Origin of the sequence: Pseudocitrobacter sp. 73 (genome assembly GCF_008369545.1) — a bacterium.
Lineage (GTDB): Bacteria > Pseudomonadota > Gammaproteobacteria > Enterobacterales > Enterobacteriaceae > Pseudocitrobacter > Pseudocitrobacter vendiensis.
In genome coordinates this window covers 230,687-288,357 of sequence record NZ_VTZO01000009.1, presented here as the reverse complement: position 1 = coordinate 288,357, position 57,671 = coordinate 230,687, and the positions used below count along the sequence as shown (strand labels likewise).

General features: G+C 54.3%; 50 protein-coding genes and 1 pseudogene (2 of these 51 running past the window's edge). 28 read left to right on the top strand and 23 right to left on the bottom strand.

Features of this window, described 5'->3' with window-relative positions:
- Both rapA and rluA read left to right on the top strand, forming a co-directional pair.
- A protein-coding gene (gene rapA / locus F0Q32_RS10895; RefSeq protein WP_149463077.1) for an RNA polymerase-associated protein RapA crosses the window boundary here: on the top strand, nucleotides 1–2,601 show its 3' portion. Its footprint begins 306 nt before the window's first position; 2,601 of the gene's 2,907 nt are visible here — the last part of the coding sequence; its start codon lies off the left edge, out of view; it ends in the stop codon at nucleotides 2,599–2,601.
- 12 nt (nucleotides 2,602–2,613) lie between these two features.
- Nucleotides 2,614–3,273: a bifunctional tRNA pseudouridine(32) synthase/23S rRNA pseudouridine(746) synthase RluA gene (rluA, locus tag F0Q32_RS10890; RefSeq protein WP_149463076.1), complete on the top strand. Its 660-nt coding sequence runs from the start codon at nucleotides 2,614–2,616 to the stop codon at nucleotides 3,271–3,273.
- A gap of 120 nt (nucleotides 3,274–3,393) precedes the next feature.
- On the opposite strand, the gene djlA is transcribed toward rluA, so the two are convergent.
- The gene (gene djlA / locus F0Q32_RS10885) at nucleotides 3,394–4,212 is read right to left on the bottom strand and encodes a co-chaperone DjlA (RefSeq protein WP_149463075.1); all 819 of its coding nucleotides are present in this window, start codon (nucleotides 4,210–4,212) and stop codon (nucleotides 3,394–3,396) included.
- A gap of 184 nt (nucleotides 4,213–4,396) precedes the next feature.
- Between djlA and lptD the strand changes: the two genes are divergently transcribed.
- The 6 genes from lptD to apaH are packed head-to-tail and all read left to right on the top strand — an operon-like array spanning nucleotide 4,397 to nucleotide 11,122.
- Nucleotides 4,397–6,736, top strand: coding sequence for an LPS assembly protein LptD (gene lptD, locus F0Q32_RS10880; RefSeq protein WP_149463074.1), 2,340 nt, complete (start codon nucleotides 4,397–4,399; stop codon nucleotides 6,734–6,736).
- A gap of 56 nt (nucleotides 6,737–6,792) precedes the next feature.
- Complete coding sequence (gene surA / locus F0Q32_RS10875; protein ID WP_149463073.1) at nucleotides 6,793–8,079, top strand: peptidylprolyl isomerase SurA; 1,287 nt, start codon at nucleotides 6,793–6,795, stop codon at nucleotides 8,077–8,079.
- Nucleotides 8,079–9,068: a 4-hydroxythreonine-4-phosphate dehydrogenase PdxA gene (pdxA, locus tag F0Q32_RS10870; RefSeq protein ID WP_149463072.1), complete on the top strand. Its 990-nt coding sequence runs from the start codon at nucleotides 8,079–8,081 to the stop codon at nucleotides 9,066–9,068. Before surA ends, pdxA begins: the two co-directional genes overlap by 1 nt.
- A complete protein-coding gene (gene rsmA, locus F0Q32_RS10865) occupies nucleotides 9,065–9,886 on the top strand; it encodes a 16S rRNA (adenine(1518)-N(6)/adenine(1519)-N(6))-dimethyltransferase RsmA (protein ID WP_108475510.1) in 822 nt (273 codons plus the stop codon). The genes pdxA and rsmA overlap by 4 nt, the downstream gene beginning before the upstream one ends.
- Before the next feature lie 3 nt (nucleotides 9,887–9,889).
- On the top strand, nucleotides 9,890–10,267 hold the full coding sequence (gene apaG / locus F0Q32_RS10860; protein ID WP_149463071.1) for a Co2+/Mg2+ efflux protein ApaG: 378 nt from the start codon (nucleotides 9,890–9,892) through the stop codon (nucleotides 10,265–10,267).
- A gap of 6 nt (nucleotides 10,268–10,273) precedes the next feature.
- The gene (apaH, locus tag F0Q32_RS10855) at nucleotides 10,274–11,122 is read left to right on the top strand and encodes a bis(5'-nucleosyl)-tetraphosphatase (symmetrical) ApaH (protein ID WP_149463070.1); all 849 of its coding nucleotides are present in this window, start codon (nucleotides 10,274–10,276) and stop codon (nucleotides 11,120–11,122) included.
- 112 nt (nucleotides 11,123–11,234) lie between these two features.
- Here apaH and folA read toward each other — a convergent pair whose 3' ends face one another.
- The 9 genes from folA to F0Q32_RS10810 all read right to left on the bottom strand — a co-directional run bounded on the left by folA (nucleotide 11,235) and on the right by F0Q32_RS10810 (nucleotide 19,582).
- Nucleotides 11,235–11,714 carry a type 3 dihydrofolate reductase gene (folA, locus tag F0Q32_RS10850; protein ID WP_041686321.1) on the bottom strand — a complete coding sequence of 160 codons (480 nt, stop codon included), beginning with the start codon at nucleotides 11,712–11,714 and terminating at the stop codon, nucleotides 11,235–11,237.
- A 198-nt stretch (nucleotides 11,715–11,912) separates the two neighbouring features.
- Nucleotides 11,913–13,781: a glutathione-regulated potassium-efflux system protein KefC gene (gene kefC / locus F0Q32_RS10845; RefSeq protein WP_149463069.1), complete on the bottom strand. Its 1,869-nt coding sequence runs from the start codon at nucleotides 13,779–13,781 to the stop codon at nucleotides 11,913–11,915.
- Nucleotides 13,774–14,304, bottom strand: coding sequence for a glutathione-regulated potassium-efflux system oxidoreductase KefF (kefF, locus tag F0Q32_RS10840; protein WP_015965962.1), 531 nt, complete (start codon nucleotides 14,302–14,304; stop codon nucleotides 13,774–13,776). The genes kefC and kefF overlap by 8 nt, the downstream gene beginning before the upstream one ends.
- A gap of 137 nt (nucleotides 14,305–14,441) precedes the next feature.
- A complete protein-coding gene (locus F0Q32_RS10835; protein ID WP_149463068.1) occupies nucleotides 14,442–14,675 on the bottom strand; it encodes a YgdI/YgdR family lipoprotein in 234 nt (77 codons plus the stop codon).
- A gap of 103 nt (nucleotides 14,676–14,778) precedes the next feature.
- Nucleotides 14,779–16,110: an MFS transporter gene (locus F0Q32_RS10830; protein ID WP_149463067.1), complete on the bottom strand. Its 1,332-nt coding sequence runs from the start codon at nucleotides 16,108–16,110 to the stop codon at nucleotides 14,779–14,781.
- A gap of 123 nt (nucleotides 16,111–16,233) precedes the next feature.
- The gene (gene fixX / locus F0Q32_RS10825) at nucleotides 16,234–16,521 is read right to left on the bottom strand and encodes a ferredoxin-like protein FixX (protein WP_149463066.1); all 288 of its coding nucleotides are present in this window, start codon (nucleotides 16,519–16,521) and stop codon (nucleotides 16,234–16,236) included.
- Entirely contained in the window at nucleotides 16,518–17,804 is a 1,287-nt protein-coding gene (locus F0Q32_RS10820) for an FAD-dependent oxidoreductase (RefSeq protein ID WP_149463065.1), read from the bottom strand. Before F0Q32_RS10820 ends, fixX begins: the two co-directional genes overlap by 4 nt.
- Before the next feature lie 51 nt (nucleotides 17,805–17,855).
- The gene (locus F0Q32_RS10815; protein ID WP_149463064.1) at nucleotides 17,856–18,797 is read right to left on the bottom strand and encodes an electron transfer flavoprotein subunit alpha/FixB family protein; all 942 of its coding nucleotides are present in this window, start codon (nucleotides 18,795–18,797) and stop codon (nucleotides 17,856–17,858) included.
- An 11-nt stretch (nucleotides 18,798–18,808) separates the two neighbouring features.
- On the bottom strand, nucleotides 18,809–19,582 hold the full coding sequence (locus tag F0Q32_RS10810; RefSeq protein ID WP_149463063.1) for an electron transfer flavoprotein FixA: 774 nt from the start codon (nucleotides 19,580–19,582) through the stop codon (nucleotides 18,809–18,811).
- A gap of 482 nt (nucleotides 19,583–20,064) precedes the next feature.
- Here F0Q32_RS10810 and caiT point away from each other — a divergent pair, with 482 nt between their 5' ends.
- The 6 genes from caiT to caiE all read left to right on the top strand — a co-directional run bounded on the left by caiT (nucleotide 20,065) and on the right by caiE (nucleotide 27,234).
- Nucleotides 20,065–21,579, top strand: coding sequence for an L-carnitine/gamma-butyrobetaine antiporter (gene caiT / locus F0Q32_RS10805; protein ID WP_149463062.1), 1,515 nt, complete (start codon nucleotides 20,065–20,067; stop codon nucleotides 21,577–21,579).
- Between the two features lie 30 nt (nucleotides 21,580–21,609).
- Nucleotides 21,610–22,752 (top strand): crotonobetainyl-CoA dehydrogenase, encoded by a 1,143-nt coding sequence (gene caiA, locus F0Q32_RS10800; protein ID WP_149463061.1) that lies wholly within the window; start codon nucleotides 21,610–21,612, stop codon nucleotides 22,750–22,752.
- A gap of 109 nt (nucleotides 22,753–22,861) precedes the next feature.
- Nucleotides 22,862–24,079: an L-carnitine CoA-transferase gene (gene caiB / locus F0Q32_RS10795; RefSeq protein ID WP_015965971.1), complete on the top strand. Its 1,218-nt coding sequence runs from the start codon at nucleotides 22,862–22,864 to the stop codon at nucleotides 24,077–24,079.
- Nucleotides 24,080–24,138: 59 nt separating this feature from the next.
- Entirely contained in the window at nucleotides 24,139–25,680 is a 1,542-nt protein-coding gene (caiC, locus tag F0Q32_RS10790) for a crotonobetaine/carnitine-CoA ligase (protein WP_149463211.1), read from the top strand.
- A 105-nt stretch (nucleotides 25,681–25,785) separates the two neighbouring features.
- Nucleotides 25,786–26,571, top strand: coding sequence for a crotonobetainyl-CoA hydratase (gene caiD / locus F0Q32_RS10785; protein ID WP_149463060.1), 786 nt, complete (start codon nucleotides 25,786–25,788; stop codon nucleotides 26,569–26,571).
- A 72-nt stretch (nucleotides 26,572–26,643) separates the two neighbouring features.
- Nucleotides 26,644–27,234 (top strand): carnitine operon protein CaiE, encoded by a 591-nt coding sequence (gene caiE, locus F0Q32_RS10780; protein ID WP_149463059.1) that lies wholly within the window; start codon nucleotides 26,644–26,646, stop codon nucleotides 27,232–27,234.
- 40 nt (nucleotides 27,235–27,274) lie between these two features.
- On the opposite strand, the gene caiF is transcribed toward caiE, so the two are convergent.
- The 10 genes from caiF to citC form a co-directional block, all read right to left on the bottom strand.
- Nucleotides 27,275–27,670, bottom strand: a complete 396-nt coding sequence (gene caiF / locus F0Q32_RS10775) for a carnitine metabolism transcriptional regulator CaiF (RefSeq protein ID WP_149463058.1) — start codon at nucleotides 27,668–27,670, stop codon at nucleotides 27,275–27,277.
- 223 nt (nucleotides 27,671–27,893) lie between these two features.
- The gene (gene carB / locus F0Q32_RS10770) at nucleotides 27,894–31,115 is read right to left on the bottom strand and encodes a carbamoyl-phosphate synthase large subunit (protein ID WP_149463057.1); all 3,222 of its coding nucleotides are present in this window, start codon (nucleotides 31,113–31,115) and stop codon (nucleotides 27,894–27,896) included.
- An 18-nt stretch (nucleotides 31,116–31,133) separates the two neighbouring features.
- On the bottom strand, nucleotides 31,134–32,282 hold the full coding sequence (carA, locus tag F0Q32_RS10765) for a glutamine-hydrolyzing carbamoyl-phosphate synthase small subunit (RefSeq protein WP_149463056.1): 1,149 nt from the start codon (nucleotides 32,280–32,282) through the stop codon (nucleotides 31,134–31,136).
- A gap of 454 nt (nucleotides 32,283–32,736) precedes the next feature.
- Nucleotides 32,737–33,558 carry a 4-hydroxy-tetrahydrodipicolinate reductase gene (gene dapB / locus F0Q32_RS10760; RefSeq protein ID WP_149463055.1) on the bottom strand — a complete coding sequence of 274 codons (822 nt, stop codon included), beginning with the start codon at nucleotides 33,556–33,558 and terminating at the stop codon, nucleotides 32,737–32,739.
- A gap of 180 nt (nucleotides 33,559–33,738) precedes the next feature.
- On the bottom strand, nucleotides 33,739–34,632 hold the full coding sequence (gene citG, locus F0Q32_RS10755; protein WP_370516878.1) for a triphosphoribosyl-dephospho-CoA synthase CitG: 894 nt from the start codon (nucleotides 34,630–34,632) through the stop codon (nucleotides 33,739–33,741).
- Nucleotides 34,625–35,176 carry a citrate lyase holo-[acyl-carrier protein] synthase gene (citX, locus tag F0Q32_RS10750; protein WP_149463053.1) on the bottom strand — a complete coding sequence of 184 codons (552 nt, stop codon included), beginning with the start codon at nucleotides 35,174–35,176 and terminating at the stop codon, nucleotides 34,625–34,627. Before citX ends, citG begins: the two co-directional genes overlap by 8 nt.
- Nucleotides 35,176–36,696, bottom strand: a complete 1,521-nt coding sequence (gene citF / locus F0Q32_RS10745; protein WP_149463210.1) for a citrate lyase subunit alpha — start codon at nucleotides 36,694–36,696, stop codon at nucleotides 35,176–35,178. Before citF ends, citX begins: the two co-directional genes overlap by 1 nt.
- Before the next feature lie 12 nt (nucleotides 36,697–36,708).
- Nucleotides 36,709–37,578 carry a citrate (pro-3S)-lyase subunit beta gene (gene citE, locus F0Q32_RS10740; RefSeq protein ID WP_149463052.1) on the bottom strand — a complete coding sequence of 290 codons (870 nt, stop codon included), beginning with the start codon at nucleotides 37,576–37,578 and terminating at the stop codon, nucleotides 36,709–36,711.
- Entirely contained in the window at nucleotides 37,575–37,868 is a 294-nt protein-coding gene (citD, locus tag F0Q32_RS10735) for a citrate lyase acyl carrier protein (protein ID WP_149463051.1), read from the bottom strand. The genes citE and citD overlap by 4 nt, the downstream gene beginning before the upstream one ends.
- A 29-nt stretch (nucleotides 37,869–37,897) precedes the next feature.
- Entirely contained in the window at nucleotides 37,898–38,911 is a 1,014-nt protein-coding gene (gene citC / locus F0Q32_RS10730; RefSeq protein ID WP_149463050.1) for a [citrate (pro-3S)-lyase] ligase, read from the bottom strand.
- A gap of 255 nt (nucleotides 38,912–39,166) precedes the next feature.
- Between citC and citS the strand changes: the two genes are divergently transcribed.
- The 6 genes from citS (at nucleotide 39,167) to F0Q32_RS10700 (ending at nucleotide 46,447) form a co-directional block, all read left to right on the top strand.
- Nucleotides 39,167–40,507: a citrate/sodium symporter CitS gene (citS, locus tag F0Q32_RS10725; protein ID WP_149463049.1), complete on the top strand. Its 1,341-nt coding sequence runs from the start codon at nucleotides 39,167–39,169 to the stop codon at nucleotides 40,505–40,507.
- A gap of 140 nt (nucleotides 40,508–40,647) precedes the next feature.
- Nucleotides 40,648–40,893, top strand: a complete 246-nt coding sequence (locus F0Q32_RS10720) for an oxaloacetate decarboxylase subunit gamma (protein WP_149463048.1) — start codon at nucleotides 40,648–40,650, stop codon at nucleotides 40,891–40,893.
- Nucleotides 40,894–40,908: 15 nt separating this feature from the next.
- Nucleotides 40,909–42,681, top strand: a complete 1,773-nt coding sequence (gene oadA / locus F0Q32_RS10715; RefSeq protein ID WP_149463047.1) for a sodium-extruding oxaloacetate decarboxylase subunit alpha — start codon at nucleotides 40,909–40,911, stop codon at nucleotides 42,679–42,681.
- A gap of 11 nt (nucleotides 42,682–42,692) precedes the next feature.
- On the top strand, nucleotides 42,693–43,994 hold the full coding sequence (locus tag F0Q32_RS10710) for an oxaloacetate decarboxylase subunit beta (RefSeq protein ID WP_149463046.1): 1,302 nt from the start codon (nucleotides 42,693–42,695) through the stop codon (nucleotides 43,992–43,994).
- Between the two features lie 133 nt (nucleotides 43,995–44,127).
- Nucleotides 44,128–45,756 (top strand): sensor histidine kinase, encoded by a 1,629-nt coding sequence (locus tag F0Q32_RS10705; RefSeq protein WP_149463209.1) that lies wholly within the window; start codon nucleotides 44,128–44,130, stop codon nucleotides 45,754–45,756.
- Nucleotides 45,749–46,447 carry a response regulator gene (locus F0Q32_RS10700; RefSeq protein ID WP_149463045.1) on the top strand — a complete coding sequence of 233 codons (699 nt, stop codon included), beginning with the start codon at nucleotides 45,749–45,751 and terminating at the stop codon, nucleotides 46,445–46,447. The genes F0Q32_RS10705 and F0Q32_RS10700 overlap by 8 nt, the downstream gene beginning before the upstream one ends.
- On the opposite strand, the pseudogene F0Q32_RS10695 reads toward F0Q32_RS10700, so the two are convergent.
- A pseudogene (locus F0Q32_RS10695) lies at nucleotides 46,446–47,447 on the bottom strand (LacI family DNA-binding transcriptional regulator); the annotation flags it as partial. The gene F0Q32_RS10700 and the pseudogene F0Q32_RS10695 sit on opposite strands and share 2 nt — an antisense overlap.
- A gap of 185 nt (nucleotides 47,448–47,632) precedes the next feature.
- Between F0Q32_RS10695 and F0Q32_RS10690 the strand changes: the two are divergent.
- From F0Q32_RS10690 to F0Q32_RS10670, 5 genes are read left to right on the top strand one after another with little or no spacing between them, the layout of a single operon-like run.
- Nucleotides 47,633–49,381, top strand: coding sequence for a class I mannose-6-phosphate isomerase (locus F0Q32_RS10690; protein ID WP_149463043.1), 1,749 nt, complete (start codon nucleotides 47,633–47,635; stop codon nucleotides 49,379–49,381).
- Complete coding sequence (locus F0Q32_RS10685; RefSeq protein WP_149463042.1) at nucleotides 49,381–49,809, top strand: PTS sugar transporter subunit IIA; 429 nt, start codon at nucleotides 49,381–49,383, stop codon at nucleotides 49,807–49,809. Before F0Q32_RS10690 ends, F0Q32_RS10685 begins: the two co-directional genes overlap by 1 nt.
- Before the next feature lie 10 nt (nucleotides 49,810–49,819).
- Complete coding sequence (locus F0Q32_RS10680) at nucleotides 49,820–50,314, top strand: PTS sugar transporter subunit IIB (protein ID WP_149463041.1); 495 nt, start codon at nucleotides 49,820–49,822, stop codon at nucleotides 50,312–50,314.
- A 10-nt stretch (nucleotides 50,315–50,324) separates the two neighbouring features.
- Nucleotides 50,325–51,122, top strand: a complete 798-nt coding sequence (locus tag F0Q32_RS10675; RefSeq protein WP_149463040.1) for a PTS sugar transporter subunit IIC — start codon at nucleotides 50,325–50,327, stop codon at nucleotides 51,120–51,122.
- The gene (locus F0Q32_RS10670; protein ID WP_149463039.1) at nucleotides 51,122–51,940 is read left to right on the top strand and encodes a PTS system mannose/fructose/sorbose family transporter subunit IID; all 819 of its coding nucleotides are present in this window, start codon (nucleotides 51,122–51,124) and stop codon (nucleotides 51,938–51,940) included. Before F0Q32_RS10675 ends, F0Q32_RS10670 begins: the two co-directional genes overlap by 1 nt.
- Before the next feature lie 41 nt (nucleotides 51,941–51,981).
- Here F0Q32_RS10670 and F0Q32_RS10665 read toward each other — a convergent pair whose 3' ends face one another.
- On the bottom strand, nucleotides 51,982–52,752 hold the full coding sequence (locus F0Q32_RS10665; protein WP_149463038.1) for a glucose-6-phosphate isomerase family protein: 771 nt from the start codon (nucleotides 52,750–52,752) through the stop codon (nucleotides 51,982–51,984).
- The gene (locus F0Q32_RS10660; RefSeq protein WP_149463037.1) at nucleotides 52,745–53,308 is read right to left on the bottom strand and encodes a glucose-6-phosphate isomerase family protein; all 564 of its coding nucleotides are present in this window, start codon (nucleotides 53,306–53,308) and stop codon (nucleotides 52,745–52,747) included. Before F0Q32_RS10660 ends, F0Q32_RS10665 begins: the two co-directional genes overlap by 8 nt.
- Nucleotides 53,309–53,571: 263 nt before the next feature.
- Between F0Q32_RS10660 and F0Q32_RS10655 the strand changes: the two genes are divergently transcribed.
- The 3 genes from F0Q32_RS10655 to F0Q32_RS10645 form a co-directional block, all read left to right on the top strand.
- Nucleotides 53,572–54,231 (top strand): MurR/RpiR family transcriptional regulator, encoded by a 660-nt coding sequence (locus F0Q32_RS10655; RefSeq protein WP_149463036.1) that lies wholly within the window; start codon nucleotides 53,572–53,574, stop codon nucleotides 54,229–54,231.
- Nucleotides 54,232–54,484: 253 nt separating this feature from the next.
- On the top strand, nucleotides 54,485–56,443 hold the full coding sequence (locus tag F0Q32_RS10650; protein WP_149463035.1) for a fructose-specific PTS transporter subunit EIIC: 1,959 nt from the start codon (nucleotides 54,485–54,487) through the stop codon (nucleotides 56,441–56,443).
- A 17-nt stretch (nucleotides 56,444–56,460) separates the two neighbouring features.
- Nucleotides 56,461–57,671 carry the 5' end (the start) of a glycoside hydrolase family 38 C-terminal domain-containing protein gene (locus F0Q32_RS10645; RefSeq protein ID WP_149463034.1) on the top strand. The gene runs 1,462 nt beyond the window's last position, so 1,211 of the gene's 2,673 nt are visible here — the first part of the coding sequence; the start codon lies at nucleotides 56,461–56,463; its stop codon lies off the right edge, out of view.

The window sequence follows — 57,671 nt, the reverse complement described above, 5'->3', positions numbered from 1 at the left end:
GACAGCAAACTGGTTTTCAGCAAACCACAAGACCGCCTGTTTGCCGGGCAAATCGACCGTATGGATCGCTTTGCCCTGCGTTACCGTGCGCGTAAATATCAGAGCGAGCAGTACCGCATGCCGTACAGCGGCCTGCGTGGTCAGCGTACCAGCCTGATCCCTCACCAGCTCAACATCGCCCACGATGTGGGTCGTCGCCACGCGCCGCGCGTGCTGCTGGCCGATGAAGTCGGTTTAGGTAAAACCATCGAAGCCGGGATGATCCTGCATCAGCAGTTGCTTTCTGGCGCGGCCCAGCGCGTGTTGATCATTGTGCCGGAAACCCTCCAGCACCAGTGGCTGGTTGAGATGCTGCGCCGCTTCAACCTGCGCTTTGCGCTGTTTGACGATGAGCGTTATGCCGAAGCGCAGCACGACGCCTATAACCCGTTTGAGACCGAACAGCTGGTCATTTGCTCGCTGGACTTCGTGCGTCGTAACAAGCAGCGTCTGGAGCATTTGTGCGACGCCGAATGGGACATCATGGTGGTCGATGAAGCCCATCACCTGGTGTGGAGCGAAGAGGCGCCAAGCCGTGAATATCAGTGCATCGAACAGTTGGCGGAACGCGTGCCGGGCGTCCTGCTGCTGACCGCGACGCCGGAACAGCTGGGGATGGAGAGCCATTTTGCGCGTTTGCGCCTGCTCGACCCGAACCGCTTCCACGATTTTGAGCAGTTTGTCGAAGAACAGAAAAACTATCGCCCGGTGGCCGACGCGGTCGCGCTGCTGCTGGCGGGCAACAAACTCAGCAACGACGAGCTGAACACCCTGGGCGAGTTGATTGGCGAGCAGGATATCGAAGCCCTGCTGCAAACGGCGAACAGCGACCGCGACGGCGCAGAAGCCGCACGCCAGGAGCTGATCAGCATGCTGATGGACCGCCACGGCACCAGCCGCGTGCTGTTCCGCAATACCCGTAACGGTGTGAAAGGGTTCCCGAAACGCGAGCTGCACACCATCAAACTGCCGCTGCCGACGCAGTATCAAACCGCGATTAAAGTCTCCGGCATTATGGGCGCGCGTAAGAGTGCGGAAGAACGCGCTCGCGACATGCTTTACCCGGAACAGATTTATCAGGAATTTGAAGGCGATACCGGCACCTGGTGGAACTTCGACCCGCGCGTGGAATGGCTGATGGGTTACCTGACCAGCCACCGCTCACAGAAAGTGCTGGTGATTTGCGCCAAAGCCGCCACCGCGCTGCAACTGGAACAGGTTCTGCGCGAGCGCGAGGGTATCCGCGCCGCCGTGTTCCATGAAGGGATGTCGATCATCGAACGCGACCGCGCTGCGGCCTGGTTTGGTGAAGAAGACAGCGGCGCGCAGGTGCTGCTGTGTTCTGAAATCGGTTCTGAAGGGCGTAACTTCCAGTTTGCCAGCAACCTGGTGATGTTTGACCTGCCGTTCAACCCGGACCTGCTGGAGCAGCGTATTGGTCGTCTGGACCGTATCGGTCAGGCGCACGATATTCAAATCCACGTGCCCTATCTGGAACGCACCGCGCAGTCCGTGCTGGTTCGCTGGTTCCATGAAGGTCTCGACGCGTTCGAGCACACCTGCCCGACCGGTCGCACCATCTATGACAGCGTGCACGATCAGTTAATCAACTACTTAGCCGCGCCGGAAAACAGCGAAGGCTTTGATGAACTGATAAAAACCTGTCGCGAACAGCACGATGCGCTGAAAGCGCAGCTGGAACAGGGCCGTGACCGTCTACTGGAAATCCACTCCAACGGCGGAGAGAAAGCGCAGGCGCTCGCCGAAAGTATTGAAGAGCAGGATGACGACACTAACCTGATCGCCTTCGCCATGAACCTGTTTGATATCGTCGGTATCAACCAGGACGATCGTGGCGAGAACCTGATTGTCCTGACGCCATCTGACCATATGCTGGTCCCTGACTTCCCGGGCCTGCCGGAAGATGGCTGCACAGTGACCTTCGAGCGTGATATTGCGCTGTCCCGTGAAGACGCGCAGTTCCTCACCTGGGAACACCCGATTATCCACAATGGTCTGGATCTTATCCTCTCCGGCGATACGGGCAGCAGCACAATTTCCCTGCTGAAAAACAAAGCGCTTCCGGTCGGTACGCTGCTGGTCGAACTGATTTACGTCGTGGAAGCCAATGCGCCGAAACAACTGCAGCTCAACCGCTTCCTGCCGCCAACGCCGGTGCGCATGCTGCTGGATAAAAACGGCACCAACCTGGCGGCACAGGTGGAATTTGAAACCTTCAACCGCCAGTTGAGCGCGGTAAACCGCCACACGGGCAGCAAGCTGGTTAACGCCGTACAGCAGGACGTCCACGCGATTCTGCAGCTGGGTGAAGGCCAGATTGCCAAAGCCGCGCAGGCGCTGATCGATTCTGCTCGCAGTGAAGCGGATGAAAAACTGAGTGCCGAACTGTCGCGTCTGGAAGCCCTGAAAGCGGTGAACCCGAACATTCGTGATGACGAGCTTTCCGCTATTGAAAGCAACCGCCAGCAGGTGATGGAAAGCCTGTCGCAGGCTGGCTGGCGTCTGGATGCGTTGCGCCTTATCGTCGTGACGCACCAGTAACAGGAGCCCGCTATGGGAATGGAAAACTACAATCCGCCGCAGGATCCGTGGCTGGTTATTCTCTATCAGGACGAGCACATTATGGTGGTCAACAAGCCAAGCGGCTTGTTGTCCGTGCCGGGCCGTCAGGAAGAGCATAAAGATAGCGTGATGCTGCGCGTGCAGCGCGACTATCCGCAGGCCGAATCCGTCCATCGCCTGGATATGGCGACCAGCGGTGTGATTGTGGTGGCCCTGACCAAAGCGGCTGAGCGCGAGCTTAAACGTCAGTTCCGCGAACGCGAACCGAAAAAACAGTACGTGGCACGCGTTTGGGGGCACCCAAAACCGGCAGAGGGTCTGGTGGATTTACCGCTGATTTGCGACTGGCCGAACCGACCTAAGCAGAAAGTGTGTTACGAAACCGGCAAAGCGGCGCAGACGGAGTATGAAGTGCTGGAGTACGCGGATGATAACACCGCCCGCGTGTTGCTAAAGCCGATTACCGGGCGCTCGCACCAGTTGCGCGTGCACATGCTGGCGTTAGGGCATCCGATTCTGGGCGATCGCTTTTACGCGACGCCCGAAGCACTGGCGATGGCCCCGCGTCTGCTACTGCACGCGCAGACGCTGACCATTACGCATCCGGAGTTTGGCAACAGTATGACGTTTAAAGCACCGGTGGATTTTTGAAGCCTTTGCGGCCTGATGCCCTCACCCCGGCCCTCTCCCACAGGGAGAGGGAGCAAACAGCACCGTCTGTCCCCTCTCCCTGTGGGAGAGGGTTAGGGTGAGGGGCCCCACAGTACAATCCTACTTAAATCCTTTCTGTTCCTTAATCAGCTCGTACGCACGCTGAATTTCCTGCGCCTTCTGCTTCGCCATCTCCATCATTTCAGGTGGTAAACCTTTTGCCACCAGCTTATCCGGGTGATGTTCGCTCATCAGCTTGCGGTACGCGCGTTTGATTGTTGTCGCATCGTCGGTGCTTTTCACGCCGAGCACGTTGCAGGCATCTTCCAGCGTCGGGCCACGCTGCGCCTGTTGCCAGCCGCCTGCGCCTTGCGACTGCTGCTGATAACCGCCGCCAAACTGCGCCCCGCCCTGCATCATGCGCAGGAACTGATCGAACTGTGCGCGTGAAATCCCGAGTTCTTCGGCAATCACATACAGCACGTCACGTTCATTCGGATGCAGTGAACCGTCAGCAAATGCCGCCTGAATCTGAATTTCAAGAAACATCCTAATCAGATCAAAACGACCAAAGCAGACGCTACGGAACTGACGCATTTTTTCACGCAGCGGATAGTTATCTGATTTGCCCACGCGAAACGCCTGCTGCGCCGCAGTGCGAGAAGCGCCGTGCAGGTTCATTCGGTCCATTAACAGACTGGCGATATGAATATCCGCTTCCGTAACACGCCCTTTCGATTTGGTCAGGTGTCCCATGACTTCAAAGGTGGTGGCAAAAAAGAGAGACTGACGCTCCTGTTGATTCGCAAACCAGTTCATCCGGCGGCTGCGCGCCTTGTCAAACATGTGGCCCACGAGCAATCCGAGGACTACGCCCCAGAACCCGCCACCCATCATTAAGGCGATGGCCACACCAATCACTTTACCCCAATACTGCATATACTCCCCAAATCGTCATGCCAGCGGCTAAAATATGCATTATCATACCCGTCATTCAATGCCGTGCCTAACACCTCTGGCCGGGACGGGCAGGATAAGTACTAGCGTCAAGCCGTTGAGTACGTTAGTCTCTGACCGTTTGCAAGCCGCAATGCTATAGATGACGGAACAACAAATACAACGTATGAAAAAACGTATTCCCACCCTCCTGGCGACTATGATTGCCAGTGCCTTGTACAGCCAGCAGGGCATGGCTGCCGATCTCGCTTCGCAATGTATGCTGGGCGTGCCGAGCTACGACCGTCCATTGGTGAAAGGCGAGACTAACGATCTGCCTGTCACGATTAACGCCGATCACGCAAAAGGGAACTACCCTGATGACGCGGTGTTTACCGGCAACGTCGATATCAACCAGGGAAATAGCCGCTTGCAGGCCGATGAAGTTCAGCTTCATCAAAAACAGCCTGAAGGCCAGACGGCGCCCGTGCGCACGGTTGATGCCCTCGGTAATGTACACTATGACGATAACCAGGTGATCCTGAAAGGTCCGAAAGCCTGGTCGAATCTCAATACGAAAGATACCAACGTCTGGGAAGGTGACTACCAGATGGTGGGTCGTCAGGGCCGCGGGACGGCGGATCTGATGAAACAGCGCGGCGAAAACCGTTATACCATTCTGGAAAACGGCACCTTCACGTCGTGTCTGCCGGGTTCAAACACCTGGAGCGTTGTTGGTTCTGAAGTTATCCAGGACCGTGAAGAAGAAGTTGCGGAAATCTGGAACGCCCGATTTAAAGTCGGTCCGGTTCCGGTCTTTTATAGCCCTTATTTACAGTTACCGATCGGCGATAAGCGCCGGTCTGGTTTCCTGATCCCCAATGCCCGGTACAGCACCAAGAACTACTTTGAGTTCTATTTGCCTTACTACTGGAACATCGCGCCGAACATGGATGCGACCATCACGCCGCACTATATGCACCGGCGTGGCGGCATCATGTGGGAGAACGAATTCCGTTACCTGACCAAAGCGGGCGCAGGTTTAATGGAACTCGATTACCTGCCATCGGATAAGGTCTATAGCGATGAGCATCCGGATGACGATAACAGCCGTCGTTGGATGTTCTACTGGCGTCATGCGGGCGTGCTGGATCAGGTGTGGCGCTTCAACGTCGACTACACCAAAGTCAGCGACCCGAACTACTTCAACGACTTTGACTCCAAATACGGTTCCAGTACCGACGGCTACGCCACGCAAAAATTCAGCGTTGGCTATGCAGTGCAGAACTTCGACGCCACCGTGTCAACGAAACAGTTCCAGGTCTTCGACCGTAACAACAGTAACTCCTACTCTGCTGAGCCGCAGTTGGATGTGAACTTCTATCAGAACGATGTTGGGCCGTTTGATACGCGTATCTACGGCCAGGCGGTGAATTTCGTTAACACCAACAGCAATCGTCCGGAAGCGACGCGTCTGCACCTTGAGCCGACAATCAACCTGCCGCTGTCTAACGGCTGGGGGAGCCTGAACACTGAAGCGAAGCTGTTAGCGACTCATTATCAGCAAAAGAACGTTGAAAATACCCGGTACGATGACTCGGTAAACCGCACGATGCCGCAGTTTAAAGTCGACGGTAAGATGGTGTTTGAGCGCGATATGGACTGGTCTGCGGGCTATACCCAGACGCTGGAACCGCGCGCGCAGTACCTGTACGTGCCTTATCGCGATCAGAGCAACATCTACAACTACGACTCTTCGCTGCTGCAATCCGATTACAGCGGGCTGTTCCGCGACCGTACCTACGGCGGCCTTGACCGCATTGCGTCAGCCAACCAGGTGACGACCGGCCTCACATCTCGCGTATATGATGAATCGGCGATTGAACGTTTTAACGTTTCTATTGGTCAAATCTACTATTTCACCGAGTCTCGTACCGGTGATGATACAACGACCTGGCAAAATGATGACAACACCGGTTCGTTGGTGTGGGCGGGAGACACCTATTTACGTCTGACCGACCGTTGGGGCCTACGTGGCGGCATCCAGTACGATAAACGTCTGGATAACATCTCCACCAGTAGCACCACCCTTGAGTATCGCCGTGACCAGGACCGTTTAGTCCAGTTGAGTTACCGTTACGCCAGCCCGGAATATATCCAGGCGACATTGCCGTCTAACTACTCGACATCAGAGCAGTATAAGAACGGGATTTCGCAGGTGGGCGGCGTAGCGAGTTGGCCAATTGCCGATCGCTGGTCTGTTGTTGGCGCATACTACTTCGACACCAACAGTCACAAACCGGCCGATCAAATGCTGGGCGTGCAGTATAACTCCTGCTGCTATGCCATCCGTGTCGGCTACGAACGTAAGCTGAACGGCTGGGATAACGAAGGGGCGAAAGATCACGCCGTCTACGACAACGTAATCGGCTTTAATATTGAGCTTCGTGGATTGAGTTCGAACTATGGTCTGGGTACCCAGCAAATGCTGCGTTCGAACATACTGCCGTACCAGAACTCATTGTAACGACACTGACAGAAACTTAAGCCGCCGAGCGGTTTGTTAATTGAAATGGAAAAAGTATGAAGAACTGGAAAACGCTGCTTCTTGGTATCGCGTTAGTCGCGAATACCAGTTTCGCCGCCCCACAGGTTGTCGATAAAGTAGCAGCCGTCGTAAACAATGGTGTCGTACTTGAGAGCGACGTCAACGGTCTGATGCAATCCGTCAAGCTCAACGCGGGCCAGGCGGGGCAACAACTGCCGGACGACGCGACTCTGCGCCACCAGATTCTGGAACGTCTGATCATGGACCAGATCCTGCTGCAGATGGGTCAGAAAATGGGCGTCAAAATCTCTGACGATCAACTGGATCAGGCTATCGCGAATATCGCGAAGCAGAACAACATGACGCTGGATCAAATGCGCAGCCGTCTGGCTTACGATGGTCTGAACTACAGCACCTATCGCAGCCAGATCCGCAAAGAGATGATCATCTCTGAAGTGCGTAACAACGAAGTGCGTCGCCGCGTTTCCGTCCTGCCGCAGGAAGTGGACGCGCTGGCAAGCCAGATTGGCGACCAGAACGATGCCAGCACCGAACTGAATCTGAGCCACATCCTGATTCCGCTGCCGGAAAACCCGTCTTCTGACCAGGTGAACGAAGCGCAGAGCCAGGCGGAGTCTATCGTTGAGCAGGCGCGCGGCGGGGCTGACTTTGGTAAACTCGCTATTTCCTACTCTGCTGACCAGCAGGCGCTGAAAGGCGGGCAGATGGGCTGGGGCCGCATTCAGGAACTGCCGGGTATCTTTGCGCAGGCGCTGACGACCGCCAAAAAAGGCGATATCGTTGGCCCGATCCGCTCCGGCGTCGGCTTCCATATCCTGAAAATCAACGATATGCGCGGCGGCTCTCAGAGCATCTCCGTGACCGAAGTTCACTCTCGCCACATTCTGCTGAAACCGTCGCCGATCATGACCGACGAGCAGGCGCGCGTGAAGCTTGAGCAGGTTGCTGCTGATATTCGTAGCGGTAAAACCACCTTCGATAAAGCAGCAAGAGAGCTCTCTCAGGACCCAGGTTCTGCTAACCAGGGCGGTGATTTAGGTTGGGCAACGCCGGAAATGTACGATCCTGCGTTCCGCGATGCGCTGATGAAACTGAACAAAGGCCAGATGAGCGCCCCGGTTCACTCTTCCTTCGGCTGGCACCTGATCGAGCTGCTGGACACTCGCAAGGTTGACCGCACCGATGCCGCGCAGAAAGACAAAGCCTACCGCATGCTGATGAACCGTAAGTTCTCTGAAGAAGCGGCAACCTGGATGCAGGAACAACGCGCCAGCGCTTATGTCAAAATTCTGAGCAACTAATGACAACAACCCATCGTGTGGTGATCACGCCCGGCGAACCCGCCGGGATTGGTCCGGATCTGGTTATCCAGCTCGCCCAGCGCGATTGGCCCGTTGAACTGGTGGTGTGCGCCGATGGCGCACTCCTCAGTGAGCGAGCCACGCTCCTCGGCCTTCCGCTTTCTCTCCTGCCCTACTCCCCTGACGAATCCGCCCTACCGCAACGCGCCGGTACGCTCACCCTGCTCTCTGTGCCGCTACGCGCGCCAGTGACGCCAGGCGAGCTTAACGCGTTGAATGGTCACTATGTGGTAGATACGCTGGCACGTGCTTGTGACGGCTGTCTGAGTGGCGAATTTGCCGCCCTGATTACCGGGCCGGTGCACAAGGGCATCATTAACGACGCAGGCGTGCCCTTTACCGGGCATACGGAGTTCTTTGAAGAGCGCTCGCTCGCGGCGAAAGTGGTGATGATGCTGGCGACGGAAGAACTGCGCGTGGCGCTGGCGACGACGCATTTGCCGTTAAAGGACGTGAGCGATGCAATCACGGTCGAATTACTCGACGAAGTGATCACCATCCTGCATCACGATCTACAAACCAAATTTGGTATCGCCCAACCGCATATTCTGGTGTGTGGCCTCAACCCGCACGCGGGCGAAGGCGGCCATATGGGCACGGAAGAGATCGACACCATTATTCCGGTGCTGAATACGCTGCGCGCGAAAGGAATGAATTTGAGCGGGCCGCTGCCTGCCGATACCCTTTTCCAGCCTAAGTATCTCGATAATGCCGACGCGGTGCTCGCAATGTACCACGATCAGGGTCTACCCGTGCTAAAATACCAGGGCTTTGGCCGTGGCGTGAATATCACCCTCGGTTTACCCTTTATTCGAACCTCTGTTGACCACGGCACTGCCCTTGAACTGGCAGGTCACGGAAAAGCAGAGGTCGGCAGTTTTATTACGGCGCTTAATCTCGCCATCAAAATGATTGTTAACTCTAAATGAATAATCGAGTCCATCAGGGCCACTTAGCCCGTAAACGTTTCGGGCAAAACTTCCTTAACGATCAGTTCGTTATTGACAGCATCGTTTCGGCGATCAATCCGCAGAAAGGCCAGGCGATGGTTGAAATCGGCCCGGGTCTTGCTGCATTGACCGAGCCGGTTGGCGAACGTCTTGACGAACTGACCGTCATCGAACTTGACCGTGACCTCGCCGCACGTCTGAAAACGCACCCGTTCCTGGGGCCGAAGCTGACCATTTATCAGCAGGACGCCATGACCATGAACTTTGGTGAGCTTTCGCAAACGCTGGGCCAGCCGCTGCGCGTATTCGGCAACCTGCCGTATAACATCTCGACGCCGCTGATGTTCCATCTGTTTAGCTATACTAATGCGATCGCCGACATGCACTTCATGTTGCAAAAAGAGGTGGTTAACCGTCTGGTTGCAGGTCCGAACAGCAAGGCGTATGGTCGTTTAACGGTGATGGCGCAGTATTACTGCCAGGTTATCCCAGTACTCGAAGTGCCGCCGAGCGCCTTTACGCCACCGCCAAAAGTCGATTCCGCCGTCGTGCGTCTGGTGCCGCACAGCACCATGCCGTATCCGGTGAAAGACGTGCGCGTGCTGAGCCGCATCACCACAGAGGCGTTTAACCAGCGTCGTAAAACGATCCGCAACAGTCTCGGCAACCTGTTCAGCGTTGAAGTTCTGACAGAGCTGGGCGTCGACCCGACGATGCGGGCAGAAAATATCTCTGTTGCGCAGTACTGCAAGATGGCCAACTATCTGGCAGAGAACGCGCCGCCGAAGGAGAGCTAAACCATGATTGATTCGCCGCGAGTTTGCGTCCAGGTTCAAAGTGTTTACATTGAATCGCAGTCTCTACCGGACGAAGAGCGTTATGTCTTCGCCTACACGGTAACCATCCGCAATCTCGGGCGAACTCAGGTTCAGCTACTGGGCCGCTACTGGCTCATCACCAACGGCCATGGTCGTGAAACCGAAGTACAGGGCGAGGGCGTCGTTGGCGTCCAGCCGCATATCGCACCCGGTGACGAATATCAGTACACCAGCGGTGCGGTGCTCGAAACCCCGCTTGGCACCATGCAGGGCCGCTATGAAATGGTCGATATCGACGGCAAACCGTTCTCTGTCGACATTCCCGTATTCCGTCTCTTTGTCCCGACACTAATCCATTAAAAACACATGGCTACATACCTTATTGGCGACATTCACGGTTGCTTTGATGAGTTGATCGCATTGCTCGATCAGGTGGAGTTTACCCCAGGGACAGACACGTTGTGGCTGACCGGCGACCTGGTCGCGCGCGGCCCTGGCTCTCTGGACGTGCTGCGCTATGTTAAATCGATGGGCGACGACGTGCGTATCGTCCTCGGTAATCATGACCTGCATCTGCTGGCAGTCTTTGCCGGGATCAGCCGCAATAAGCCCAAAGACAGGCTAAACGCGCTGCTGGAAGCCCCGGACGCCGACGAACTCCTGAACTGGCTGCGTCGTCAGCCTCTGATGCAGGTGGATGAAGAGAAAAAGCTGGTGATGGCCCACGCAGGGATTACCCCGCAATGGGACATGGAAACAGCAAAACAGTGCGCACGCGACGTTGAAGCGGTGCTGTCGAGCGACTCCTATCCCTTTTTCCTGGACGCCATGTATGGCGATATGCCGAATAACTGGTCGCCGCAGTTAACGGGCCTGGCACGTCTGCGTTTTATCACTAACGCGTTCACCCGCATGCGCTACTGTTTCCCAAACGGGCAACTGGATATGTACACCAAAGAAGCGCCGGAAAACGCTCCTGCGCCGCTGAAACCGTGGTTTGCGATACCAGGGCCGGTGACGGAGGAGTACAGCGTGGTGTTCGGCCATTGGGCGTCTCTGGAAGGTCGCGGTACGCCGGAAGGCGTGTACGCACTGGATACGGGCTGCTGCTGGGGCGGAGAGTTAACCTGCCTGCGCTGGGAAGATAAGCAGTATTTCACTCAGGCTTCGAATCGACATATCGATCCCGGAATGGGTGAGGCTGTGGCGTCGTAATGCCCCCTCACCCTAACCCTCTCCCACAGGGAGAGGGAAACGTCTCTGCTCAATATTGAACCCGGCACCGATTTTCTCCCTCTCCCTGTGGGAGAGGGCCGGGGTGAGGGCCCTATCGACGCTCTAAAATCTCAAAGCAGTAACTGTGCGAATTCTGCTCATCCGCATCGTGGAATTCGCTGAACACAGATTCCCACTGGTCCGGATCGTAATCCGGGAAGTGCGTGTCGCCTTCCACTTCCGCATCAATATGCGTCAGATACAGCTTGTGCGCTTTCGGCAGGAACTGCTCGTAAACACGACCGCCGCCAATCACCATAATTTCTTCGACATCGCCGCAGGCGGCAATGGCTTCATCCACAGATTTAACCCACTGAACACGGTCGTCTGTGCCCGGCTGGCTGCTGATGACAATGTTTTTACGGCCCGGCAACGGGCGACCGATCGATTCCCAGGTCAGACGACCCATCACGACAGGTTTGTTAAGCGTGTTGCGTTTAAACCACGCCAGATCGGCGGGGAGATTCCAGGGCATGGCGTTTTCCATGCCGATGACGCGATCTACCGCTAGCGCAGCAATCAGACTGATCATTGAGTGTTTCCCGGATACAAAAAAATTGTCGCCACTATACGGAAAGCATAATCTTTCGTCGACTGGGCGCAGAGTAAAGAATACGAAAATTTTCAGAATTGCTGGCGAGCCCACGGGTGTGAAGTGGACCGCCAGCATTACAGGTAAATAGAAACAGCGAGTTAGACGTAAAGCCTGCGTAACATCACATTTTTACCTTCAGGCAGAGGGCTTAACCTCTGGTTCATCAGCGGGGTTGCCACTGTGTTTGCCCTCTTCCGTTCCCTGCCAGCCGTGACGCTGAATCACCGACAGATGATTACGGTCTTCGTTAATGATTTCCGTCAGCATCGCGCTGGTGCGTTTAAACACGGCCGCACGCGAGGAGGCATCGTTCTCAGCCATTTCCACCATCTCTTCCACCATACGGGTATTAAAACGGCGGAACAGATCAGCGCGTTCCCGCGCCTCATAAGCGCCCAACCCTAACGATTCCAGCGCCATGCGGCCCGACTTCAGCGCACCCTCGAAGGTTTCACGTTCCGGCGATTCTACCCCCGCCTGACGCAACTGAATGTAATGCTCTACGTCGCGCGCACGAGCAATGACTGTCAGGTTAGGGAAGTGCTCTTTCACCAGTTCAGTCAGCTGTAAGCTGGTTTGTGGATCGTCGATAGCATTAATCAGCACTTCCGCTTTCGCCGCTCCCGCCGATTCCAGCATATCGACGCGCGTCGCATCGCCGTAAAAGACCTTCATGTCGAATTTACGCAGGGTATCGACGTGATCCGGATCGTGATCGAGGATAACCATTTTCACGCCGCTGGAGAGCAGCAGACGACCGGTTATCTGGCCGTAACGACCAAAGCCGGCGATAATCACGCGCGGCTGCTCTTCATCAATCTGATCCGCTTCACGCTGTTCACCGCCGCTTTTACGTGCTTCCATGCGGGTCAGCAGCACCAGCAAAATCGGGGTCGCCGCCATCGACAAGGCCACCGCCAGCGTCAGGGCTTTCGCCCAGTCAGCGTCCAGCACGTTTGCCATCTGCGCCGCGCCAAAGACGACGAACGCGAATTCACTCCCCTGCCCCAGCAATACCGCAAACCAGGCGCGCTGCGAGCGCGGTACCTGCAACGGTTTCGCGATAAGCCACAGCATGACCGATTTAATAATCAGGAAGCCAAACAGCAGCGTCACAATACGCAGCGGGTGATCGATAAGCGTGCCGAAGTCGATAGACATACCGACGCCAATGAAGAACAACCCCAGCAACAAGCCTTTAAACGGTTCAATATCGCTTTCCAGCGCGTGTCGGTATTCCGAACTCGCCAGCAATACGCCCGCCAAAAACGCGCCCATCGCCATCGACAGGCCCACTTCTTCCAGCAGGAAACCAAAACCGAAGACCAGGAACAGCGCCACGGCGCTGAACACTTCTCGCAGGCCGGAACGCGCCACAAAACGCAGTACGGGCCGCGTGACGTAGCGCCCCAGCAGGACCACCAGCACCAGTGCTCCTGCCACCTTAAGCGCAGAAAAGGCAAATGCGCCCAACGTGGTGGATGCCCCGCTGGTCGCCAGCAGCGGGATCATCGCCACCAGCGGGATTGCCGCGATATCCTGGAACAACAGCACTGCAAATGCGCTACGTCCGACCTGAGAGACGGTCAAATTACGTTCGTTCATTGCCTGCATGGCAATCGCCGTTGAAGAGAGCGCCAGCGTCATACCGATCAGTTCCGCCACCTGCCAGCGCAGGCCGAGGAACATACAGAACAAGCCAATTAAGGCACCGCACACCACCATCTGCAGCAGGCCGCCGCCAAATACCGAGGCGCGCAGTTTCCACAAACGTTTCGGGTCCAGCTCAAGGCCAATGACGAACAGCATCAATACCACGCCAATTTCGGCGAAGTGCAGAATCGACTCCGCGTCAGTCACCAGGCGCAGGCCCCACGGGCCGATAATACAACCGGCAATCAGATAACCGAGCACCGAGCCCAGCCCGAGACGAACGGCGATCGGTACAATCAGCGCGGCGGAGCCCAGATAAATCAGCGCCTGAATCAGAGTATGGTTATCCACGGTTATCCTCCTGCCAGGCCAGCAAACGCTGTTTGTAATGACGGGCCTTCGCCTGCAGCGTTTCTTCGTCGCAGATAAAGGTGCTGTGAAGAGTAAACGGCGGCAGCCACTTCAGGCCGCAGTAAATCGCCGTTGCCTCCAGCGGCTGCGCCAGCACGTCAAACCCAGGGTGTGAGCCAATTTCAAAATGGCTTTCTGCCCCGCCGGTGGTGACCGCCCACAGCATACTTTTACCGTGCAGCGCGGTTCCGCCGTGACCATACGCCCAGCCATGCGACAGCACTTTGTCCATCCACAGCTTAAGCAGCGGCGGCGTGCTGTACCATTGCATAGGGTGTTGAAGGATGATGAGGTCAGCGCGGCTAAGCGCGTCCTGCTCCGCGGCGATATCGATATTGAAATCTGGATAGAGGCTGTAGAGGGAGCGAACCTCTACATCGTCCAGCGTCCTTACCTGATCAAGCATCCGCTTATTCGCATGCGAGTGCTGCGGATAAGGATGCGCATAAATAATGAGAATCATGTTTAGCCTGTTTTCACTGCATTATTGTTATGTAACAAACACAGTGTAGACCGCCAGAGGCCTGGCTAACAGTACAATTAGGGGGAGTTGCGCGACAGGTACGTGGGTGGCGCGGCCACCCATCATCAAATCAAAAATCAGTTGTTGAGCTCGTTCATGGATTTAACCTGGTCACGGTTAATCTGCTCAGTTTTGCCGGTTTCAGCATTTTCGTAAGAGACCAGCCCGGTGTCATCGTCCACCTGCGGCTTGCCGTCGGTCACAATCGTCCGGCCATCGGTGGTTTTCACAGACTGATTCGATGAACAGCCCGCGACGGTAAACAGTGCTGCGGCAGTTAAAATAGAGGTGATTACGATATGTTTTTGCATAGTGTTCTCCCTGTTCTCAGACATCTTTTGTCAATTAATTGTTAACTATAGACTAACGTGCTGATGTACGTGTAAGAACCAGAACACTCCTAAGGTGACTTTTTCAGGGCACTGGCTTGCCACGAATCGTCATATTTGCCGTCTGCGTCAGCGACATGCCCCGCGTTTCCGGCGCAAACATCACGGAAATAGCCAGCCCGACGAAGGAAATCCCCGCGCCAATCAACATCACATTGTTAATCCCATCGCGGGTAATAAATACCGGCAGCGCCCAGGTCGAGATTATCGTCCCCACCCGGCTCAGCGACATGATCACCCCCACGGCAGACGCGCGGATATCCGTTGGGAAAAGCTCATTAGGATAGAGCCATTGCAGAATACCCGGCCCACCGGAGAAAAATGCGTACACCGCAAACGCGAACACCACCAGCCCAATCCCCAGGTTAGACACCACGCCGAGCAAGGCCAGCGCCAGCGTCATCATCAAAAAACTGCCGATGAGCAACATTCGCCTTCCAACGCTGTTAAGCCAGAACATCGCCGGCACGCAGCCCAGCATAAAGAAGAGGCTGATCACCACGTTACCGAGCGCCGCACTTCTGCCCTGCTCCCAACCCAACAGGCCGACGATTTGCGGCCCGAAGGTGTAGATAGCGAACATGGGGATCACCTGGCAAGTCCAGATGGCGGCGACAAACAGCACAAACGGGAAATGGCGACGATTGAAGAGTTGCAGGAAGCGCGTCTCTTTCGGTGGTTCATCATCGAATGTGACGGGTTCGCCAAACAGTTTGATCATCATCTGCTGGCACTCTTCCACCCTTCCCTTGCGCAGCAGCCAGCGCGGCGATTCCGGCAGGTCGAAACGACCAATCAGAATGATCAGGCAAGGAATAAAAGCGCTGCCCAGCATCCAGCGCCAGCCGCCCTCAACGTCATACAAGCAGTATCCCACCAGGTTGGCGCAGGTCGCACCGACGTACCACATCGCGGCGATAAAACCGATGGAGAACGCACGCTGACGGGTATTGGAAAATTCGGTGATCATGGAGGTAGCGATGGGGTAATCCGCACCAATCACAATGCCAATCAGTACGCGCATTACCAGCAGCTCAACGGGCGAAGAGACAAACATGGTGGCGACCGATATCACCCCAATGGCGATGATATCGATGAGGAACATTTTACGCCGTCCGACTTTATCGGAAATGTAGCCAAACAGCGTGGTGCCGACGAATAACCCGGCCAGCGTCGCCGCACCGAGCAAACCAATCCATTCTGCGTCCAGTTTCAGGAAAGGCGTGAGCTGCTCGAGCGCAACGCCGATTATCACCAGCACATAGCCATCCAGAAACGGCCCGCCGCTTCCCCACAGCATGATCCTGCGGTGAATCGAGGAGAATTTGATGTCATCAAAGTTTCTGGGCTGCGGCATGGTGGTGTCCTGTTTGTTCCTTTTGCCGGATGGCGCTAACGCTTATCCGGCCTACATATTCCTGAAGAGCATTCGTTAGTTTTTCCCGGTCGGATAAGGCGTCGCCGCCATCCGGCACAAACCTCACCCATACCGAAATTCCACGCCAAATGTGCCGCGCGGGTATTCCCATTTTTCCAGCGCCGTCCCAAGGCCAAGAATGCGGCAGGTTCCACACTCCAGACACCCGGCGTAATCAAACCGCACGCTGCCGTCATCCTGCTTTTTATACAGCCCGGCGGGGCAGGCTTTTACCAGCACGTCCAGCGCCGCTTTATCAGGGTCTGTTTTCAAAATGATGTGCGGGTTTTCTTCATCGACATTGAATTTATTGACGCCCAGTTTGACGTCGACATTCACAGGGGAAGTCATAATACGGTCACTCCTTTAATGCCGTCCTTCATCAGATTGATAAAGCCCACTTTCTTCGCATGCTGAAGGATTTTTTTGCGCATCGGCACCGGCGCGCTGCCATCAACAGTGAACAGGTCGCGGGCGACACCCACCACCATTTCCGGGTAACGCGTAAACATCCGTGGGTTATCGAGGAACGCGGGCAGGCGCTGATACATGCGCATATCGCGCATCGGGCCGTTATCCAGATGCTGGCGATAAGATGCCAGGCCGTTACGGCTGAAGTCATTATTTTGTTTTGCGGATAACACCGCTTTCGCCGCCGCTTCACCCGCGGCCACCGCCAGGTCCATACCACGAATGGTAAAGCCGAGGTTCATACACATCCCGGCAGCGTCACCGGCGATTAATACGCCATCGCCGATCAGTTCCGGCTGCATATTGATGCCCGCTTCCGGTACCACGTGCGCCGAATACTCCACCATTTTTCCGCCCGCAATCAGCGGTGCGACCGCCGGATGCTGTTTAAAATCTTCCAGCATCTGCGGTACAGATTTTCTGGCATCTTTCAGATGGTGCAAGCCACAGACCAGACCCAGTGAAAGCGTGTCTTCATTGGTATAGAGGAACCCGCCGCCCATCAGGCCATCGGTCGGCGATCCGGCAAACAGGCAGGCCGCGCCTTCGTTGCCCTGAAGCTGGAAGCGATCTTCAATCACCGATTTCGGCAGTTCGATCAGTTCTTTCACCCCGACGGCCACGTTGGCGGCATCCACGCGCTTCGCCATACCGAGTTTTTCTGCCAGCAGAGAATTCACACCGTCAGCGAGGATAACCACCTTCGCTTCGAGGATATCGCCATCCGCTTCCACGCCGACCACTTTGCCGTCCCGCTGTACGACGTTATCGACGCGGATCCCGGTGATCAGCTGCGCGCCCGCCTCTTCCGCCTGCGCCATTAGCCAGGCATCAAATTTACTGCGTAGTACCGAATAAGAGACCTGCGATGCACCGGCCTCTTCAATGTTGAGGTAGTCCATGGTCATCGCCCCTTTTTCGGTCATAAAGGCGAGTTTTTCATGGGTGATGCGCCGCTCAACGGGCGCAATTTCGGCAAAGCCAGGAATGATGCGCTCCAGGCTATGGGCATAAATACGCCCACCGGTAACATTTTTCGCGCCCGCAGAGTTACCGCGTTCGATAACCAGCACATCGGCGCCTTCACGGGCCAGCACCAGCGCCGCCACCGAACCCGCAAGCCCGGCACCGACGATAATGGCATCAAAGATATCTTCAGACATAACCACTCCAGAAGTCAGAAGACAGGGCGCGAAACGCCCTGTACAGAGGCGCTAGCGGGCTAACGTGCGGGTCAGCTCAGGCAGGATCTTCATCAGATCGCCCACGATGCCGTAATCGGCATACTGGAAGATCGGCGCGTTTTTATCTTTGTTGATCGCGCAGATCGTCTGTGCGCCGTTCGCGCCGACCATATGCTGGATCTGTCCGGAAATACCGACTGCCAGATAGAGCTCCGGTTTCAGCATCAGATTGGAGATACCGACATAGCGCTCATGCTCCATCCATTTTTCGTTTTCCGCCACCGGGCGAGAACAGGCCAGTTCAGCGCCGATCGCCTGACATAGCGCCTCGGCAAGCGGGATATTCTCTTTGCTGCCGATACCGCGACCCACGCTGACCACCAGACGTGCTTTGTCCAGATCAACATTGCTGCTCTGGCGTGGCTTCGTCGCCGTGCGGGCGATCGCTACCGCAGGGGCTTGCCACTCGACTTTCTGCGCCTCGCCGCTGAGCGATGCATTCGGCAGTACGGCATCAAATGTTCCGCTGCTGATCGTCATCACCGCAAACGGCGAGCGGATCGTCTCTTCGCCAATCGCCAGGCCGCCATACACCATATGTTTAACCGCAACGTCTCCCTCTTGCGCCACAACCGCGCTGGCATCGTTAGAGACCGCTGCCGACAAGCGGAAACCGAGTTTCGCCGCCAGCAATTTGCCGCGACGGCTGTTTGGCAGCAGTACGAGGCCGTTCGCCCCCTGCTGGCGAATGGTATCGGCCATCACGCCCGCATAATCTTCCATCATGCGATCGTCCGGCTTGCCACACAGTTGCCATACCTGATTGGCCCCCAACTGGAACGCCAGCGCGCTATCCGCGTCGCTAAGGGTGAACGTATGGATTTTTTCGCCTAATACCTGTGCACCACTCATCAGTTCCGGCAGGCGAGAAGGGGTATCGCTGAATACCCAGACACTGGAAAACTTGCTCATAACATCCCCTATTAGTTAATGATTTTGCGCAGATGATCGACAAATTTGGCGACCTGTTCTTCGCCATCGCCTTCAATGATGATGCGCTGACGCTCGCGCTGTTTCGGCGCGGCAACCTGCTGTGAAGAGGTGCTTTCCTGCGCGATGAAGCCAATATCCGCTGGCGACCACACCTGAACCGGTTTTTTCGCCGCGCCCAGAATGGCTTTCATTGAAGGAATCTGTGGGGTATTGATATCGGTTGAGACAGCCACCACCGCCGGCAGCGGGATGGCCAGCGTTTCGGTTTCATCTTCCAGTTCGCGCTCAACGGTGAGCGTGTTGTCGGTAAGTGACAGGATCTTGCTGACGCCGTTCACCGCCGGGATACCCAGGGTTTCGCCCACCAGCAGGCTCACCTGCTGCGCATAAAGATCAGAGGAACCGTCACCGCACACAATCAGATCAAAGCCAGACTTCTGTGCCGCAGCGGCCAGCGCGGCGGCCGTGTGCTGCGGCAACGCGTGTTCGAATTGATCGTCAATCACCACAACCAGTTCATCCGGCCCGCGAGAGAGCACATCTTTGCGGCCTTTGACATTGGTCAGCGCCTTACCGCCCACGCTCATGGCAATCACCTGAGCGTCTGCGGCCTGTTGTTTTAACTGGCAAGCGGCTTCGATGGCGTTGAGATCGTACTGGCTGATCTTCGCATCCGCTTTGCTGAAATCTAATGAACCATCAGCGTTATTGATCGCAATATCCTGTTCATCAGGCACGCACTTGTAGCAAGTAATTATCTTCATTGCATCTCCAGAAATCATGAAGGGATCATCGTCCATATCGGCGGTGGTAAATATAGATATCACGCACTTTAATTCGGAAATAAAACAATAATCACCAATATTGAAAATGTCACACGCTGAAAAATACAACTTTCAATAATGTTATCTATCTCAACAATATTGAACACATGCTCCTCGCCCGTCAGATTTTCAATATTGTTTGGCGGATCACCAATATTGAAAGACAACGGCCTCAATCAGGCATCATAAAACAAATAACATAATGATTATTAATCACATTTTATCTATTTATGAACAAATTACCTCGCGCAATGAAGTGTGACCACAATCACAGAATGCCTGAATTCGAATACCCATTATGAATTACTTTCCAACGCCACTTTAAGGTTAAATAGTTATTAATAAATTATTAACAATAATAGACAAAAAATGGAACAACCGGGAACGCTAAATAATTTTAGTCTTCACAGTGGAATTCACTCATGAAAAATGAAAAGAGAAAGTCAGGAATAGAGCCGAAGGTTTTTTTCCCGCCGTTAATTATTGTGGGAATACTTTGCTGGCTAACCGTTCGCGATCTTGACGCGGCGAACGTCGTTATTAATGCCGTATTTAGCTATGTTACCAATGTCTGGGGTTGGGCATTTGAATGGTACATGGTCGTCATGCTATTTGGTTGGTTCTGGCTGGTGTTTGGCCCGTACGCTAAAAAGAAACTCGGTAACGAACCACCGGAATTCAGTACCGCCAGTTGGATCTTTATGATGTTCGCCTCCTGTACGTCAGCGGCCGTGCTGTTCTGGGGGTCCATCGAAATCTACTACTACATCTCCACACCGCCGTTCGCGCTTGCACCAAACTCGACCGGAGCGAAAGAGATTGGTCTGGCGTATAGCCTGTTCCACTGGGGGCCGCTGCCATGGGCAACCTACAGTTTCCTCTCCGTGGCGTTTGCATACTTCTTCTTTGTTCGCAAGATGGATGTGATTCGCCCCAGCTCCACCCTGGTGCCGCTGGTTGGCGAAAAACACGCGAAAGGTCTGTTCGGTACCATCGTCGATAACTTCTACCTGGTGGCGTTAATCTTCGCGATGGGCACCAGTCTGGGTCTGGCGACGCCGCTGGTCACCGAGTGTATGCAGTGGCTGTTTGGCATTCCGCATACGCTGCAACTCGACGCCATCATCATCACCTGCTGGATTATCCTGAACGCCATCTGCGTCGCCTGCGGCCTGCAAAAAGGGGTCAGGATCGCCAGTGACGTGCGCAGCTACTTAAGCTTCCTGATGCTGGGCTGGGTATTTATCGTCAGCGGCGCCAGCTTCATCATGAACTACTTCACCGACTCCGTCGGGATGCTGCTGATGTATCTGCCGCGCATGCTGTTCTATACCGACGCGATCGGTAAAGGCGGCTTCCCGCAGGGCTGGACAGTCTTCTACTGGGCATGGTGGGTGATTTACGCCATCCAGATGAGTATCTTCCTGGCGCGTATTTCCCGCGGTCGTACCGTGCGTGAACTCTGCTTCGGTATGGTGCTTGGCCTGACCGCATCAACCTGGATTTTGTGGACCGTCCTTGGCAGTAACACTCTGCTGCTGATGGATAAAAACATCCTCAACATTCCGCAACTGATTGAACAACACGGTGTGGCGCGCGCCATCATTGAAACCTGGGCCGCATTACCGCTCAGCACCGCCACCATGTGGGGATTCTTCATCCTCTGCTTTATTGCCACCGTCACGCTGATTAACGCCTGCTCCTACACCCTGGCGATGTCCACCTGTCGCGAAGTGCGCGATGGCGAAGAGCCGCCGCTGCTGGTTCGCATCGGCTGGTCAATCCTGGTCGGCATTATCGGCATTGTCCTGCTGGCGCTCGGCGGCTTGAAACCGATACAAACGGCGATCATCGCCGGCGGCTGCCCGCTGTTCTTCGTCAATATCATGGTGACGCTCTCCTTTATCAAAGACGCGAAGCAGAACTGGAAAGACTAATTAAACCCAACACGATTAAGAGGTTAGAAGATGGATTTCAATTTGAATGATGAGCAGGAACTGTTTGTCGCCGGTATTCGTGAACTGATGGCCAGTGAAAACTGGGAAGCCTATTTTGCCGAGTGCGATCGCGACAGCGTCTATCCGGAACGTTTTGTGAAAGCGCTGGCCGATATGGGAATCGACAGCCTGCTGCTGCCGGAAGAACACGGTGGACTGGATGCCGGGTTTGTCACCGTCGCTGCGGTGTGGATGGAGCTGGGCCGCCTCGGTGCGCCAACGTACGTGCTCTATCAATTGCCAGGCGGCTTCAACACCTTCCTGCGCGAAGGTACCCAGGAGCAGATCGACAAGATAATGGCCTTCCAGGGCACCGGTAAACAGATGTGGAACTCGGCGATTACCGAACCCGGCGCGGGCTCTGACGTCGGCAGCCTGAAAACCACCTACACTCGCAAAAACGGCAAGGTTTACCTCAACGGCAGCAAATGCTTCATCACCAGTAGCGCTTACACCCCATACGTGGTGGTGATGGCGCGCGATGGCGCATCGCCGGACAAAGCGATTTACACCGAATGGTGCGTCGATATGAGCAAACCAGGTATCAAGATCAACAAGCTGGAAAAACTCGGTCTGCGCATGGACAGTTGCTGCGAGCTGACGTTCGACGATGTTGAGCTGGAAGAAAAAGACATGTTTGGCCGCGAAGGGAATGGCTTCAACCGTGTGAAAGAGGAGTTTGACCACGAACGCTTCCTGGTGGCGCTGACCAACTACGGCACCGCGATGTGCGCCTTCGAAGACGCCGCCCGTTACGCTAACCAGCGCGTGCAGTTTGGCGAAACCATTGGCCGCTTCCAGTTGATTCAGGAGAAGTTCGCGCACATGGCTATCAAACTTAACTCCATGAAAAACATGTTGTTTGAAGCAGCCTGGAAAGCCGATAACGGCACCATCACCTCTGGCGATGCAGCGATGTGCAAATACTTCTGCGCCAATGCGGCATTTGACGTTGTAGATACCGCGATGCAGGTGCTGGGCGGCGTGGGGATTGCGGGTAACCACCGCATCACCCGTTTCTGGCGTGACCTGCGCGTAGATCGTGTCTCCGGGGGGTCTGATGAAATGCAGATCCTGACGCTGGGCCGTGCCGTGCTGAAACAATATCGTTGATAAGGCACGTTTCGTAGGCCGGATAAGGGTTTACACCGTATCCGGCAATCGTGCGCCGATGCCTGATGCGCTTCGCTTATCAGGCCTACAAAATCTGTCAGGAGCTGTTATGGAAAATCTACCAATGCCGAAATTCGGTCCGCTGGCCGGATTACGGGTTGTCTTCTCGGGTATCGAAATTGCCGGGCCTTTTGCCGGGCAGATGTTTGCCGAATGGGGCGCGGAAGTTATCTGGATTGAAAACGTCGCCTGGGCTGACACCATTCGCGTGCAACCCAACTACCCGCAACTGTCGCGCCGCAACCTGCGCGCGCTGTCGCTCAATATTTTCAAAGATGAAGGCCGCGAAGCGTTTCTGAAGTTAATGGAAACCACCGATATCTTTATCGAAGCCAGTAAAGGCCCGGCCTTTGCGCGTCGTGGAATTACCGACGAAGTTCTGTGGCAGCACAACCCGAAACTGGTTATCGCCCACCTCTCCGGCTTTGGTCAGTACGGCACGGAGGAGTACACCAATCTTCCGGCTTATAACACTATCGCTCAGGCCTTTAGCGGCTATCTGATTCAGAACGGCGATGTCGACCAACCCATGCCCGCGTTCCCGTACACCGCAGACTATTTCTCGGGAATGACCGCCACCACCTCCGCCCTCGCGGCGCTGTATAAAGTGCGCGAAACGGGTAAAGGCGAAAGCATTGATATCGCGATGTATGAAGTCATGCTCCGTATGGGTCAGTACTTCATGATGGACTATTTCAACGGCGGCGAAATCTGCCCACGCATGACCAAAGGGAAAGACCCCTACTACGCCGGTTGCGGGCTCTATAAGTGCGCCGATGGCTACATCGTAATGGAACTCGTAGGCATCACTCAAATCAATGAATGCTTTAAAGATATTGGCCTCGCGCACATTCTGGGTACGCCAGAAGTACCAGAAGGCACACAGTTGATCCATCGCATTGAGTGCCCCTATGGTCCACTGGTAGAAGAGAAGCTTGATGAATGGTTGGCGGCGCACACCATCGCCGAGGTACAGGCCCGTTTTGCCGAGCTGCATATTGCCTGCGCCAAAGTGCTGACCATCCCTGAACTGGAAGGCAACCCACAGTACGTCGCTCGAGAATCCATCACCGAATGGCAAACCATGGACGGTCGCACCTGCAAAGGCCCGAACGTAATGCCCAAATTTAAAAACAACCCAGGGAAAATCTGGCGTGGTATGCCGTCGCACGGCATGGACACCGCCGCCATTCTGAAAAATATCGGCTACAGCGAGAGCGATATTCAGGCACTGGTCGGCAAAGGGCTGGCCAAAGTTGAGGATTAACAGGATGCGTTAGCCGGGCCACCGGCTAACCACAGGACTATTTTGTGGGTGAATGTGCAATGGATATGGTTGGCGGGCAACACTTGCGTCAGATGTGGGACTGTCTGGCGGAAGTTTACGGAGAGAAAACGGCGCTGATAGTGGAATCCTGCGCGGGCGACGTGCAGCAATTCAGTTATGCATCGCTCAATGCGGAAATCACGCGCACAGCAAACCTGTTTCACGCGCTGGGCGTGCGTAAAGGCGACAAGGTTGCCCTGCATCTTGATAACTGCCCGGAGTTTATTTTCTGTTGGTTTGGGCTGGCCAAAATCGGCGCGATTATGGTGCCGATTAATGCGCGGCTGTTACAGGAAGAGAGCGCATGGATTTTACATCACTGCCAGGCACGCCTGCTGGTGACCACCACCCGTTTTTACCCGATGTATCGCCAGATTCGCGCGGCGCACACCACCCAACTGGAAACGATCTGTCTGATAGATGGCGAAGACGAAGAGCTTGATTTTCAACGTCTGAAAGCGGAACAGCCCGCCACACTGCGCTATACACCACCGTTAAGCCCGGAAGATACCGCCGAAATTCTGTTTACCTCTGGCACCACGTCACGCCCCAAAGGCGTGGTGATCACCCATTATAATCTGCGTTTCGCAGGCTATTACTCCTCCTGGCAGTGCGCGTTGCGCGCAGACGATGTTTATCTGACGGTGATGCCCGCGTTTCATATCGACTGCCAGTGTACCGCGGCGATGGCGGCCTTTTCCGCCGGGGCGACGTTTGTGCTGATTGAAAAATACAGCGCCCGCGCCTTCTGGGGGCAGGTTCGTCACTATGGCGCGACCGTCACAGAATGCATTCCGATGATGATCCGCACGCTGATGGTGCAGCCGCCTGCGCCGACCGACAATCAGCATCGGCTACGCGAAGTGATGTATTACCTGAATCTTTCGGTCGCGGAGAAAGACGCGTTTATCGAGCGCTTTGGCGTCCGGCTACTTACCTCCTACGGCATGACTGAAACTATCGTCGGCATTATTGGCGACAGGCCCGGTGATAAACGGCGCTGGCCGTCGATTGGTCGCCCTGGTTTTTGCTATCAGGCGGAAATTCGCGATGACCATAACCGACCGCTCCCCCCGGGTGAAATCGGTGAAATTTGCATCAAGGGCGAGCCCGGGAAAACACTTTTTAAAGAGTACTATCTGCGCCCGGATGCCACTGCCAGCACATTGCAGGCGGATGGCTGGCTGCACACGGGCGATTCGGGCTACTGCGACGACGAAGGCTTTTTCTATTTTATTGATCGCCGCTGCAACATGATTAAACGCGGGGGAGAAAACGTCTCCTGCGTCGAGCTGGAAAATATTATCGCTGCGCATCCCAAAATTCAGGACATCGTGGTGATTGGTATTAAAGACGATATTCGCGACGAAGCCATAAAAGCCTTTGTGGTACTCAATGACGGTGAAACCTTGAGTCAGGAAGAGTTTTTCCACTTCTGCGAAACGCATATGGCGAAATTTAAAGTGCCGTCTTATATGGAGATCAGAACTGACCTGCCCCGTAACTGCTCAGGGAAAATAATTAAGAAGAACCTGAAGTAACAGCCATAGCGGCAGTCATGCCGCTGAATATTCTCTGAAAACAAAAACGCATCTGTTTTTGCGGGTCAGGTATTGCCCGCTGAAAACAGAATAAGGAGTGGAAAAATGAGTGATTCATTACATCTGACCCGTAACGGCGCGATTCTGGAAATAACCCTCGACCGCCCAAAAGCCAATGCCATCGATGCAAAAACCAGCTTCGAAATGGGCGAAGTCTTTCTTAATTTCCGCGATGACCCGGAACTGCGCGTCGCCATTATTACCGGTGCGGGCGAGAAATTTTTCTCTGCGGGATGGGATCTGAAAGCCGCCGCCGAAGGGGAAGCGCCAGATGCCGACTTCGGCCCGGGCGGGTTCGCCGGGTTAACCGAAATTTTTGACCTCGATAAACCGGTCATTGCCGCAGTGAACGGCTACGCCTTTGGCGGCGGCTTCGAACTGGCTCTGGCCGCTGATTTTATTCTGTGCGCGGATAATGCCAGCTTCGCCCTGCCGGAAGCCAAACTCGGTATCGTTCCGGACAGCGGCGGCGTGCTGCGTCTGCCGAAATATCTGCCTCCGGCAATCCTCAACGAAATGGTCATGACCGGGCGTCGCATGACGGCGGAAGAAGCGCAGCGCTGGGGCATCGTGAACCGCGTAGTGTCGCAGCCAGAACTGATGGCGAACGCCCGCGAACTGGCACAGCAGTTAGTGCAAAGCGCCCCGCTGGCGCTGGCGGCGTTGAAAGAAATTTACCGCACCACCAGCGAAATGACCGTTGAAGAGGGTTACCGTTTCATGCGCAGCGGCGCGTTAAAACATTACCCGGCAGTGCTGCATTCCGAAGATGCCATCGAAGGCCCATTAGCGTTCGCCGAAAAACGTGAACCGGTGTGGAAGGGGCGTTAACCCGGCAATGCCCCCGTAGGCCGGATAAGGCGTTCACGCCGCCATCCGGCAAATCCCGGCACAGGAGTCAACATGAGCATATACGCCTTTGAAGGCCTGATCCCCGTCGTTCACCCGCAGGCTTACGTCCACCCCAGCGCGGTGCTGATTGGCGATGTCATTATCGGCGCGGGTGTCTACGTGGGCCCTCACGCCTCACTGCGCGGCGATTACGGGCGGTTAATCCTTGAGACCGGGTCAAACCTCCAGGATGGCTGCATCATGCATGGCTATTGCGACACGGATACCATCGTGCGCGAAAACGGCCATATCGGCCACGGCGCGATTCTTCACGGCTGCGTGATTGGCCGCGACGCTTTAGTCGGCATGAACAGCGTCATCATGGACGGTGCGGTAATTGGTGATGAAAGCATTGTCGCCGCCATGAGCTTTGTGAAAGCCGGATTCGCCGGTATGCCCCGGCAAATGCTGGTCGGTTCCCCCGCGCGAATTTTGCGTGACGTGACCGATGAAGAAATGCGCTGGAAGCGACTGAATACCCGCGAGTATCAGGATCTTGCGGTGCGCTGCAAAACCGGATTACAACTAACCGAACCTTTAACGATGATGGAAGAAAACCGCCCGCGTCTGAAAGGGACGACAGAGGTAAAACCAAAACGCTGAGGTTGCCGGATGGCGGCGCTACGCCCTCCGGCAAACGTGATTACCGACGCATACTTTTCGACAGCATCATTTGCCATTTTTGCTCACGATTAAGCCCGGCTGGCGGTACCGCAGGTATGTGCGGCGTTTTCCTCACACCCGCCATTTTTTCCCGTACATGTTGATTAACTCGCTCATACAGCTGAGAATCAATGGCCACCACTTTTACCAACCGCTGACACTGACACCCTCGCCCTTCCAGCTTATTGGGGATCATTTTGACTTCACAGCTAATTTCTCCCACCTCAGAGAGAATATAGGAAAGTGTATTAATCGCTTTGCTGTGTTCAATATCGAAATGAATGGAGATCTCTCTTGCGGTTACCCAACGATCTTCTGCCATGATCCATTCGGCAATTAACAAGTAGAGTGGCTTACCAACACATTGTTCACTCATATTCACACCATTTTTACGAATTAAAAATCTGTTATGGCCTGCTCACATTAAGCCACATTAAAATCAGGGTTATGTGAAATGGTATGCGACTTAAATGTTGAGGGATGTGATCTAAATCGTGGTTGTTACAATGAAAAGAGATTAAGGGCACCAGGAATGAACTGAAGGCGAAAAAAAACGGTTCCTTTACAGGAACCGTTTCATCAGACGATGAGAAATGCGATTACTTCGTGATTTGCGCGTGCATTTCCTGCACCGAAATCACTTTCTCTTTCGCATCCGCATTCAGCGCCATGGACGTTGCGAAACCGCCGTTCAGGGTGGTGTCGTAATGCACCTTGTACTGCAGCGCGCTGCGGCGAATCAGCTTGGAGTCTTCAATCGCCTGGCGACCCGCAGTGGTGTTGATGATGTAGGTGTATTCGCCATTCTTGATACGGTCCTGAATGTGCGGACGACCTTCATGCACCTTGTTCACCAGACGTGGGTTGATACCTGCTTCGCCCAGCACAATCGCCGTGCCGTGCGTCGCGTCCAGCTCGAAGCCATGCTTCAGCAGTTTTGCCGCCAGGTCAACAACGCGTTCTTTGTCGCCTTCGCGCACGGAGAGCAGCGCGCGGCCCTGTTTCTTCATGGTGGAGTTACTGCCCAGTTGCGCTTTAGCGAACGCTTCTGCGAACGTGCGGCCCACGCCCATCACTTCCCCGGTAGAGCGCATTTCTGGCCCTAACAGCGGGTCAACGCCCGGGAATTTGTTGAACGGCAGCACCACTTCTTTCACCGAGTAGTACGGCGGGATGATTTCTTTGGTCACGCCCTGCTCGGCCAGCGTTTTGCCTGCCATCACGCGCGCCGCCACTTTCGCCAGCGGAACACCGGTCGCTTTAGAGACGAACGGTACGGTACGCGCCGCACGCGGGTTAACTTCAATCAGGTAGACTTCGTTATCTTTCACCGCAAACTGCACGTTCATTAGGCCGCGCACCTGCAATTCGAAGGCCAGTTTCTGCACCTGCTGGCGCATCTCATCCTGAATTTCCTGGCTTAAAGTGTACGCAGGCAGAGAACATGCGGAGTCACCGGAGTGTACGCCCGCCTGCTCGATGTGCTCCATAATGCCGCCAATCAGCACCCTTTCGCCGTCGCAGATAGCGTCCACATCCACTTCTACCGCATCGTCGAGGAAGCGGTCGAGCAGAACCGGTGCGTCGTTAGAGACGCTGACGGCGGTCTGGAAGTAGCGTTTCAGGTCAGCTTCGTCGTAGACGATTTCCATCGCGCGGCCGCCAAGGACATAGGACGGACGCACCACCAGCGGGTAGCCAATCTCTTTCGCTTTCTCAACCGCCATTTCGATAGCGGTGACGGTGGCGTTTGCCGGTTGTTTCAGTTTCAGACGGTCAACCGCATGCTGGAAGCGTTCACGGTCTTCCGCACGGTCGATGGCGTCCGGGCTGGTACCGATAACCGGTACGCCAGCGGCTTCCAGTGCGCGCGCCAGTTTCAGCGGGGTCTGGCCGCCGTACTGGACGATAACGCCTTTCGGCTTCTCGATACGCACGATTTCCAGCACATCTTCCAGGGTAACCGGCTCGAAGTAGAGACGGTCGGAGGTGTCGTAGTCGGTGGAGACGGTTTCCGGGTTACAGTTCACCATGATGGTCTCGTAACCGTCTTCGCGCAGCGCCAGCGAGGCATGTACGCAGCAGTAGTCGAATTCGATACCCTGGCCGATACGGTTCGGGCCGCCGCCGAGAACCATAATTTTGTCACGGTCAGATGGGTTGGATTCGCACTCTTCTTCATAGGTGGAGTACATGTACGCGGTGTCGGTCGCGAATTCTGCCGCGCAGGTATCCACACGCTTGTAGACCGGGTGCAGGTTGTACTGGTCGCGCAGCTTACGGATTTCCGCTTCGCGTACGCCTGCCAGTTTAGCCAGACGCGCGTCGGCAAAGCCTTTACGTTTCAGGCTACGCAGGAAGTCTGCGTCGAGGCCGTTGATGCCCACTTCCGCCACTTTCTCTTCCAGACGCACCAGTTCTTCAATCTGTACCAGGAACCAGCGGTCGATGTTGGTCAGGTTGAAGACGCCGTCTACGGACAGGCCCGCACGGAACGCATCCGCGATGTACCAGATACGCTCTGCGCCAGCGTCTTTCAGCTCGCGACGAATTTTGGTCAGCGCTTCCGGGTCATCCAGGCTCACTTTCGGGTCAAACCCTGTTGCGCCCACTTCCAGGCCACGCAGTGCTTTTTGCAGAGATTCCTGCTGCGTGCGACCAATCGCCATCACTTCCCCGACGGATTTCATCTGGGTGGTCAGACGGTCATTCGCACCGACGAATTTCTCAAAGTTAAAGCGCGGGATTTTGGTCACAACGTAGTCGATGGACGGTTCGAAGGAAGCCGGAGTACGGCCATCGGTGATGTCGTTCATCAGCTCATCAAGGGTGTAACCGACCGCCAGTTTCGCCGCCACTTTAGCAATCGGGAAGCCAGTCGCTTTCGATGCCAGTGCAGAGGAGCGAGACACGCGCGGGTTCATTTCGATAACAATCAGACGACCATTTTTCGGGTTAACTGAGAACTGGACGTTAGAACCGCCGGTTTCAACGCCGATTTCACGCAGTACCGCCATCGAGGCGTTACGCATGATTTGGTATTCTTTATCGGTCAGGGTTTGCGCCGGCGCCACGGTGATGGAGTCACCGGTGTGGATGCCCATCGCATCGAAGTTTTCGATAGAGCAGACGATGATGCAGTTGTCGTTTTTATCACGCACCACTTCCATCTCGTACTCTTTCCAGCCGATCAATGATTCATCAATCAGCAGTTCATTGGTCGGGGAGAGATCCAGGCCGCGTTCGCAAATCTCTTCAAACTCTTCGCGGTTGTAGGCGATACCGCCGCCGGTGCCGCCCATGGTAAAGGAAGGACGGATGATGCACGGGAAGCCGACGTCAGCGGCAACCGCCAGCGCTTCTTCCATAGTGTGCGCGATACCGGAACGCGCGGTATCGAGGCCGATTTTCTTCATCGCCACGTCGAAGCGACGGCGATCTTCTGCTTTATCAATCGCGTCGGCGGTGGCACCAATCATGGTGACGCCGAACTCTTCCAGCACGCCCTGACGCTCCAGTTCCAGCGCGCAGTTCAGCGCCGTCTGGCCGCCCATGGTTGGCAGCACCGCATCCGGGCGCTCTTTTTCAATAATCTTGCGTACCACTTCCCACTGAATCGGCTCGATGTAGGTCGCATCGGCCATTTCCGGGTCGGTCATGATGGTTGCCGGGTTGGAGTTCACCAGAATGACGCGGTAACCCTCTTCACGCAGCGCTTTACACGCCTGGGCGCCGGAGTAGTCAAACTCACACGCCTGGCCGATAACAATCGGGCCCGCACCCAGAATCAGGATACTTTTTATGTCTGTACGTTTTGGCATGGCTTTTATAACTCCTGATTATTTCGCGGACTGACGGTATTGCTCAATAAGCTCGATAAAGTGGTCGAACAGCGGTGCGGCATCGTGCGGGCCCGGGCTCGCTTCCGGGTGACCCTGGAAACTGAACGCTGGCTTATCGGTACGGTGAATACCTTGCAGCGTGCCGTCGAACAGAGATTTATGCGTCACGCGCAGGTTTGCCGGGAGTGTCGCTTCATCCACTGCAAAACCGTGGTTCTGCGCGGTGATCATCACCACGTTCTTATCGATATCTTTAACCGGATGGTTGCCGCCGTGGTGGCCGAACTTCATCTTGATGGTCTTCGCACCGCTCGCCAGCGCCAGCAGCTGATGGCCCAGGCAGATGCCGAATACCGGAATGTCGGTTTCGAGGAATGTCTGAATCGCGGTAATCGCGTAATCACACGGTGCCGGGTCGCCGGGGCCGTTGGAGAGGAACACGCCGTCCGGGTTCATCTTCAGCACATCTTCCGCAGACGTTTGCGCCGGAACGATGGTCAGGCGACAGCCACGGTCAACCAGCATACGCAGAATATTGCGTTTCGCGCCAAAATCGTAGGCAACGACGTGGAATGGCAGCTCTTCTTCTTTTTTGGCTTCCGGCAGCTCTTCTGCCAGTGTCCAGCTACCCTGCGTCCAGCTGTAGGATTCGCGGGTGGTGACTTCTTTCGCCAGGTCCATTCCGTTCAGGCCCGGGAACGCACGGGCTTTTTCCAGCGCCAGCGCCGCATCCAGGTTATCCCCTGCGATGATGCAACCGTTCTGTGCGCCCTTCTCGCGCAGCAGACGCGTCAGCTTACGGGTATCGATATCGGCAATCGCCACGATGTTATGGCGTTTCAGGTAGGAAGAGAGATCTTCAGTATTGCGGAAGTTGCTGGCAATCAGCGGCAGGTCACGGATAACCAGACCCTGCGCATGAACCTGAGAAGACTCTTCGTCAGCAGCATTGGTGCCGACATTGCCGATATGGGGATAAGTAAGAGTAACGATTTGGCGGGAATAGGAAGGATCAGTGAGGATTTCTTGATAACCGGTCATTGAAGTATTGAAAACGACTTCCCCAACCGCCGAACCTGTTGCCCCTATGGCCCGACCGTGAAACTGGGTTCCGTCTTCCAGAACCAATAGCGCTGACTTAATCAAAACACCCTCCAGAGAATATTCACTCACTTTATTTGCATATTAATTCACAATGGTGACATAAATCAATGCAAATCTGCTTACCTTTGAATTTCTGGCAAACGGCGGCATTCTAGAGAGAGCCCAGACAAAAGTCTACCTTAAAGGGCATTTTTTATTATTATTTTGCGCCACTGGCCTTAACTGATGCTTTTAACAGGCAAAAAGATCATCTAACTTGCACTGGAAAACGCTTGCGGGGCACGAAGAATGTTAAAAATGGACTCAGGCGTGAAAAAAGTAGACCGGATGGTCAAAATTTACATTTAAATAACCACAAACACGAAGATAACTTATTATTTTACTGCCTTCACATATAAAACAATACGTAACAAGTAAAATAAAGGGCGATAAAATATCGCCCTATGCAATCAATACCTTACCGACTGCAATACCACATCACGATGGGTAATAAATACTATAATTCATTAAGATTAAGCACATCACGCATATCAAAAAGACCAGTTTGTTTCGATTTCAGCCACAAAGCCGAACACACCGCGCCATTGGCAAACGTCATACGGCTGGACGCTTTGTGCGTAATCTCTACGCGCTCGCCGATATCGGCGAACATCGCCGTATGTTCGCCGACGATATCGCCCGCACGCACCGTCGCAAAACCGATCGTACCCGGCACGCGCTCACCGGTGTAGCCTTCACGGCTATATACCGCGCACTCTTTCAGATCTTTATTCAGCGCCGAGGCAATCGCCTCGCCCATCGCCAGCGCCGTGCCTGATGGCGCATCCACTTTGTGACGATGGTGCGCTTCAATAATTTCGATGTCGGTATAGTCGCCCATCACTTTGGCCGCTTTCTCCAGCAACTTCAGCATGACGTTTACGCCGACGCTGAAGTTGGCGGCAAAGACAATCGCTATCTCCTGAGAGGCATCGCGAATAGCCTGCTTGCCGGCATCATCAAAACCGGTGGTCCCGATAACCATGCCTTTCCCGTGTTCACGACAGAACGCCAGATGCGTCAGCGTGCCTTCCGGACGGGTAAAATCGATAAACACATCAAAATCATCTTTAACCGCGTCGAGGCTGCTCTGAACGGTTACGCCCGTTTTCCCCGCACCCGCCAGTTCGCCCGCATCACTGCCCAGCAGGCTGGAACCTTCGCGCTCCAGCGCTGCGCCCAACTGAACGCCGTCCATTGCCATCGCCGCCTGAATTAACTGGCGCCCCATACGTCCACCGGCCCCGGCAATGGCGACACGGATTTGTGCATCATGCATAGCTATTCTCTTTTGTTAATTTTGCGTAAACCGTTCTCAGAGTAACCAGCCCGCCCGGAGGCCGCCAGCCGAAAACGCCCATAATTAGAATTAAATGATAAACAGAGGGGAATATCAGTAAAAGCCATGATTCATCGGGAAGGACGAATCATGGCTAAAAAGAGGAGCCAGTAGCAGAATTTAGTTCTTAAAAAGCATTCCAGCCGGAAAATGGCTTAAAAACCAGGTCACCGCCAGCAGATCGGCGCTGCCGCCAGGGCTAAGATGGCGGGCAATCAACTCATCATCAAGCTGCTGCAGGGCTTCAATTCCACCGGGGTGTAATACTCCACCTTCCCACAGCAATTTCTGCGCTTGCTGTTGCACGTAATAGAGCCCCGATAATCCCCCGCGCGCCACCAGATTGGTGTCATCGTTCCAGGCCATGAGATGCAATAAGGTTTGCAGGAGTGCAAGATTCGTATCTCCCAGTTCTGCCATCACCCGGTTATAGACCGGCAGCGCCTGCGTACGCACGGTGCGAAAACCGCTTTCCGCTTCGCCACGGGCGCCGGCCAGACCAAACTGTAGAAAGTGAGACTCACTTTTACTGAGTTTTCCGCCCTTTGGCACCGACAACTCTTTTGCCACCAGGTGATGGCAAAACTGCGCGACTACATCACACATCAGATTTTGTTCCAGTGGAACATTCTGCGCATTCAAACGACCTATCGCCGCACTAAGCAGACCGAACGCAAAAATTGCACCGCGGTGAGTATTCACGCCCCCCGTCACCTGCAACATATCGCATTCGCAGGCAACGCCAATTGGCCGGATCATAGGCAACACCCACTCGGCGTTTCCCGTCGCTGACTCATAACCTATTTGATAAAACCGGGCCATCCACGGCGCAATCGCCGCCGTGCTTCTTTCAAAAGCGGCCAGGTCCATGTCCTTGTGCGCGCCCGTATTACGAATGTCTACCAGACCGGGCTTAGGCGTTAAGCGTACCTCGGTGAGAAGGGCCAGACGAACCCGCTTTACCAGGCTCTCCTCATCAAAAGCACAGACTTTGTTTACGGGCGATTCAGTCATCAGTATTTCGCTCATAGCTCTCAATCCTTCGGGCAACGTCGTCCAGCAGCATCGCCAGCGAATGCGTTCTGGCACGTGCGCACAGATGCGCGTCCTTCTCACAAATCAGGCAACGGCGCGCCGGAAGACCAAGCTCTCGTCGCGAAATTGCCGTGCCAACTTCATTAATGACGTCCAGATCCCACAGTCGCCCCAGCGGATGCATTCGCTCAAGTTCGACCAGTACCTCTTTCAACCTTATCGACGGCGCGCAGACCGCTATCATCCATTCAGGCCCGCTATTCGCGACACACTCCACGTTACCTTCAATACGCCAGTCGTAGCGCTGGCACAGTGTTAACACGGCCTTACGCGCGGCTTCGGCAACATCGCGCCAGGCGGGGCTATTTTTGATAGGCCCGGGCGCAACAAGTGTGAAAGAGACCAGCGGCTGGCAATAAAGCCCCAGCATTCGTTGCTGCCGAATAACGCGCTGCTCGCGCGCCTGAAGCATCTCTGTGAGCGTAACGGGCTGCCCTTCAAAGAGCAGATCTGCGCGTTTCATCAGGCTTTAACCTGGCGGATAACGTCTATCACCGAGCCATCGCGATAGCGCACGACTGCCACGACACGGTCAGTGAATTCAATCGGTTGAGGTTTACCCGTTAGCAGCTCCGCACGCTGCTGCAACTGCTCAATGGTCATCATGGGAATACCCGCCTCACGCAGGTTATCGATCAAGTCCTGACGCGCCGGGTTTACGGCGATACCGTGATCGGTGACCAGCACATCGACGCTGGCGCCCGGCGTTACGGTGGTGAGCACTTTCTCCACCACGCACGGAATGCGCCCGCGTACCAGCGGCGCGGTAATAATGGTGAGATCCGCCCCCGCCGCCGTATCGCTGTGGCCGCCGGATGCGCCGCGCAGCACGCCATTCGAGCCCGTCATAACGTTTACGTTGAAATTGACGTCAATTTCCAGCGCGCTGAGCATCACAACGTTGAGCCTTTCGCAGGATGCGCCTTTAGAGGTCGGGCTGGCATATTGATTCGTCGAGATTTCAATATGGTTGGGGTTTTGCGCCAGCGAACGCGCAGCATCGCCATCAAAAGATTGCGTGTCCAGCAGCGCTTTAATCAGCCCTTTTTCATGCAGATCGACCATCGTGCCAGTGATCCCGCCCAGACCGAAACTGGCGGTAATATGATGGCGACGCATTTTATCTTCCAGGAAACGCGTCACCGCCAGCGATGCGCCACCGGTACCGGTTTGCAGCGAAAAGCCCTCTTTGAAATACCCGGAGTGCTCAATCACATTTGCCGCCTGGCGGGCTATCAACAGTTCGCGCGGATTGCTGGAAAGACGGATCGCCCCGGCGGTAATTTTTGCCGGATCGCCCACCTCTTCGACCTGAACGATCAGATCAACCTGATCCTGCTCAATGCTGGCCGGATAATTGGGATAGGCGACCCACTCTTCAGTCAGCAATACCACCGTCTTCGCGTATTGCGCATCAACTTTGGCGTAACCCAGCGAACCACAGCGCGATTTGCCGCTAAACCCGTTAGCGTTGCCGAATTCATCGCAGCAAGGCACGCCGAGGAAGGCGACATCAATGTTTAACTCGCCCGATTGCAGCAGATTCACGCGACCGCCGTGGGAATGGATCTGCACCGGATTTTCCATCAGCCCAGCGGAGATCTCTTCACCTAATTTACCGCGCAATCCCGAGGTGTAAATCTGGCGGATGACGCCATTTTTGATGTGTTCAATAAGCGGCCAGTGCGCGTCAATCAGTGAACTGGACGCCAGCGTGAGATCGCGAAAGCCCATCTGCGCCAGTTTCTCTACCACCATATTGACGACCTTGTCGCCGCCACGAAACGCGTGATGGAAGGAGATGGTCATCCCATTCTGTAGCCCGGAGCGGCGAATCGCGTCTTCTAACGATGCGCAGATTTTGCGTGAGCGTTTCTCTTTTTCACAGGCCAGCCAGGGACTATGGGCGCTAACGCCAGCGTAGGGCTTAAGCCCTTCGGGCACAATGTACTGCTGATGCAACATTTCCACGGTATCTTTCATCATCCCTTCCCCTTAATCGCGTACGCCGGAGGCAGACAGCGCCACCACTTTGCGGGCGTGATCGATAATCGGCCCGTCAATCATTTTGCCGTTTAATGAAACGACGCCCAGCCCGCGAGACTCCGCCTCTTCAGCTGCCGCAATGACTTCAAATGCATGAGCGACTTCGCCGCGCGTTGGCGCATAGGCCTGATGCAAAAGCTCAATTTGCCGCGGATTCACCAATGATTTACCGTTGAAACCCAATCCTTTGGCGAGCTGCACTTCCTTCAGGAAGCCTTCTTCATTATTGATATCAGACCAGACCACATCGTAGGCCGCGATCCCGGCGACACGCGCGGCGTGCAATACCGCACAGCGCGCATAAAACAGCTCGCTACCATCGCCACGGCAGGTGCCCATGTCCATCACGTAGTCGAACGCCGCCAGCGCAATCGCCACCATGCGCGGGCTGGAACGGGCGATCTCCACCGCGTTGACCACACCAGTCGCTGACTCAATCGCCGCCATCAGTTTGGTGCTGCCCACCTCACGGCCACACGCGCGCTCAATGCGCTCTACGTGTGCTTCCAGCTCCAGCACATCTTCTTTACTGTCCGTTTTCGGCAAACGCACGATGTCCACACCGCCGCGCACAACGGCTTCCAGATCGGCCAGACCGAATGGAGTATTCAACGGGTTAATACGTACGACCTTCTCCACATCCTGGTAAAACGGATGCTGTAATGCGTGATGCACCAACAGCCGCGCACTGTCCTTTTCGCGCAGGGAAACTGCATCCTCAAGGTCGAACATGACCGCATCCGCGCCATAGACAAAAGAGGTACTTAACATGGCGGCATTCGCGCCGGGAATGAACAACATACTGCGACGTGGCTTCATAATGCCTCCCATACAATCTCAGCTTGCCCCGCAGCGCGCATGGCTGCCGCCTGCACGCGAGCACGCAGCACGCACTCCAGCGCGCCTTTGTCATCGACTGCAACGGCGGCGTTGGTCACGCCTAACTTTGCCAGCGTTTCACGGGTAACCTGTTCTATCGCCGCGCCAAACTGCTGTTTCACCAGGCTCTCCAGCTCAAGCTGGATACCCGGCTCGCTGGATGGGCCGATCCTGACCATCACATCGCTGGATTCCAGCGTGCCGGCCAGGGCATCTTTTATGATTTCCATGAAGTCGTTCCTTATTAATAAAAATCGTATCAGGCGGTTTGCGGACTCTCCGCCGCCAGACGCGTCAGAAAATCGAGTGTTGTGGGTGGCACCAGTTGAGCAATCGCACGCCAGTTGCGCTCGGCATAAAGTTTGCGCACACGCGAAGCAGAAATTGCGCCCCCCTGTTGTTCCAGCCGTGGAAGCTCCACAACCTCAACCGTCGGCGCCAGTAACGTTTTCATTCGCTGGTTATAGGCGCGGGTTAACGGGCAGAAAGGTTCCGTGCCAACGAAACGGTGAGTGATACCCAGAGCGGGGGCGAAGCGTTCGCGAAAAAGCTGTAGATCGATCTGGCTGTGGCAATCATCAACCACGCCCTTATCTTTTAAGAAATACCCCGGGAAGGTGGCGCGCGAAATTAACCACGCCGATCCTGGGTGGAGGGTAACGTTATGGATCCCCGCGATACCTTGCTCGATCAATTGCCAGCGATCGGCATAGCTAAAAAAGGAGGCGTCTTCTTTAACCATCAGCAGATGCAGCCAGTCGCACTGCGCGGCGGCCTGCGCCACTAACCAGAGATGCCCCAGCGTGAAAGGGTTGGCGTTCATCACGATGGCGCCGATTTTCTTCCCGGGACGACGATACAGCGAGAGCTGTCGGCAGTAGCGTGCCAGCCGCTCACGGCTGTTTTCCATCAGCACCGCCTGCCCTTCAGCCTGCGCAATCGGCCAAAACCCTGCTCCGGAAAAAAGCGCGACATTTTCAGGTTTCGTGAACAGAAATAGTTCACTGTGGCCACGTTCAAACGCCAGCGTCACCAGTTCCGTTAATAATTTCAGGCTTAAGCCACTGCCCTGAAGCGTGGGATCGACCGCGATGCATTTAATGACATTTCCGGCAATTGCCCCGCATCCCACCAGCCGCCCCTGAGACTTCGCCATTACCAGCACGTCGCAATCGGCTTCAAGTTTTAGGTGCGCGTTAGCAAGAAAGGCCTCAACGGCCTGACGGCTAGCGATGTCATGATGCGGGTCGCAGCAGTGATAAATAAGATCCATAACTCAATGTCCGTCGGGAATAACGGCGGCTATTTCGCCACTATTCACTCACCGCGTCCTGATGTTAAATCACACTTTTGCGTCTGGTTTTATTGTCCTTATGGTTTTTATGTTGTTAATTAATTCGGAAAGATAAAATAATTAAATTAATTAAAAACACTACCGGAAAGTGAAGATTATCACAATCAACAGCAGGCCTCATTTATTACCATCCGCAGCGTATTACCACTCCCTTTATCAACGACAGGATGCCCTATGAGTAACATCAGCACATCTCCTGAGACGGAGAAGAAAGGCGTGCGTGACCTGCTGAATTTTAAGATATTTGGTATGTCTCTGCCGCTTTACGCGTTTGCGTTAATCACTTTATTACTTTCCCACTTTAACGATAAGCTGCCGGGCGATGTTGTCGGCGGTTTTGCGCTAATGTTTATTATTGGTGCTGTATTTGGTGAGATTGGTAAACGCCTGCCGATATTTAATAAATATATTGGTGGCGCACCGGTAATGATTTTTCTTGTCGCCGCTTATTTTGTGTATGCCGGAATATTCACGCAGAAAGAGATCGACACCATTACCAAAGTCATGGATGAAACGAACTTCCTGAACTTATTCATTTCCGTATTGATCACCGGGGCAATCTTATCGGTTAACCGTAAATTATTGCTGAAATCACTGCTGGGATATATTCCAACGATTCTTCTGGGGATTCTGGGCGCGTCTGTTTTTGGGATTCTTATTGGCCTGTGCTTTGGCATTCCGGTCGATCGCATCATGATGCTGTACGTACTGCCGATTATGGGCGGCGGTAATGGCGCAGGCGCGGTTCCGTTGTCGGAAATTTATCACTCTGTCACCGGTCGCTCACGTGAAGAGTACTACTCTACCGCGATTGCGATTCTGACTATCGCGAACATTTTCGCCATCATCTATGCCGCTTTCCTCGACATCATCGGCAAGAAATACCCGGTATTAAGCGGCGAAGGCGAACTGGTGCGTAAAGCCTCTTTCAAAGCGGAAGAAGATGAAAAAGCAGGCCCAATTACTCATCGTGAAACCGCGGTTGGCCTGGTGCTCTCCACCACCTGCTTCGTGCTGGCCTATGTCATGGCGAAAGCCATTCTGCCGAACATCGGCGGCGTAGAAATTCATACTTTTGCCTGGATGGTACTGATTGTCGCAGCGCTGAATGCCTCAGGCCTTTGCTCACCGGAAATCAAAGCGGGGGCTAAACGCCTGTCCGATTTCTTCTCTAAACAGATGCTGTGGGTGCTGATGGTCGGCGTCGGCGTTTGCTACACCGACCTCCAGGAAATCATTGATGCGCTGACCTTCGCCAACGTCATTATCGCCGCCGTTATCGTGATCGGTGCCGTGGTCGGCGCAGCGCTGGGCGGTTGGGTGATTGGCTTCTTCCCGGTCGAATCCGCGATTACCGCAGGCCTGTGTATGGCGAACCGTGGTGGTTCCGGTGACCTGGAAGTGCTCTCCGCCTGTAACCGTATGAACCTGATCTCTTATGCACAAATCTCCTCTCGTCTGGGCGGCGGTATTGTGCTGGTCATCGCCAGCATCGTGTTCGGCATGATGGTGTAACGCATTCGCACAACGGTACGCGCAGAGGGTAAGTGGCGATAGCGATAAGAGCCTGAGCCGGGGCGGCTGGGGAAATCCACTCTTTACCGTCGCACTTTACCTTCCAACGTACCGTTGTGCTCTTACCTGAGAATCTCATCATGAATGATGCCGCACTATTGGGCGAAGGGATCACCCTGATGCTCCTGGGAATGGGGTTTGTCCTCACCTTCCTTTTTTTACTCATCCTGGCCATCCGGGGTATGTCCACCCTCATCAACCGCTTCTTTCCTGAACCCGAACCGGTTGCTGTGCCACGCCCTGTTCCTGCTCCCGTCGATGACTTTAGCCAGCTTAAGCCGGTTATCGCGGCGGCTATTCACCATCATCGTCGCCTTAATGCTTAATTCACGGAGAAATTTATGACCGTTGCTATTACCGATGTCGTCCTGCGCGACGCTCACCAGTCTCTGTTTGCCACCCGTCTGCGTCTTGACGATATGCTGCCGGTTGCCGCGGCGCTCGATGACGTGGGCTACTGGTCGCTTGAATGTTGGGGCGGCGCCACCTTTGACGCCTGCATTCGCTTTCTGGGCGAAGACCCGTGGGTACGCCTGCGTGAGCTGAAAAAAGCCCTGCCGAAAACCCCGCTGCAAATGCTGCTGCGCGGGCAGAATTTACTGGGCTATCGCCACTACGCCGATGACGTGGTGGAACGCTTTGTCGAGCGCGCCGTGAAAAACGGCATGGACGTGTTCCGCGTGTTTGACGCCATGAACGATCCGCGCAATATGAAGGCCTCCCTTGAAGCGGTGCGCAGCCACGGCGCGCATGCGCAGGGCACACTCTCTTACACCACCAGCCCGGCGCATAACCTGCAAACCTGGCTCGACCTGACGGAACAACTGCTGGAAATCGGCGTCGACTCTGTCGCCATCAAGGATATGTCCGGCATCCTGACGCCCGGTGCGGCGTATGAACTGGTCAGTGAAATCAAAAAACGCTATGACGTGCGTCTGCATCTGCACTGCCACGCCACCACCGGCATGGCGGAAATGGCGCTGCTCAAAGCGATTGACGCGGGCGTCGATGGCGTCGATACGGCGATTTCGTCGATGAGCGCCACCTACGGTCACCCGGCCACCGAAGCGCTGGTCGCCACCCTGGCGGACACGCCGCACGATACCGGTTTCTCGCTGCCGCAGATTGAGAAAATCGCAGCCTACTTCCGCGACGTGCGTAAGAAATACCACAGCTTTGAAGGTCAACTGAAAGGCTATGACAGCCGCATTCTGGTGGCGCAGGTACCGGGCGGGATGCTCACCAACCTGGAAAGCCAGCTGAAGCAGCAGAACGCCGCCGACAAGCTTGATGCGGTGCTGGCCGAAATCCCACGTGTGCGCGAAGACCTCGGGTTTATTCCCCTGGTGACGCCCACGTCTCAGATTGTCGGCACTCAGGCGGTGCTCAACGTGCTGACCGGCGAGCGCTATAAATCCATCGCCAAAGAGACGGCGGGAATTTTGAAAGGCGAGTATGGCCGTACACCCGCACCGGTGAACGCCGCGTTGCAGGCTAAGGTGCTGGAAGGCGGGCAGGCAATTACCTGTCGCCCGGCAGACCTGCTGAAACCGGAACTGGCGACGCTGGAAGCGGATATCAAACGTCAGGCGCAGGAAAAAGGCATTACGCTTGCCGATAACGCCATTGATGATGTCCTGACCGTGGCGCTCTTCCCGCAGCCGGGCCTGAAGTTCCTTGAGAATCGCGATAACCCGGCGGCCTTTGAGCCGCGCCCTGAGCTGGCGTCCGCTAAGCCAGCCGCCCCGGTCAGCGCGCCAAAACCGTCGGCCTCCAGCGGTATTTATACCGTCGAAGTGGACGGCAAAGCCTGGGTGGTGAAAGTAAGCGATGGCGGCGATATCACGCCTGTCGCCGCATCATCGGCTCCGGCGCCACAGGCTCCTGCTCCGGCGGGCACAGGCACTCCGGTTGCCGCGCCGCTGGCCGGGAATATCTGGAAAGTCATCGCCAGCGAAGGCCAGAAGGTGGCAGAAGGCGACGTGTTGCTGATCCTCGAAGCCATGAAGATGGAAACGGAGATCCGCGCCGCGCAGGCAGGCACGGTACGCGGCATCACGGTGAAAGCCGGGGATGCGGTTGCGGTGGGTGACACCCTGATGACGCTGGCGTAACGGGGGCGGATATGGAGAGTCTGAACGCCCTGCTTCAGGGCATGGGGCTGATGCACCTCAGCGCAGGCCAGGCGGTGATGCTGCTGGTCAGCCTGCTGCTGCTGTGGCTGGCCATCGCGAAAAAGTTTGAACCGCTGCTGCTGCTGCCCATTGGCTTCGGCGGCCTGCTGTCGAACATTCCGGAAGCCGGGATGGCAATGACCGCGCTGGAGAGCCTGCTGGCGCATCACGACGCCGGGCAATTGACAGTGATAGCCGCGAAGCTCAACTGCACGCCGGATGTTCACGCCATCAAGGAGGCGCTGGCGCTGGCGTTACCGTCGGTGCAAAACCAGATGGAAACGCTGGCAGTGGATATGGGTTACACGCCGGGCGTGCTGGCGCTGTTCTATAAAGTAGCGATTGGCTCCGGCGTCGCGCCGCTGGTGATTTTTATGGGCGTCGGGGCGATGACCGACTTCGGCCCGCTGCTGGCCAACCCGCGCACACTGCTGCTCGGGGCGGCGGCGCAGTTCGGCATCTTCGCTACGGTACTGGGCGCGTTGGGGCTGAACTACCTTGGGTTCATCCACTTCACCCTGCCGCAGGCGGCGGCGATCGGCATTATCGGCGGCGCGGATGGCCCGACGGCTATCTACCTCGCCAGTAAACTGGCGCCGGAGCTGCTCGGGGCGATTGCTGTAGCGGCCTACTCTTACATGGCGCTGGTGCCGTTGATCCAGCCGCCCATCATGAAGGCGCTGACCACCGAGCGCGAACGCAAAATCCGCATGGTGCAACTGCGGACCATCAGCAAGCGGGAAAAAATCATTTTTCCGGTGATCCTGCTGTTGCTGGTCGCGCTGCTGCTGCCGGACGCTGCGCCGCTGCTGGGGATGTTCTGCTTTGGCAACCTGATGCGTGAAAGCGGCGTGGTGGAGCGCCTGAGCGACACGGTGCAGAACGGGCTGATTAATATCGTGACCATTTTCCTTGGTCTGTCGGTGGGCGCGAAGCTGGTGGCGGATAAATTCCTGCAACCGCAGACGCTGGGCATTCTGGTGCTGGGGGTGATCGCCTTTGGTATCGGGACGGCGGCGGGCGTGTTGATGGCAAAATTACTGAATAAATTCAGTAAGAATCCGATTAACCCGCTCATCGGCTCAGCAGGCGTCTCGGCGGTACCGATGGCGGCACGCGTGTCTAACAAGGTCGGTCTGGAAGCAGATGCGCAAAACTTCCTGCTGATGCACGCGATGGGGCCGAATGTGGCAGGCGTGATTGGCTCGGCGATCGCCGCAGGCGTGATGCTGAAGTATGTTCTGGCGATGTAAACAACCAGGCCCGGTCAGCGTCATGCTGACCGGGCTTTCTTTTCACTAAATGAATTCTGATTTCTGCAAAAGTATGAGGGCGGACAGCTCATCTTTTGCTGAGATCGTGAAAAATGCAGCTTTTGATATCAATATGGTAGCGAAAAGACTAACCCACTGGTTTGCCCGTCGTTCCTTTCAGAATCGCATCTTTTTGCTGATTCTTTTCACATCGACCGTCGTGATGCTGGCCATTACCTGGTATCTCACCAGCATCACCGAAGAACGTCTACATTATCAGGTAGGCCAGCGCGCATTAATTCAGGCAATGCAGATTTCGGCCATGCCGGAGCTGGTTAGCGCCGTAGAAAAGCGAGACATTCCACGAATTAAAGAACTGATTGACCCGATGCGTTCATTCTCTGATGCCACCTACATTACCGTTGGTGATGCGCAGGGTCGTCGGCTTTATCATGTTAATCCTGAAGAAATTGGCAAATTTATGGAAGGCGGCGATAGCCAGGACGCGCTAATAAATGCCAAAAGCTACGTCTCCGTTCGTCAGGGTTCGCTTGGCTCATCCTTGCGCGGTAAATCGCCCGTCCAGGACAGTACCGGAAAAGTCATCGGCATCGTATCCGTGGGCTACACCATTGAGCAACTGGAAAGCTGGCTCAGCCTACAACTTAGTTCTGTGTTATTACCGATGGTCGCGATGCTGGTACTACTGCTATTTTGTGCTCGCCGCTTCTCACTGCATATCAAAAAACAGATGCTCAATATGGAGCCCCAGCAGCTGGCACAGCTCTTGATCCAGCAAAACGTATTATTTGAATCAGTTTTTGAAGGGTTAATCGCCATTGACTCAGGTTGGCGAATTACTGCTATCAATCAAACTGCACGCCGCTGGCTAAATCTGGTACAGCCGGAACATCTTCTGATTGGTAAAAACATCTCTGATGTCGTTTCACCCAATGCCTTTTTTTACGACCGTCCGGAAGTGAATAAAAAAGATGAAATCGTCATCTTTAATCACATCAAGATGATCGCCAGTCGCATGGCCTTGATCCTCAATGATGAACCACAGGGGTGGGTGATCAGTTTTCGTAAAAAGGACGATATCAGCACACTGAGCCTACAGCTCAGCCAGGTTCAGCAGTATGCCGATAATCTGCGGGCCGTTCAGCATGAGCACCGAAATCTCATTTCTACCATTGCGGGCCTGTTATTCCTTAAACGTTACGATAATGCCCTGGCACTAATTCAGCAGCAGTCGGAAAGTCACCAAAAGGTGCTCGATTTTATTGCTCAGCGCTTTAACAATAATCACCTTGCCGGGCTTCTGATTGGTAAATATTACCGGGCTAAAGAGCTGGGGCTGGAACTGGTGTTTGATCCCGGTTGCTATGTTGATGCCCTCCCCGAAACGCTGACGCCTAACGAGTGGATTTCGATCGTCGGTAATTTGCTGGATAACGCCTATAACGCAACGCTGCGCCATCCCGAAGGGGCAACACAGATTGAATGCTTAATTAACAGCGAAGGTGCGGAGTTTTTGATCGAGGTCGCCGATCAGGGATGCGGGATCGATGAATCCCTGCGCGATCATATTTTCGAGCGCGGTGTCACCAGCAGCAATAACCGCGATCACGGTATTGGCCTGTGGCTGGTGCGTAGCTACGTTGCCCAAGCTGGCGGTACCATTGTTGTGGATAACAACCTTCCAGGCGGCACCATTTTTACACTCTATATTCCCCTGACCAGAGAAAAACATCATGGATAGTATTACTACCCTTATTGTCGAAGACGAGCCGATGCTGGCAGAGATTTTGGTCGAAACCCTAAAACCCTTCCACGGTTACAAAGTCGTGGGCATCGCGGATAAACTGGAAAGCGCTAAGAAAATGATCAGGCTTTATCAGCCGCAGCTCATATTACTTGATAATTTTTTACCTGATGGCAAAGGTATCGATCTGATTCGCTATACCGTCAATAACCATTTCAGCGGACGAATTATCTTTATTACCGCGGATAATCATATGGATACGATTAGCGAGGCCCTGCAACTGGGCGTCTTTGATTACCTGATTAAACCTGTGCACTACCAGCGACTTCAGCATACGCTTGAGCGGTTTTCCCGCTACCGCAGCTCGTTGCGATCCAGTGAGCAAGCCAGTCAGAATCATGTGGATGCCCTCTTCAATATGCAGGCAAAGGAAGACATCACGCCCCCACCCTCTGCGCTACGCGGCATCGACGAAAATACGCTAGGTAAAGTACGCGAAGTTTTCAGCGACCTTAGCGCCGTCCACACCGCCGACAGTCTGGCCCGCCTGCTCGGTAGCAGCAAGACGACGGCCAGACGGTATCTTGAGCAAGGCGTCAAAGAAGACTTTCTGGTGGCTGAAATTCACTATGGGAAAGTGGGCCGCCCGGAGCGGATTTATCGGGGGAAACGGTTACCGATTGCGTAAACCCGCACGATTCCCGGATGACCAGCGCAGGCGGAAGGATAATCCGCTTCGGTGGTTCATCATTGCCCTGAATGCGACTAAAAAGTAACTCCCCCGCTTTGCGGCCAATTTCTTTGGCCGCGACGGACACCGTGGTTAACGCCGGCTGCACCAGCGCCGTTTCGGTAATATCATCAAAGCCCACCAGCGCAAAATCCTGGCCGGGTTCGCGCCCCATCTTACGCAGCGTTAGCATCACGCCCAGCGCCACGATATCCTGGTAACAAACTGCGGCAGTAATTTGCGGATAGCGACGTAACAGTTCTTCCGCCGCCCGCGCGCCGTCGCTTTGGCTGGCCTGCGAGGTGACGATCCATTCCGCATTTGGCGAGATCCCCTTTTCCAGTAATTTACTGGTAAAACCGCCAATACGTTGGGCACGTGTGCCGGAGTTCTGGCTACCGCCGATAAAAGCGATATGTCGATGTCCCAGCTTAAGCAAATGCGCCGTCGCCATTTGCGTGCCGAGGAAATTATCGGTGCCGACAAAATCGAAATCGGGATCGCTAAGCGGCCTGACAACCATAATTGCCGGAATATTACGCCGTTTCAGCCCATCAAAAAAAGATTGCGGCGTTTCTCGCGCGGCGCATAGCACCATCCCGCAGGCGTTGTTACGCATCAGCGAATCTACAAATCGTTGCTGCCGTTCACCGGATTCTTCACTGTTGGCAAGGAAAAGTAGCAGGTCATGACGCTCCATCTCATGGCTTAACCCGGCAGTCATCTCGCCGTAAAACGGGTTAGTGATGTCATGTAACAGCAGCCCGACCTGATTGCTGCTTCGGTTGCGCAGATTCGCCGCCGTTTGGTTATAGACGTAGCCCGTTTCGTCAAGTGCCTTGAGAACCCGCTCGCGAGTTGCCTGCGAAATTCGCCCCCGGTTTCGCAAGACCATAGATACCGTCGCAGTTGAAACACCCGCGCGCTCTGCGACATTCGCCAGGGTTATCGTGGTCATTATCACCTCCATTTTGTTTAGATTAATCGAATAACCTCTTTTTTGCACTACTGCGTGTGAGACGCTTCACACTCTCCTGCGAGATTAACGATGAATTAGCAAAACTTGCAGGTTAATCGCGTTAACCACTCTTTTCATAAAGGGTTAATCGATTAATCTTAAATCAAAGATTAAGGAGATTAACGATGAATCATTCCGTTTACGATAAGTACCCTGAAGTTGCCGTTGCCGGGTACGATCATGAAGCCTGGCAAGGGTGGGAGCCCATTATTACGGCTCTGCGCAACCGTCTATCACAACGTAATAATGTGACGCTGGTTGTGGATTGCTATCCAGGTGTCAATTTGCGAGAACTGGAGCAGAACGTTTTTCCCGCTCTACAACCCAGCCAAACCCTGAACGTGGAAAATGCACGCCTGGACGAAACGGCATTGCATCATTTGCTGGCGCGCAACCTGACCGATGACCGCGTGTTCGGCGTGCTCTCCTGCCATCACTTAACTGAATTTTTCGACGCGGGGAAAATGGCACACCTGCGTGACCAGGCAGAAAGCGTACCCGGTTTAACCATCATCTATGGACCCGGCGCGGCGCTGGTGCATCCGGGCGATGTGCTGGTCTACGCAGATCTGCCAAGATGGGAAATCCAGCAGCGGATGCGCCACCAAGGATTAAGTAATTGGGGAGCCAATAACGCCGATGAAGATATGCTTCGCCGTTATAAACGCGCTTTCTTTATTGAATGGCGCGTGTTTGACCGGCACAAAACCCCGTTACTCAACCGCACCGATTTTCTACTGGATACCACGCAACCCGGTAAACCCGCCATGATCAGCGGCGATGCCTTACGTGCGGGTCTGCAACACACCACACAACGCCCCTTCCGCGTGATGCCTTTTTTTGATCCCGGTGTCTGGGGCGGTCAGTGGATGAAAAACAAATTCGATCTCGATCCCACGGCCCCCAATTACGCATGGTGTTTTGATTGCGTGCCCGAGGAAAACAGCCTGTTGCTGCGTTTTGGTAACGTGCGGATCGAGATCCCCTCACAAGATCTGATTCTTTTACAACCCCGGGCGTTGCTCGGTGAACGCGTTCACGCCCGCTTTGGCGCGGAATTCCCGATCCGTTTTGATTTCCTCGATACCATGCAGGGACAAAACCTGAGCTTCCAGGTTCATCCTCTGACTGAATACATTCAGCAGCAGTTTGGAATGCACTACACCCAGGATGAAAGCTATTACATTCTGGATGCCGAACCCGGCGCGCACGTTTATCTGGGCACGAAAAACGGCACACATCCGCAGGCGATGCTGGACGATTTACATGCCGCCGCCAGGGGCGAAAAAGCGTTTGATGATGCCAGATTTGTTAATCGCTTCCCGGCGAAAAAGCACGATCACTTTTTGATTCCCGCAGGCACGGTTCACTGCTCTGGTGCAGGCACAATGGTGCTGGAAATCAGCGCAACGCCTTACATTTTCACCTTCAAGCTCTGGGACTGGGGTCGTCTGGGCATGGATGGGTTGCCGCGTCCGGTCCATCTGGAACATGGTGAGCAAGTGATTGACTGGCAACGTAATACTGACTGGGTAATGAAGAATCTGGTCAATCGGATAGACCCTATCGCACAAGGCGATGGCTGGCATGAAGAGCGCACTGGTTTGCACGAACGCGAGTTTATCGAAACGCGTCGCCATTGGTTTACCGCGCCGGTTACTCATCATACGGGGGGCGGCGTTAATGTTCTTAATCTGGTGGAAGGTGACGAAGCTGTGGTTGAAAGCCCCACTCAGGCTTTTTGCCCGTTCATTGTGCGCTATGCGGAAACCTTTATTGTTCCGGCAAGCGTCGGCGAATATCGCATCTCGCCTACCCACACAAGCCAGGGCCAGCGTCTCGCGACCATTAAAGCCTGGGTAAGGGGGGAGTGATGATTCATTTTATTGTTGCCTCACATGGCCCTCTGGCGACCGCGCTGCTTGAAAGCAGTCGCATGGTCTATGGCGAACTTCCTCATGTTCACGCCGTCACGCTCACCGAAGAAGGCGGAATTGAAGGCTTCAAACAGGACTTCGCTCGCGTTCTGGGTTTAGCGAGCCAAGGAGCCTGCGGCGTGGTCGTGCTATGTGATATGCAAAGCGGCACGCCGTGGAATGTCGCGTGCCAGCATGGTTTTTCTCCGCAAACGCAGCCGCCTGTCGCCGTGGTGGCCGGTGTCAATTTCCCCATGTTGCTGCAAACCGACGAGGTCGCTCATCTCAACGACGTCCATGCAGCAGCGCAACACCTGATTGCATTAACCCAACCGACGATTACCCAGGCTGTTCTGACAACGTCAGCGCAGTCGGATGATTTTTAAGGAGCCAAATATGAGTATTTCGTTTGTTCGCATTGATGACCGCGTCATCCATGGGCAACTCGTCACGCGGTGGGCAAAAGAGCTGCCCTGTGACGGTATTGTCGCCATTGATGACGCAGTCGCTGCCGATCCCCTGCTCTCCTCCGTCATGAAGGGAGCGGTTCCGGATACCAAAGTCTGGCTCTTCGACACGGCGACCGCCATAGAAAAGCTGCCGAAAGTGATTGCCAGCGAAAAGCGTTACTTTGTGATTGGGAAATCTCCTCTCACGCTACAGCGCATTGAGCAAGCCGGTATCAGCCTGAAAAATGCCAATGGCAAAATCAACGTTGGCCCAATGAGCGCTCGTGCGAATACCACCACGATCGGCCCCAATCAGTCCGTAAATAGCGATGAAATCGCAGCCTTCAACTGGCTAACGGAGCAAGGCCACTCTATCGAATTTCGCCTGGTCCCCGATGCCAGTTTTTATAGCTGGCAGGACGCCTGGCAAAAGCTGAAATAAGGAGCGCGCGATGATTTTCGAAGCCACATTAATTGGCATTCTCTGTTACCTGGGCGCATTGAGTAGCCCCTGGCTGCTGGGCCTGACCGGCGGCTGGTATATGATAACGAGGCCGCTGGTCTCCGGCTTACTGGTTGGCTTAATTCTCGGCGACGTGAAAACCGGTATTATGATCGGCGTCGCCGTGCAGGCCGTCTACATTGCAATGGTCACTCCTGGCGGGTCGATGCCCGCAGATTTAAACTTTGTCGCCTACCCCGCCATTGCGCTGGGGATCCTGTCAGGCCAGGGGCCAGAAGTGGCCGTCGCGCTGGCGGCGACCATTGGGATCGCCGGGACTATCCTCTTTAACACGATGATGGTCGTTAACTCATTCTGGAATCATCGTGCCGATACGGCTATCGATCAGGATGATGCACGGGGGATTTATCTCAATAGCGTTATTTTCCCTCAGGCCACCAACTTTGTTCTGCGCTTCGTTCCCACATTTATCGCGGTCTATTTTGGCGCGCAGTACATCAGCGGCTTTATGGAAAGCCTGCCTAAAGTCGTGCTGTCCACCATGAACGTACTGGGCGGCATACTCCCGGCAGTGGGGATCGCGATTCTACTCAAACAGATCATCAAAAATTACACCATGTTGATCTACTTCCTTGTCGGCTTTGTGTGCATCGTTTTCCTGAAGCTGAACATGGTGGCGCTGGTGATTGTCGGCGCGCTGCTGGCGCTGATTCATTACAACTACAAACCTGAAGCGCCAGTCACGACATCACCGGTCGCCAGAGTTGAAGATGAGGATGAATTCTGATGGAACAACGTAAACTTACACGCACGGATTTGCGCCGCTGCTGGCGGGCATGGATGATGCATAACCTCTCCTCCATGAGTTTTGAGCGTCTGGAATCTTTTGGCTTTTGTCTGAGTATGCTACCGGTTGCGAAGAAGCTTTATCCGGACGCCGTTGAGCGAAAAGAAATGCTGCGCCGCCATGCTTCTTTTTACAATACGGAGCCGCAGCTTGGCGCGATTGTTAACGGTATGGTACTCGGACTGGAGGAGAAAAAAGCCAACGGCGAGCCTATCGATGGCGAAACGATTAACACGCTCAAAGTGGGTTTAATGGGGCCGATTGCGGGCATTGGTGATTCAATGATCCCGGGAATGTTGATCCCCATTTTGCTCAGTATTGGGATGGCGCTGGCCGCTGGCGGCAACGTGCTGGGGCCACTCTTTTATATCATTGCCTGGCTGGCGATCATTATTCCCGGATCGTGGTTCCTGTTTTTGAAAGGCTACAAGATGGGATCGGGATCGGTTGAAATGCTGGTCAGCAGTAAATCGACACGTCTGCGTGAAGCGCTCTCTTTGTTAGGGGTCTTTGTGATGGGCGGCGTGGCGGCCAGCTACGTCAAGCTGGGTACCGGGCTGGAGTTCATCACCAAAGATGGCGTAAATATTCATCTCCAGCAGATGCTGGATGGTATTTTCCCGCAGCTCTTACCTCTGGTTGTGGTTCTGGGCACCTGGTATGTGATGGCAAAACGCGGCGTCTCACCGGTGAAAGCAATGCTGTTACTTTTAGTGGTGGCAGCAATCGGTGTGGCAACGGGCTTGTTTGCAGGGTGAGTGTTACAGATATTGTAGCCGGGGCTTTCGCCCCGGTTTTTTTATGGGTGGAAATTACGCCAGAGATCAGCCACTTTATCCGGGCGGGAAATAAACTGAAAGCGAGCCGGATCGTCGATAAACTGCTGATAGATAGGCTCATCAGAGAGACCAAATTCACGGTACTGACGCGGTGTAATAACCTGCAAGCGCCCCGGCATATAGTGAGTATTATGCTGCCAGACGATTTGCTTTTCCTGTACCAGTGGATACCAGGCTAACCCTTTATGCGCCCGCACGGCATCATATTCAAAACCATATTCACGGTCACACCATGCCCCAAAAGTGAGGGCTTCATCCGGGCTCGCGGATATGGTCGCATGTCCCCATCCTGGCGGAACGAGTACCTTATCACCCGGCCCCGCCAGTACGGCGAAACAACGGCCAGGATCGTCATCCACATACTCCTGCATGTAGATAATGGCTTTCCCCTGCCAGATTTCATACAGTTCTGGCGGCGACCAGCCGCTGTGAAGACTGATGCGATGAACGTGCCCCTGACTGCGTATCGGCTCTTCGCCTAAGGTTCCGGCAGCATAAGTTACAACGCCAAAAAGTAGCATTCGCTTTTCCAGCTCTGCGCGATCCTGCATTCGCGCAACATCCATCGCGATGGCATACACCTCTTCCGGCCCTTCGCATTGCGGATCGCGCAATGAAGGACGGATTTGATCGAGTGTGCGGATCTCAGGCATTGGCCCGGTAACGTCGTCGCCATAACTAAAGCCCAGAGGCGATGAGTGAACAGTCATATCCACGCCAAAATTAGTCATGATTCACCTCCATAACTCGCACGCTGCCCGCATCATCAACCACACGTAACGCAAAACCGTTTTTGAGCGCTGAATAGTCATGGCCCGCAGAGCAAGGCCAGACGGCTAATGCACTCAAAATTTCATTCCCGGTATTGATTAACCGATGCGCTGTAAAGCCAGGGATAGTATGAACGGAGCCAGGATAAACCCGCTCAAGGCGAGTGCTATTTTGCTCATCCTGCAAAAGTAAGAGTCCTTCGCCACGCAGACCGATATAAACCTCTCCTTGCTCACGCCGCGCATGAAAATGCCCGCGCGTCATAAAAAACTCTTCGCCAACTTTACCCGGCATAAGATGCGTAACGCCCGTGTAAAGCTCACCGGGTCTGTCAGGAGTGGCAAACATTTCAACGTGATAAACAGGTTTTGACCCTGCGAGCGATTGCCAGCATGTATGATCGGCAAACACGCCGGGAAGATCCTGAAGCGTCGTGGATTTAGTGAGAAGCGGCGCACCAGAAAGCGCGCCGCTACACCACGCCAGGTGCGGCGGCTGAATAATAGTAGAATCCATAATTGTCTCCGGCCCAAGGAGAACAGCCAGAAAACAATAGCAGATTAATCGATTAACCTCACGGCAAGCTGTACCGTTTCGCAATCTGGTTCACAACTTTATTTTTCAGGACCCTATTCACCCTTAACTTTTTTTAAAATATGCATGGTTAATCATATTAATCAGCTTACGGCCTCTTGATAAAGAGATTAACCTAAGGATGCAACCTTTCGATAATGAAGGTTCTTTTCTCCTTTCTCCCTGTTACGATAAGGATAGTCGCCATGAATACATTATCCCGTTCAGAACGGATAATTTATGAATATATACTTTGCAATGCGCATCGATTATCTACATTATCGGCAAAAACAATCGCCAACGTCACATTTACAACAACAACGTCAGTAAATCGCGTCAGTAAAAAGATGGGGTTTTCCAGCTATACGGAACTTCGATATAAATATCAGTCAACGCACAGTTTTCAAAGTCAGCACGACGGCGTGAATTATTCCATGGCGGAAAATGAACTCAATGCGCTCTGTAACGAATTTAAGAGCGGCCAGCATATCTATTTGTATGCCCGTGGCGCCACCTTAACCAGCCTCAATTATCTCTCACGCTTTCTCTCAATCGCTGGCATTCCACACTTAACGTTAGTGGATATCCACCAGCTTGCATTAATCAACCGGGGCATACTGCTCCTGGTCAGTAAATCCGGTGAAACAGCGGACATTCTCGACATGGCACGTAACGCAAAACGCAAGAACTTACGCGTGATTGCCATTACGCAGGCGAACTCCTCGCTGTGTAAACTCGCTTCGCGGGCATGGCATGTTGAATCTAACGAGAACGTGACCACCCTCTATAAAAGAGAAACGCAAATTACTATTTTGAATTTTATCGATGGTATTGGCTATCAGCTTTTAGATACCGCTATTAGCTAACATGAATTCCCCCCACACATTTTACCCGTCAAAAAAAGCCCCTGCGCAAAAAAACATAAAACAGTTTTATCATACATTCGTTGTACCGCCATACACTTGACTAAAAAAACCGTTCTCTTAAATATACTGTCAGTAAACTAAACCAACACCCGATAATGATTCTATTAATATCGTTTTATAAAGAACGATTATGTTAGCCACCATGAATAATTAACTCAAATAACATAACAAATCGCACCATTTTGGGGGGTATATGTTGTTAAGTGATGTAACATCTCAGGAATTAATCCTTCTTGACCAGGAGTGGTCCAACCGCGAAACCATTCTTGATAACCTCACCACCCTGCTGTTTGAAAAGGGAAAGATCGGCGATAAAACCGCATTTCTGCACGCCGTCTGGGAACGAGAGAATATATCCGAAACCGGATTCGAACAGGGTATCGCCATACCTCATGGAAAATCCCCCACAGTTAAAGAGCCCGCCTTTGCCGTCGCTCGCCTGAAGCAACCCATTGCGGATTGGCCCACTATGGATGGCGAAGACAACGTCTCATTAGTCTTTCTGTTAGCCGTTCCACAAGGGGATGATGATGGGCATTTGCGTTTGCTCTCAACGCTAAGCCTGGCGCTGATGGATGAAAACAATGTTCGCGCGTTAAAGGCCGCTCCCACGATTGAAGCATTTCTGAGCCTCCTTGATAACCATCACGCTGGCACAGAAAAGCATCTCGTTAATGATACGGGCCAGAGCATTATTGTGATCACGTCCTGCTCCGCCGGGATCGCCCACACCTATATGGCAGCGGAAGCGCTGGAAAAAGCCGGAGCTGCCCGCGGGATCCGCGTATTTAGTGAAAAACAGGGTGCAAACGGTATTGAAGATGCCGTGAATGCCGGGCAAATAGCCCAGGCAAGTGGCGTTATTTTTGCCGCCGCGCTGCCGCCAAAAGGGAAAGCCCGGTTTAACGGGAAAGCCTTCATCAACACGTCGGTTTCAGAACCATTAAAGGATGCCGACGGGCTAATTGATCGCTTACTCACTCACCCGGATGGCATGGTCAACGAAGCCGAAAACGGCGATCGCCAGGCAAGCCCGAATACACTCTCTTTTGGCAGACAAATTTATCAGGGGATCTCTACCGGGATCTCTTACATGATTCCGGTGATTGTCGCCGCGGGTTTGATGATGGGGATCGGTCAGTTACTTGCCAGCACGCTGGGCATCACAGATATCGGCAACAATAGCTATGCCAGCAACGACAATACCTTACTGATTATTTGCCACTTTTTAACGCTCTATGGCGCCATGATCATGAAGTTCATGTATCCGGTTTTCGCCGCCTACATGGCCTATAGCATCGCCGACAGGCCAGGCCTGGTTCCGGGATTTGTCGGGGGCGCTTTCGCTGGCGGGTTGCATTACACCTTCTGGTCTGTGACTGGCGGCATTCCCTCTGGTTTTCTCGGTGCTCTGATTCTGGGTGCGCTGGCGGGATTTATCGCTAACTATCTCAACCACCATATTCGTCTGCATAAGCACCTGCAGGCGATGAAACCGATGTTGATAGTACCGGGGCTTTCCGTCCTGATTCTCTTCTTTATCAATTTCTATTTTGTCGATCCTGTTTTCGGTGGCCTTAACCGCTTCCTTCAGCAGTTTATTACCGAGCACGGCACCTCCAGCACGTTGACACTGGCCGTCATCATCGCCTCGCTCACCGCTTTCGACCTGGGCGGCCCGGTCAATAAATCCGCCGGTGCGATTGCCATTGGGCTGGCAGCAGATCACATTTTCCCCCTCACTGCCAGAGTGTTGGGGATCGTTATCCCCCCCATTGGTATTGGCCTGGCCACGCTTATCGATCGTTTTATCGTTCGCCAGCGCGTGTTTGACGATAACCTGCGCGTCACAGGCACCACATCATTAATTCTGGGATTTCTGGCCATTGGCGAAGGTGCGATTCCCTTCATGCTGAAAAACCCAATCATTACGATTTCAATCAATATCATTGGCGCTGTAATAGGCGCGTTAATCGCCATTAGCCTGGGTTCCGTGCAATGGCTTCCCCTCCCCGCCGTATGGGGTTGGCCGTTAGTGCAAAACCTTCCGGCGTATCTTTGCGGCATGGGCGCCGGGATTGTCTTCATTGCTTTCGCCAATGTTCTGATTCGCTACTACTTCATCAAAGTTGGCAAGATAACACTGAATTGACCAGGAGATTTACGCAAATGACGTCAAAACACGTCTATGTTGTTCCGCACTGCCATTGGGATGCTGAGTGGTATTTTACCTGCGAGGACTCGCATATTCTGCTCATCGAGAATATTGATTATCTGCTGGATTTGCTGGAAGGCGATGTAACCTTTCCCAGCTATTCCTTTGATGGTCTCGCTATCGTTCTCGACGATTATTTGCAGGTGCGCCCTGAGAACGCCTCACGTATCGCCGAACTGGTCCGTCAGAAACGGCTTTACGTCGGCCCCTGGTACACCCAGTGTGATTCGTTGTTAATTCGTACAGAGTCGCTAATCCGTAATCTGCAATACGGTATTCGCACCGCGAAACAGTTTGGACATAGCATGAATGTCGGCTATTTACCGGATATTTTCGGCCAGCACGCCTATCTTCCGGCGATATTCACCGATGCGGGTATTGATTATTGCGTTCTGCAACGCGGCATTTATACCGATCAAATCCGCGGCGATTTGAATTTCCTCTGGCAGGCGCCGAATCATAGAACCGTAGCGACTAACTATATGTATTACGGCTACGGTCCGGGAAAATTCCTCTCCACTGATACCGATTATCTCAATCATCGCCTGCTGCCTATTCTTGAACGGCTAAGCGCCATGAATAGCCACACCGATAACCTGCTCCTGCCTTGCGGCGGCGATCAGGTTTTGCCGAATGCGCAATTCCCGCAAACGGTCAAGGCGTTGAATCAACGGGATACGCCTTACCACTTTACAATGTCCAGCTATGAAGAGTACATGCAGGAGACCTGGAAAGAGCGCTCTTTTAATAACGTCATTGAGGGCGAACTTTTTGCCTGCCAGAAATCGCGTATCCACCGCACGTGTCACTCAACGCGCGCGGATATAAAACGCCAGACGTGGCAAACCGAACATCAGCTGCTCGATCAACTGGAACCGCTCACCGTGATCGCGTCCCAGCTCGGTATACATTGGCCGCAGCCGATGATGGATGCGTTATGGAAAAAGGTATTCTCTGCTCATGCGCATAACGGCATTGAAGCCACAAATGCTGATCCAGTAAACCACAATATCAAACATCGTCTTATCAGCGTGGAGCGCTCGGCTCTCAGTCTTATTAACCTGCTGAAAAAGAAAATCAGCCACGCAATCAGCCAGCAAATGGCGCAGGACAATATTCTTGTCGTGTTTAACGGCGACGTCAGCCCATTAAATCGGTTGGTCCA

What these genes read in the sequence shown, in the direction of transcription:
- rluA (WP_149463076.1), top strand. Translation starts at nt 2,614, where the DNA reads ATGGGAATGGAAAACTACAATCCGCCGCAGGATCCGTGGCTGGTTATT.
- djlA (WP_149463075.1), bottom strand. Translation starts at nt 4,212, where the DNA reads ATGCAGTATTGGGGTAAAGTGATTGGTGTGGCCATCGCCTTAATGATG.
- lptD (WP_149463074.1), top strand. Translation starts at nt 4,397, where the DNA reads ATGAAAAAACGTATTCCCACCCTCCTGGCGACTATGATTGCCAGTGCC.
- surA (WP_149463073.1), top strand. Translation starts at nt 6,793, where the DNA reads ATGAAGAACTGGAAAACGCTGCTTCTTGGTATCGCGTTAGTCGCGAAT.
- pdxA (WP_149463072.1), top strand. Translation starts at nt 8,079, where the DNA reads ATGACAACAACCCATCGTGTGGTGATCACGCCCGGCGAACCCGCCGGG.
- rsmA (WP_108475510.1), top strand. Translation starts at nt 9,065, where the DNA reads ATGAATAATCGAGTCCATCAGGGCCACTTAGCCCGTAAACGTTTCGGG.
- apaG (WP_149463071.1), top strand. Translation starts at nt 9,890, where the DNA reads ATGATTGATTCGCCGCGAGTTTGCGTCCAGGTTCAAAGTGTTTACATT.
- apaH (WP_149463070.1), top strand. Translation starts at nt 10,274, where the DNA reads ATGGCTACATACCTTATTGGCGACATTCACGGTTGCTTTGATGAGTTG.
- folA (WP_041686321.1), bottom strand. Translation starts at nt 11,714, where the DNA reads ATGATCAGTCTGATTGCTGCGCTAGCGGTAGATCGCGTCATCGGCATG.
- kefF (WP_015965962.1), bottom strand. Translation starts at nt 14,304, where the DNA reads ATGATTCTCATTATTTATGCGCATCCTTATCCGCAGCACTCGCATGCG.
- F0Q32_RS10835 (WP_149463068.1), bottom strand. Translation starts at nt 14,675, where the DNA reads ATGCAAAAACATATCGTAATCACCTCTATTTTAACTGCCGCAGCACTG.
- F0Q32_RS10830 (WP_149463067.1), bottom strand. Translation starts at nt 16,110, where the DNA reads ATGCCGCAGCCCAGAAACTTTGATGACATCAAATTCTCCTCGATTCAC.
- fixX (WP_149463066.1), bottom strand. Translation starts at nt 16,521, where the DNA reads ATGACTTCCCCTGTGAATGTCGACGTCAAACTGGGCGTCAATAAATTC.
- F0Q32_RS10820 (WP_149463065.1), bottom strand. Translation starts at nt 17,804, where the DNA reads ATGTCTGAAGATATCTTTGATGCCATTATCGTCGGTGCCGGGCTTGCG.
- F0Q32_RS10815 (WP_149463064.1), bottom strand. Translation starts at nt 18,797, where the DNA reads ATGAGCAAGTTTTCCAGTGTCTGGGTATTCAGCGATACCCCTTCTCGC.
- F0Q32_RS10810 (WP_149463063.1), bottom strand. Translation starts at nt 19,582, where the DNA reads ATGAAGATAATTACTTGCTACAAGTGCGTGCCTGATGAACAGGATATT.
- caiT (WP_149463062.1), top strand. Translation starts at nt 20,065, where the DNA reads ATGAAAAATGAAAAGAGAAAGTCAGGAATAGAGCCGAAGGTTTTTTTC.
- caiA (WP_149463061.1), top strand. Translation starts at nt 21,610, where the DNA reads ATGGATTTCAATTTGAATGATGAGCAGGAACTGTTTGTCGCCGGTATT.
- caiB (WP_015965971.1), top strand. Translation starts at nt 22,862, where the DNA reads ATGGAAAATCTACCAATGCCGAAATTCGGTCCGCTGGCCGGATTACGG.
- caiC (WP_149463211.1), top strand. Translation starts at nt 24,139, where the DNA reads ATGGATATGGTTGGCGGGCAACACTTGCGTCAGATGTGGGACTGTCTG.
- caiD (WP_149463060.1), top strand. Translation starts at nt 25,786, where the DNA reads ATGAGTGATTCATTACATCTGACCCGTAACGGCGCGATTCTGGAAATA.
- caiE (WP_149463059.1), top strand. Translation starts at nt 26,644, where the DNA reads ATGAGCATATACGCCTTTGAAGGCCTGATCCCCGTCGTTCACCCGCAG.
- caiF (WP_149463058.1), bottom strand. Translation starts at nt 27,670, where the DNA reads ATGAGTGAACAATGTGTTGGTAAGCCACTCTACTTGTTAATTGCCGAA.
- carB (WP_149463057.1), bottom strand. Translation starts at nt 31,115, where the DNA reads ATGCCAAAACGTACAGACATAAAAAGTATCCTGATTCTGGGTGCGGGC.
- dapB (WP_149463055.1), bottom strand. Translation starts at nt 33,558, where the DNA reads ATGCATGATGCACAAATCCGTGTCGCCATTGCCGGGGCCGGTGGACGT.
- citG (WP_370516878.1), bottom strand. Translation starts at nt 34,632, where the DNA reads ATGACTGAATCGCCCGTAAACAAAGTCTGTGCTTTTGATGAGGAGAGC.
- citX (WP_149463053.1), bottom strand. Translation starts at nt 35,176, where the DNA reads ATGAAACGCGCAGATCTGCTCTTTGAAGGGCAGCCCGTTACGCTCACA.
- citF (WP_149463210.1), bottom strand. Translation starts at nt 36,696, where the DNA reads ATGAAAGATACCGTGGAAATGTTGCATCAGCAGTACATTGTGCCCGAA.
- citE (WP_149463052.1), bottom strand. Translation starts at nt 37,578, where the DNA reads ATGAAGCCACGTCGCAGTATGTTGTTCATTCCCGGCGCGAATGCCGCC.
- citD (WP_149463051.1), bottom strand. Translation starts at nt 37,868, where the DNA reads ATGGAAATCATAAAAGATGCCCTGGCCGGCACGCTGGAATCCAGCGAT.
- citC (WP_149463050.1), bottom strand. Translation starts at nt 38,911, where the DNA reads ATGGATCTTATTTATCACTGCTGCGACCCGCATCATGACATCGCTAGC.
- citS (WP_149463049.1), top strand. Translation starts at nt 39,167, where the DNA reads ATGAGTAACATCAGCACATCTCCTGAGACGGAGAAGAAAGGCGTGCGT.
- F0Q32_RS10720 (WP_149463048.1), top strand. Translation starts at nt 40,648, where the DNA reads ATGAATGATGCCGCACTATTGGGCGAAGGGATCACCCTGATGCTCCTG.
- oadA (WP_149463047.1), top strand. Translation starts at nt 40,909, where the DNA reads ATGACCGTTGCTATTACCGATGTCGTCCTGCGCGACGCTCACCAGTCT.
- F0Q32_RS10710 (WP_149463046.1), top strand. Translation starts at nt 42,693, where the DNA reads ATGGAGAGTCTGAACGCCCTGCTTCAGGGCATGGGGCTGATGCACCTC.
- F0Q32_RS10705 (WP_149463209.1), top strand. Translation starts at nt 44,128, where the DNA reads ATGGTAGCGAAAAGACTAACCCACTGGTTTGCCCGTCGTTCCTTTCAG.
- F0Q32_RS10700 (WP_149463045.1), top strand. Translation starts at nt 45,749, where the DNA reads ATGGATAGTATTACTACCCTTATTGTCGAAGACGAGCCGATGCTGGCA.
- F0Q32_RS10690 (WP_149463043.1), top strand. Translation starts at nt 47,633, where the DNA reads ATGAATCATTCCGTTTACGATAAGTACCCTGAAGTTGCCGTTGCCGGG.
- F0Q32_RS10685 (WP_149463042.1), top strand. Translation starts at nt 49,381, where the DNA reads ATGATTCATTTTATTGTTGCCTCACATGGCCCTCTGGCGACCGCGCTG.
- F0Q32_RS10680 (WP_149463041.1), top strand. Translation starts at nt 49,820, where the DNA reads ATGAGTATTTCGTTTGTTCGCATTGATGACCGCGTCATCCATGGGCAA.
- F0Q32_RS10675 (WP_149463040.1), top strand. Translation starts at nt 50,325, where the DNA reads ATGATTTTCGAAGCCACATTAATTGGCATTCTCTGTTACCTGGGCGCA.
- F0Q32_RS10670 (WP_149463039.1), top strand. Translation starts at nt 51,122, where the DNA reads ATGGAACAACGTAAACTTACACGCACGGATTTGCGCCGCTGCTGGCGG.
- F0Q32_RS10665 (WP_149463038.1), bottom strand. Translation starts at nt 52,752, where the DNA reads ATGACTAATTTTGGCGTGGATATGACTGTTCACTCATCGCCTCTGGGC.
- F0Q32_RS10660 (WP_149463037.1), bottom strand. Translation starts at nt 53,308, where the DNA reads ATGGATTCTACTATTATTCAGCCGCCGCACCTGGCGTGGTGTAGCGGC.
- F0Q32_RS10655 (WP_149463036.1), top strand. Translation starts at nt 53,572, where the DNA reads ATGAATACATTATCCCGTTCAGAACGGATAATTTATGAATATATACTT.
- F0Q32_RS10650 (WP_149463035.1), top strand. Translation starts at nt 54,485, where the DNA reads ATGTTGTTAAGTGATGTAACATCTCAGGAATTAATCCTTCTTGACCAG.